The 57671-nt window shown below is 53.8% G+C and carries 56 protein-coding genes and 1 pseudogene (2 of these 57 cut by a window edge); 14 read left to right on the plus strand and 43 right to left on the minus strand.

Features of this window, described 5'->3' with window-relative positions; translation table 11 throughout:
- A protein-coding gene (locus tag ACAF76_RS18170) for a hypothetical protein (RefSeq protein ID WP_421617086.1) crosses the window boundary here: on the minus strand, positions 1-594 show its 5' portion. It extends 3 nt beyond the left edge of the window; only the first 594 of its 597 coding nucleotides appear in the window; the start codon lies at positions 592-594; the stop codon falls past the left edge of the window.
- Positions 595-1581: 987 nt separating this feature from the next.
- On the opposite strand from ACAF76_RS18170, the gene ACAF76_RS18175 reads away from it, so the two are divergent.
- Entirely contained in the window at positions 1582-2391 is an 810-nt protein-coding gene (locus ACAF76_RS18175) for a hypothetical protein (RefSeq protein ID WP_421617087.1), read from the plus strand.
- A gap of 26 nt (positions 2392-2417) precedes the next feature.
- Here the strand turns inward: ACAF76_RS18175 and ACAF76_RS18180 are convergent, their stop codons facing one another.
- The 6 genes and pseudogenes from ACAF76_RS18180 to ACAF76_RS18205 all read right to left on the minus strand — a co-directional run bounded on the left by ACAF76_RS18180 (position 2418) and on the right by ACAF76_RS18205 (position 9214).
- Positions 2418-2849 (minus strand): hypothetical protein, encoded by a 432-nt coding sequence (locus tag ACAF76_RS18180; protein ID WP_421617088.1) that lies wholly within the window; start codon positions 2847-2849, stop codon positions 2418-2420.
- Positions 2850-3087: 238 nt separating this feature from the next.
- Positions 3088-3885, minus strand: a complete 798-nt coding sequence (locus ACAF76_RS18185) for a class I SAM-dependent methyltransferase (RefSeq protein ID WP_421617089.1) — start codon at positions 3883-3885, stop codon at positions 3088-3090.
- 616 nt (positions 3886-4501) lie between these two features.
- Positions 4502-5716 (minus strand): IS256 family transposase, encoded by a 1215-nt coding sequence (locus ACAF76_RS18190; protein ID WP_421617090.1) that lies wholly within the window; start codon positions 5714-5716, stop codon positions 4502-4504.
- Positions 5717-5792: 76 nt separating this feature from the next.
- Positions 5793-6561: pseudogene (locus ACAF76_RS18195) on the minus strand (IS3 family transposase); the annotation flags it as partial.
- A gap of 232 nt (positions 6562-6793) precedes the next feature.
- Complete coding sequence (gene rlmD / locus ACAF76_RS18200; protein WP_421617091.1) at positions 6794-8230, minus strand: 23S rRNA (uracil(1939)-C(5))-methyltransferase RlmD; 1437 nt, start codon at positions 8228-8230, stop codon at positions 6794-6796.
- 93 nt (positions 8231-8323) lie between these two features.
- Positions 8324-9214, minus strand: coding sequence for a diacylglycerol kinase (locus ACAF76_RS18205; RefSeq protein WP_421617092.1), 891 nt, complete (start codon positions 9212-9214; stop codon positions 8324-8326).
- Between the two features lie 154 nt (positions 9215-9368).
- Between ACAF76_RS18205 and ACAF76_RS18210 the strand changes: the two genes are divergently transcribed.
- A complete protein-coding gene (locus ACAF76_RS18210) occupies positions 9369-10340 on the plus strand; it encodes an ROK family glucokinase (protein ID WP_421617093.1) in 972 nt (323 codons plus the stop codon).
- 91 nt (positions 10341-10431) lie between these two features.
- Here the strand turns inward: ACAF76_RS18210 and ACAF76_RS18215 are convergent, their stop codons facing one another.
- From ACAF76_RS18215 to ACAF76_RS18230, 4 genes are read right to left on the minus strand one after another with little or no spacing between them, the layout of a single operon-like run.
- Positions 10432-11358, minus strand: a complete 927-nt coding sequence (locus tag ACAF76_RS18215) for an EamA family transporter (RefSeq protein WP_421617094.1) — start codon at positions 11356-11358, stop codon at positions 10432-10434.
- A 38-nt stretch (positions 11359-11396) separates the two neighbouring features.
- Positions 11397-12572 (minus strand): ABC transporter permease, encoded by a 1176-nt coding sequence (locus tag ACAF76_RS18220; RefSeq protein WP_421617095.1) that lies wholly within the window; start codon positions 12570-12572, stop codon positions 11397-11399.
- A complete protein-coding gene (locus tag ACAF76_RS18225) occupies positions 12573-13301 on the minus strand; it encodes an ATP-binding cassette domain-containing protein (RefSeq protein WP_421617096.1) in 729 nt (242 codons plus the stop codon).
- A gap of 19 nt (positions 13302-13320) precedes the next feature.
- Positions 13321-13680, minus strand: a complete 360-nt coding sequence (locus ACAF76_RS18230; RefSeq protein WP_421617097.1) for a hypothetical protein — start codon at positions 13678-13680, stop codon at positions 13321-13323.
- Positions 13681-13884: 204 nt separating this feature from the next.
- Between ACAF76_RS18230 and ACAF76_RS18235 the strand changes: the two genes are divergently transcribed.
- Positions 13885-15639, plus strand: coding sequence for an RNA polymerase sigma factor (locus ACAF76_RS18235; RefSeq protein WP_421617098.1), 1755 nt, complete (start codon positions 13885-13887; stop codon positions 15637-15639).
- A 164-nt stretch (positions 15640-15803) separates the two neighbouring features.
- On the opposite strand, the gene gatB is transcribed toward ACAF76_RS18235, so the two are convergent.
- From gatB to gatC, 3 genes are read right to left on the minus strand one after another with little or no spacing between them, the layout of a single operon-like run.
- The gene (gene gatB, locus ACAF76_RS18240) at positions 15804-17240 is read right to left on the minus strand and encodes an Asp-tRNA(Asn)/Glu-tRNA(Gln) amidotransferase subunit GatB (protein ID WP_421617099.1); all 1437 of its coding nucleotides are present in this window, start codon (positions 17238-17240) and stop codon (positions 15804-15806) included.
- A 5-nt stretch (positions 17241-17245) separates the two neighbouring features.
- Complete coding sequence (gene gatA / locus ACAF76_RS18245; protein WP_421617100.1) at positions 17246-18718, minus strand: Asp-tRNA(Asn)/Glu-tRNA(Gln) amidotransferase subunit GatA; 1473 nt, start codon at positions 18716-18718, stop codon at positions 17246-17248.
- A gap of 34 nt (positions 18719-18752) precedes the next feature.
- The gene (gene gatC, locus ACAF76_RS18250; protein ID WP_421617101.1) at positions 18753-19043 is read right to left on the minus strand and encodes an Asp-tRNA(Asn)/Glu-tRNA(Gln) amidotransferase subunit GatC; all 291 of its coding nucleotides are present in this window, start codon (positions 19041-19043) and stop codon (positions 18753-18755) included.
- 254 nt (positions 19044-19297) lie between these two features.
- Here gatC and ACAF76_RS18255 point away from each other — a divergent pair, with 254 nt between their 5' ends.
- Positions 19298-19729: an SRPBCC family protein gene (locus tag ACAF76_RS18255; RefSeq protein WP_421617102.1), complete on the plus strand. Its 432-nt coding sequence runs from the start codon at positions 19298-19300 to the stop codon at positions 19727-19729.
- A gap of 96 nt (positions 19730-19825) precedes the next feature.
- Here ACAF76_RS18255 and asd read toward each other — a convergent pair whose 3' ends face one another.
- The 10 genes from asd to ACAF76_RS18305 form a co-directional block, all read right to left on the minus strand.
- Positions 19826-20674 carry an archaetidylserine decarboxylase gene (gene asd, locus ACAF76_RS18260; RefSeq protein ID WP_421617103.1) on the minus strand — a complete coding sequence of 283 codons (849 nt, stop codon included), beginning with the start codon at positions 20672-20674 and terminating at the stop codon, positions 19826-19828.
- Between the two features lie 165 nt (positions 20675-20839).
- Entirely contained in the window at positions 20840-22387 is a 1548-nt protein-coding gene (gene pruA, locus ACAF76_RS18265) for an L-glutamate gamma-semialdehyde dehydrogenase (RefSeq protein WP_421617104.1), read from the minus strand.
- 284 nt (positions 22388-22671) lie between these two features.
- On the minus strand, positions 22672-23745 hold the full coding sequence (locus ACAF76_RS18270; RefSeq protein WP_421617105.1) for a CamS family sex pheromone protein: 1074 nt from the start codon (positions 23743-23745) through the stop codon (positions 22672-22674).
- 49 nt (positions 23746-23794) lie between these two features.
- Positions 23795-24673 carry a WD40/YVTN/BNR-like repeat-containing protein gene (locus ACAF76_RS18275; protein ID WP_421617106.1) on the minus strand — a complete coding sequence of 293 codons (879 nt, stop codon included), beginning with the start codon at positions 24671-24673 and terminating at the stop codon, positions 23795-23797.
- 46 nt (positions 24674-24719) lie between these two features.
- On the minus strand, positions 24720-26732 hold the full coding sequence (gene ligA / locus ACAF76_RS18280) for an NAD-dependent DNA ligase LigA (RefSeq protein ID WP_421617107.1): 2013 nt from the start codon (positions 26730-26732) through the stop codon (positions 24720-24722).
- A gap of 36 nt (positions 26733-26768) precedes the next feature.
- Entirely contained in the window at positions 26769-29102 is a 2334-nt protein-coding gene (gene pcrA / locus ACAF76_RS18285; RefSeq protein WP_421617108.1) for a DNA helicase PcrA, read from the minus strand.
- Positions 29103-29219: 117 nt separating this feature from the next.
- A complete protein-coding gene (locus tag ACAF76_RS18290) occupies positions 29220-30032 on the minus strand; it encodes a VanW family protein (RefSeq protein ID WP_421617109.1) in 813 nt (270 codons plus the stop codon).
- A 167-nt stretch (positions 30033-30199) separates the two neighbouring features.
- Positions 30200-30886: a heptaprenylglyceryl phosphate synthase gene (locus ACAF76_RS18295; protein WP_421617110.1), complete on the minus strand. Its 687-nt coding sequence runs from the start codon at positions 30884-30886 to the stop codon at positions 30200-30202.
- Positions 30887-30901: 15 nt separating this feature from the next.
- Complete coding sequence (locus tag ACAF76_RS18300) at positions 30902-31192, minus strand: YerC/YecD family TrpR-related protein (protein ID WP_421617111.1); 291 nt, start codon at positions 31190-31192, stop codon at positions 30902-30904.
- Positions 31193-31300: 108 nt separating this feature from the next.
- Positions 31301-32356, minus strand: a complete 1056-nt coding sequence (locus tag ACAF76_RS18305) for a DUF3048 domain-containing protein (protein WP_421617112.1) — start codon at positions 32354-32356, stop codon at positions 31301-31303.
- A 176-nt stretch (positions 32357-32532) separates the two neighbouring features.
- Between ACAF76_RS18305 and ACAF76_RS18310 the strand changes: the two genes are divergently transcribed.
- The 3 genes from ACAF76_RS18310 to ACAF76_RS18320 all read left to right on the plus strand — a co-directional run bounded on the left by ACAF76_RS18310 (position 32533) and on the right by ACAF76_RS18320 (position 35207).
- Positions 32533-33240, plus strand: a complete 708-nt coding sequence (locus ACAF76_RS18310) for a response regulator transcription factor (protein WP_421617113.1) — start codon at positions 32533-32535, stop codon at positions 33238-33240.
- Complete coding sequence (locus tag ACAF76_RS18315; RefSeq protein ID WP_421617114.1) at positions 33237-34637, plus strand: sensor histidine kinase; 1401 nt, start codon at positions 33237-33239, stop codon at positions 34635-34637. Before ACAF76_RS18310 ends, ACAF76_RS18315 begins: the two co-directional genes overlap by 4 nt.
- 186 nt (positions 34638-34823) lie before the next feature.
- Complete coding sequence (locus ACAF76_RS18320) at positions 34824-35207, plus strand: RidA family protein (protein ID WP_421617115.1); 384 nt, start codon at positions 34824-34826, stop codon at positions 35205-35207.
- 3 nt (positions 35208-35210) lie between these two features.
- Here ACAF76_RS18320 and ACAF76_RS18325 read toward each other — a convergent pair whose 3' ends face one another.
- From ACAF76_RS18325 to ACAF76_RS18375, 11 genes are all read right to left on the minus strand, one after another.
- On the minus strand, positions 35211-35996 hold the full coding sequence (locus ACAF76_RS18325; protein ID WP_421617116.1) for a GNAT family N-acetyltransferase: 786 nt from the start codon (positions 35994-35996) through the stop codon (positions 35211-35213).
- Positions 35997-36071: 75 nt separating this feature from the next.
- Positions 36072-37046: an aldo/keto reductase gene (locus ACAF76_RS18330; protein WP_421617117.1), complete on the minus strand. Its 975-nt coding sequence runs from the start codon at positions 37044-37046 to the stop codon at positions 36072-36074.
- 263 nt (positions 37047-37309) lie between these two features.
- Positions 37310-38068 carry an HAAS domain-containing protein gene (locus tag ACAF76_RS18335; protein WP_421617118.1) on the minus strand — a complete coding sequence of 253 codons (759 nt, stop codon included), beginning with the start codon at positions 38066-38068 and terminating at the stop codon, positions 37310-37312.
- The gene (locus ACAF76_RS18340; RefSeq protein WP_421617930.1) at positions 38061-38405 is read right to left on the minus strand and encodes a PadR family transcriptional regulator; all 345 of its coding nucleotides are present in this window, start codon (positions 38403-38405) and stop codon (positions 38061-38063) included. The genes ACAF76_RS18335 and ACAF76_RS18340 overlap by 8 nt, the downstream gene beginning before the upstream one ends.
- Positions 38406-38608: 203 nt before the next feature.
- A complete protein-coding gene (locus ACAF76_RS18345; protein WP_421617119.1) occupies positions 38609-38932 on the minus strand; it encodes an AzlD domain-containing protein in 324 nt (107 codons plus the stop codon).
- Positions 38922-39605 (minus strand): AzlC family ABC transporter permease, encoded by a 684-nt coding sequence (locus ACAF76_RS18350; protein WP_421617120.1) that lies wholly within the window; start codon positions 39603-39605, stop codon positions 38922-38924. Before ACAF76_RS18350 ends, ACAF76_RS18345 begins: the two co-directional genes overlap by 11 nt.
- Before the next feature lie 206 nt (positions 39606-39811).
- Positions 39812-40519, minus strand: coding sequence for an ABC transporter ATP-binding protein (locus ACAF76_RS18355; RefSeq protein ID WP_421617121.1), 708 nt, complete (start codon positions 40517-40519; stop codon positions 39812-39814).
- Positions 40520-40535: 16 nt separating this feature from the next.
- The gene (locus ACAF76_RS18360; protein WP_421617122.1) at positions 40536-41312 is read right to left on the minus strand and encodes an ABC transporter ATP-binding protein; all 777 of its coding nucleotides are present in this window, start codon (positions 41310-41312) and stop codon (positions 40536-40538) included.
- A 21-nt stretch (positions 41313-41333) separates the two neighbouring features.
- Complete coding sequence (locus tag ACAF76_RS18365; RefSeq protein ID WP_421617123.1) at positions 41334-42617, minus strand: branched-chain amino acid ABC transporter permease; 1284 nt, start codon at positions 42615-42617, stop codon at positions 41334-41336.
- Between the two features lie 8 nt (positions 42618-42625).
- Entirely contained in the window at positions 42626-43573 is a 948-nt protein-coding gene (locus ACAF76_RS18370; protein ID WP_421617124.1) for a branched-chain amino acid ABC transporter permease, read from the minus strand.
- Positions 43574-43782: 209 nt separating this feature from the next.
- Positions 43783-45024: a branched-chain amino acid ABC transporter substrate-binding protein gene (locus ACAF76_RS18375; protein WP_421617125.1), complete on the minus strand. Its 1242-nt coding sequence runs from the start codon at positions 45022-45024 to the stop codon at positions 43783-43785.
- A 460-nt stretch (positions 45025-45484) separates the two neighbouring features.
- Here ACAF76_RS18375 and ACAF76_RS18380 point away from each other — a divergent pair, with 460 nt between their 5' ends.
- The 4 genes from ACAF76_RS18380 to ACAF76_RS18395 all read left to right on the plus strand — a co-directional run bounded on the left by ACAF76_RS18380 (position 45485) and on the right by ACAF76_RS18395 (position 47874).
- Positions 45485-45976: a YgaP family membrane protein gene (locus ACAF76_RS18380; protein ID WP_421617126.1), complete on the plus strand. Its 492-nt coding sequence runs from the start codon at positions 45485-45487 to the stop codon at positions 45974-45976.
- Positions 45977-45990: 14 nt separating this feature from the next.
- Positions 45991-46125, plus strand: a complete 135-nt coding sequence (locus tag ACAF76_RS18385) for an EYxxD motif small membrane protein (RefSeq protein WP_421617127.1) — start codon at positions 45991-45993, stop codon at positions 46123-46125.
- An 88-nt stretch (positions 46126-46213) separates the two neighbouring features.
- The gene (locus ACAF76_RS18390) at positions 46214-46651 is read left to right on the plus strand and encodes a MarR family winged helix-turn-helix transcriptional regulator (RefSeq protein WP_421617128.1); all 438 of its coding nucleotides are present in this window, start codon (positions 46214-46216) and stop codon (positions 46649-46651) included.
- A gap of 11 nt (positions 46652-46662) precedes the next feature.
- Positions 46663-47874: an MFS transporter gene (locus ACAF76_RS18395; RefSeq protein WP_421617129.1), complete on the plus strand. Its 1212-nt coding sequence runs from the start codon at positions 46663-46665 to the stop codon at positions 47872-47874.
- A gap of 81 nt (positions 47875-47955) precedes the next feature.
- Here the strand turns inward: ACAF76_RS18395 and ACAF76_RS18400 are convergent, their stop codons facing one another.
- The 5 genes from ACAF76_RS18400 to ACAF76_RS18420 form a co-directional block, all read right to left on the minus strand.
- Entirely contained in the window at positions 47956-49044 is a 1089-nt protein-coding gene (locus tag ACAF76_RS18400) for a hypothetical protein (protein WP_421617130.1), read from the minus strand.
- 243 nt (positions 49045-49287) lie between these two features.
- Positions 49288-50565 (minus strand): phosphoribosylamine--glycine ligase, encoded by a 1278-nt coding sequence (gene purD / locus ACAF76_RS18405; RefSeq protein WP_421617131.1) that lies wholly within the window; start codon positions 50563-50565, stop codon positions 49288-49290.
- 38 nt (positions 50566-50603) lie between these two features.
- Positions 50604-52148 (minus strand): bifunctional phosphoribosylaminoimidazolecarboxamide formyltransferase/IMP cyclohydrolase, encoded by a 1545-nt coding sequence (purH, locus tag ACAF76_RS18410; RefSeq protein ID WP_421617132.1) that lies wholly within the window; start codon positions 52146-52148, stop codon positions 50604-50606.
- Positions 52149-52369: 221 nt separating this feature from the next.
- Positions 52370-52741, minus strand: coding sequence for a hypothetical protein (locus ACAF76_RS18415; protein ID WP_421617133.1), 372 nt, complete (start codon positions 52739-52741; stop codon positions 52370-52372).
- Between the two features lie 67 nt (positions 52742-52808).
- On the minus strand, positions 52809-53753 hold the full coding sequence (locus ACAF76_RS18420; RefSeq protein WP_421617134.1) for a helix-turn-helix transcriptional regulator: 945 nt from the start codon (positions 53751-53753) through the stop codon (positions 52809-52811).
- A gap of 99 nt (positions 53754-53852) precedes the next feature.
- Between ACAF76_RS18420 and ACAF76_RS18425 the strand changes: the two genes are divergently transcribed.
- The 3 genes from ACAF76_RS18425 to ACAF76_RS18435 all read left to right on the plus strand — a co-directional run bounded on the left by ACAF76_RS18425 (position 53853) and on the right by ACAF76_RS18435 (position 55459).
- Entirely contained in the window at positions 53853-54338 is a 486-nt protein-coding gene (locus tag ACAF76_RS18425; RefSeq protein WP_421617135.1) for a DinB family protein, read from the plus strand.
- Positions 54339-54358: 20 nt separating this feature from the next.
- Positions 54359-54853 (plus strand): helix-hairpin-helix domain-containing protein, encoded by a 495-nt coding sequence (locus tag ACAF76_RS18430; RefSeq protein WP_421617136.1) that lies wholly within the window; start codon positions 54359-54361, stop codon positions 54851-54853.
- Between the two features lie 102 nt (positions 54854-54955).
- The gene (locus ACAF76_RS18435) at positions 54956-55459 is read left to right on the plus strand and encodes a DinB family protein (RefSeq protein WP_421617137.1); all 504 of its coding nucleotides are present in this window, start codon (positions 54956-54958) and stop codon (positions 55457-55459) included.
- Between the two features lie 43 nt (positions 55460-55502).
- Here the strand turns inward: ACAF76_RS18435 and purN are convergent, their stop codons facing one another.
- The 3 genes from purN to purF form a co-directional block, all read right to left on the minus strand.
- The gene (gene purN, locus ACAF76_RS18440) at positions 55503-56117 is read right to left on the minus strand and encodes a phosphoribosylglycinamide formyltransferase (RefSeq protein WP_421617138.1); all 615 of its coding nucleotides are present in this window, start codon (positions 56115-56117) and stop codon (positions 55503-55505) included.
- Positions 56111-57151 carry a phosphoribosylformylglycinamidine cyclo-ligase gene (gene purM, locus ACAF76_RS18445; protein WP_421617139.1) on the minus strand — a complete coding sequence of 347 codons (1041 nt, stop codon included), beginning with the start codon at positions 57149-57151 and terminating at the stop codon, positions 56111-56113. The genes purN and purM overlap by 7 nt, the downstream gene beginning before the upstream one ends.
- A gap of 73 nt (positions 57152-57224) precedes the next feature.
- On the minus strand, positions 57225-57671 hold the 3' portion of the coding sequence (gene purF / locus ACAF76_RS18450; protein WP_421617140.1) for an amidophosphoribosyltransferase. The gene runs 972 nt beyond the window's last position; only the last 447 of its 1419 coding nucleotides appear in the window; the start codon falls outside the window, past its right edge; its stop codon occupies positions 57225-57227.

Below are 57671 nucleotides of genomic sequence, written 5' to 3' on the forward strand. Positions count from 1 at the left end.
TTCCTCTATTGGCTGCAGTGCTCCGCTTTCGATTATTTTCTCTACTTCTTCATAACCGGGGAGGAAGGCGAAATTGTATCTTGCGGGTAGGGCAAATACGTACTTTTGGTTACGACCCAGTTCCTTCGGGCCAATGGGAGCCGCCCCAATATGAAACTTTTCTTGCTGAAGGGATTGCCACTGTTGATGGGTAAAGACCATGATCGGTATATCCTGTCGCGGATTTTCAGCTTTCCATTCAGGATGCCGGATCAGGATCATTGGCCCCTCTTCCACAACCTCTCCCTGATTTTGACTTTGCAGCGAATTCCCTTGCCATTTCTCCAGTACAATCTGATACCCTGTCCAGCTTGCTGGCAAGGAGAACGTAAATCCATACTCGCTATTTGTATACGTTACGCTGTTTTGCTCGCCATCCACCTTTACCTCGGCAGCTTCTTCTTTCACATCTACATTCGTCATTTGCTCAGACTGCGTTGTCTCTGTTTGCTGTGCATGTTCGCTGTTGACGGAAGCGGTTGTTTTATTGGCACACCCTGCAAAAACGACAGACACCAAAGTAAATACAATGACAAAACCAGTTGTTTTTTTCATGTTGTCACACACCTAACATTTTTACTTTATGCTACATACTACGAGACGTACGTTCCCTTAATATCGTTTCATCATTTCATTGAGATATGCATGTGACCCCAATAAAATGTAAAGAAAAGATATTAGCAGCGGTTTTCAAATGGAAATCACATTTGCTAAAGTCTTCTCTGCTTGTATGGCATTTGACCATCGCCAACGCAAAGTGTACATGTTCAGGACGGGACTGACCCCCGTCCGTAGAATTGCCTAGGCTTATTCGGTCGTTGAAAGTAAATCTACCTCAATAGTGTACAATTCTCCCCCATCTCGTAGCCGTACTTCAACGATATAGGCTTCATCACCGTTACTATTATGGACTGTAGTGATATACTGACGAAACCCATATCGATAAGAAGGAAAGTCTGCCTCCAAATGCTGAAGAGGAATATTATACTCGTTATGTATATACTCGAGAGCATGGTTTTGGGCTGCAATTCTACCTGAAACTGTTCCGAAGAATTCGGAACAACCAGCGACTAAGAGAATAAGTAAAATCATTAACACGATACAAATGGTCACACGTTTCAGCACAGGCAGTAGCCCCTTTTAATAAGTATAAGAAAAAAATTGGAATAGCGGGTCCGCATGAATTAGCTGGGAAATCAACATCTGGGTCGCACGAGCGAATGGTTGATTCGTTACCAGTGAAGAATGGAGGGCAGTTCCTGATGATAATACAGGGTATGTGTCATTTATGATGGGAGGAGTAGAGGATCCTTCAATGGAAATTGTTGCTTCACGATGGGATACCTCACGATTCTCCAAGAATAACGATATGATATAGAAGTGGCAGTCCTGCCAAATATCCGTTTTGTTGTCTGTTCGCGACAATGTTTGCTAAGACAATAATTATGATTAATTCTAAACAGCTCCCCCGCAAAATGAAAGACTTCGAAGGAATCCGATGAAGGTAATCTTGTAGGTCTGAAAGAATGGAGGGCACCGATTATGAAGGCATTTGACTATTATGGCAAGTATCATTTCATTCCGAAAACGATTGAAATGCTGTTGGAGTTCGAGACGAAGCTGAGTAAAAGCGGCTATTCTCTTGATCGTGAACTGGGACTGATTATGGTAAAGGAAGACATACGGTATATGTCCACTCCACCTGATGTCATTCCGTTTGCAAGAGCTGGAGTTGACGGGATACACTATGGTTTTTTGACCGATTTTGGGAGTGTCGAAGATCTGGAGCAAGCTTTTATTGTCTGTGTATCACCGATGGATTTTGGCGATGAAGTATGGTTGGTCGCAAAAAACATTCGCGACTTTCTAAGGGTCGTCTACTCCGAAAACAGCATCTTGTACAATCACTTTTCAGACGTAGATTCGTATGTTCGTTATATCGAAAACAAACCACGGGAAGAGCCTGATGAAAAGAAACGATATGTAATGGAAAAATGGAAAGAAACTTTTTCGCTCGAACCTATAGACGACATGCCGCAATATGTCAGGGATTTACATACCCACAGGAAACAAGCGATTGCAGTATCTACATTAAATCGTTTAGGTGTTGTGCAAATATCCCCTGTTCAGCAGCATGAACGGTTCGATTTTGAGAGTGCAGATGTAGGGGATATCGAAATGGTACGGAGCTTCTTTTCGCGGGTTTCGTTGGAATCAAAATTCGCTTTTATTCGAGATGCCCAGGCAAAACATTGCTTTGAGGATGCAGAACTAAGGGCATTTGTTCGTAAAGAATTGCATTCAATCGGGCTCGTGGATGAAGCAAGACGTCTGGAGCTTTCTTATACGTAAAATGGCGGACTCACAACAGGCTATCCTCAATCCAGCCTTATTTGTTCTTCACGAAAGACTCCATACGGTTTCTCAATCTTGTCAATAACGGTAATATACAAGACAGGCGGAATTTTGTTTTCTCCGTTAAACGTGCCTCCCGCCGATGATGAAGGTGAAAATGTAGTCACAACACGAACATGGTCGGTAAATTCCTGGACCGAGCTAATCATTCTATTTTGTTCGGCTAGCATCAAGTACGACTTCCCATCTTGATGGAAAACGTGCAAGCCGCCATCACCTTCTTCTGTGATTTTCTTTTCGAAATACTCTTTTGCTTGTTTCGGGGTTCCATCGTTTAGATGAACCATCTCTTGAGAAACAGATTGGATAAATTCAGATTTTCCAACTTCAGAAGAGCAACCAAAAAGCATCGAGAAAGCAATGATGAAAGAAACAACATACAGGAATCGTTTCAATTTTATCCTCTCCTTAGAAGAATTGCGAAAGCTTGCCTGGCAATGTTTTAAAAATTATAAAATAAAACCTAAAAAAAGACATTAGCGTCGGATTTCGAATGGAAATCACCTTTGCTAATATCTTTTCTGCTTGTATTCGACCGAGGTAAAATCTTTATTTACTCGTTAGCCATTACGAATATCGTCGATGAACTGGAACGGCATCACTGCCCCTTTTTCGGGAAAGCCTTACTGACCGTTACGTCAATGATTTTCCTACATGTGCAAGGTCTTTTGCCAGCGTTGACGGATCGAAGCTCGTTTTTAGCGGCTCGCCTATCGTTTGCAGCCCTTCGCGTATCTCTTCACTAAGCGGAGCAGTTTCTTTTGGTACAAAGTAATCGAAAACGACTATACTACCCTTTGGAGCAACTTCGGCGATGGAGCGCAAGGTAGTGAACACATCGTCTCGCGTCAAATACATCGTGACACCAAGCCAGCTAAAGAAGCTTTTGGTTTGCGAATCAAACGAAAATCCTTTGAGTGCCTCTGCCACATTTTCTTTGGAAAAATCGATCGGTACAAAATGGAGATTTGGCGGAACTTCCCAGCCCAACTCCGCCAATCGATTGCGTTTATATGCTTGTGTTGCAGGGTGGTCAACCTCGAATACCTGTAGTTCCCCTGCCAAATCTGAGCGACGAAATGCAAAGCTATCCAACCCTGCTCCGAGGATCACATACTGCTTTATCCCCTGTTCGACAGCTTGCTCAAGGTTGTCTTCCGTATACCGTGATCGGCTGACGACATTGGGCAATCCCATGGTTTGCAGCAAGAACCTCAAGGCAGTCATTTTGTCCGGATTCGAGACCGCATTCCCGGAATCATCAAATTGCAGAGCTTTTGCAAAGCCTTGTTCAATGAGCATACGTCTCTCCTCCGGTATTAACTGATAGGCCAGAGGGTCGTCAAAAATTTTAGGGGTATCGTTCATAGAGTGAAAGGCACGAACATAGGCGGTCAGAATGGAAGTTAAGCTGACTTGATTTTCTATCATCCTGAACCATCCTCCTCTTTTGAATGCTGTCTCTTTCGGTGGGCATTCGAATAAAGAAGTATAGAAGGATTTGAAGCATAATCAATTCATTAAATAATAATCATAACATAATAATTTTTATTTGTCAAGAGAACTTTAGTTCTTTTTTTCTGGGTTATATGCATGCTAATCAGCACTTCAAATTTACTGATATATATCGAGAAAGAGGAGGTTTCATTCTCAATGTAAGACTAAACTTATGTTAGTCTTTTTTTCGTAGCACTTTTTTTTGAACATAATAAACAATGATTAGTACGGCAAAGACAATTAGTACAGAATTTGTGAATGCTAATCTAATAATTGACCACCTAGTGGTACATTGCTCATAAAAAAGTTGACCACCTGAGCACCTCTTTCCTGTATCTTGACTATACAGCAAGATTGCCTTAGATGGCTATTTAGGGGGTCTGTCAAGATTTTTGTGTAAACTCAATCAACCGATATATGAAAAGGTTTCATCCCCCTAATTGGGACATCTTTTTCGAAACCAATAGAGTCAAGGGCGTAAGGCAAAGCGAACCCTTGACGCATTGGTGGAGAGAAAGCTAATCCCTTCGGGGATGAAGCCGTTCATTTGTTAGCGGATGTACGGCTGTACCCGCTCTTCAAAGAAAACGGATAGCTGTAAGAGAATCTGGCCCCAGTTCTGAACTCGTCCCGTCCACTTTCGCAGAACATCCATGGTTACGAGATATAACATCTTCAAAAGGGCATCATCTGTGGGAAACATGGCTTTTCCTTTTGTCACCTTTCGAAGCTGTCGATGATAACTCTCGATGACGTTGGTTGTATAAATCAGCTTTCGAATCTCTGGAGGATATTTAAAGAAAGTGGCAATCTCGTCCCAGTTATTCCGCCAGGAACGAACCATCAAGGGATATTTACTGCCCCAGGTTTGTTCAAACTGATCGAGTTCTTCCAACGCGGCTTGCTCCGTTGGAGCCTTATAGATAGGTTTTAGCTCGGACGTAATTTTTTTAAGATCCTTATAGGAAACATACTTGATGGAATTTCGGATTTGATGGATGACACATTTCTGAATCTCCGTCTTCGGATAACATGCTGTGATGGCTTCTGTAAAGCCACGAAGATTATCGACGCTTGTAATGAGAATATCCTGGACTCCACGATTTTTCAGTTCATTGAGGACAAGTAGCCAGAATTTTGCAGATTCATTCTCCCCAATCCAGATCCCAAGCACATCTTTATGACCGTCAAGGTCAATACCAATAACCATATAGGCGGCTTTATTGACGATAGCTCCGTCCTGTTTTACCTTAAAGTGAATGGCGTCAAGGAAAACAACAGCATAAACCGCTTGCAAGGGGCGATTTTGCCACTCTTTGATCATCGGTACATTCTTATTCGTTACATTCGATATGAGCGTTGGTGAGACTTCGATGCCATAGAGCTGCTGCAGATGGTCTTGGATATCGCGTGTGGACACGCCTTTGGCATAGAGGGCGAGAATTTGATCTTCGATCCCTGTAACATTGGATTGATGTTTCTTTACAATGTTCGGTTCAAAATCACCCTCTCGATCTCGAGGGACTTGGATGTCGACATCCCCGTACTCAGAACGGACGGTTTTCTTGCTATACCCATTGCGACTGTTGGTTGTCCGCTTGTTTTTCATGTCATGCTTGGCGTATCCAAGAGAGGACTCGATTTCAGCTTCCAGCATTTCTTGGATTGTGTCTGCGAATAGATCCTTTAACGCTGACTGTACGTCGTCCACTGACTTCATGTTTTTCTCTTTGATCCACTGCTTGATCTGTTCTTTTGACATCATAAAAATCTCCCAACCTTTCTACTCCTAATTGTAGTTTAGAGGTTGAGAGTTTACACAAAATATTTTACAGACTCTTGTACAAGTCCATGATGCTAGATAAATACAACATTTTGCTGCCGAAAGGCAGGTAAGTAATATCCGTGACAAGCTTTTGCAGCGGTTGTTCCGTATGAAAATTACGTTTCAACAGATGATCAGCAACTTGTAGTGGTTGTCCGGTTACCTTTCGTTTTTTCACTTTCACTCGACATTGCAAGCCTTCTTCTCTCATAATCCGTTGCACTCGTTTGTGATTCACTTGCATCTCTTTCCGTAAAAATGCTGTGATTTTTCGGTATCCATAGCGAAATTTATGTGCTAAGCACAACTCCCGAATACGTGTGACAATTGGATTCGAAATCTGCTGTGTATTTCTTTGATTTTTCCACCGATAGTAGGTGGAACGAGCAATGCCCAGCCATTGACAGGCTTGTTGCACGGAGACCTCTCCCTTTATGGAGTCCATCCACTGGACTGCTGCTTCTGGTAACACCTCCTTTCCCACTCCTTGTACTTTTTTAAGACATCCAATTGTTGCTTTAAGAAGCGATTTTCCTGTTTTAATCTTTCAATTTCAGATGAAGGTCAGATGAAGGCTCTGGTCCTTTCCCATACGTGTACTGTTTGCCTACCGGTTGTTCAAAACGGTGAGTTTCACCGTTTCTATACCAACGTACCCATGTTTTCACCTGCGTTTTGTTTTTAATACAGAGGTTCTCCATTACTTCTTTCACTGATAGACCAGCCAACCTCATTTCAACAGCCTTTAACTTAATTTCCGCAGGATAACTTACTCTCGTGGCCATAGAAAAAACACCTCCAAGTTGTCCCCATATCTTACGACATGGTCGCATTCTCTTGAAGGTGTTTTGAATTGTCTCACCTTAGGGGGTCAGTCCCGGTCTTTTCTCCCTCGTTTTTATTAGTAAATTGTATTGATCAAAAGTTATGTAAAACAGCGTTGGATTTAGAAGTTTTTACAATTTCCATTAAAAAGCAGAGGAATCTTGATTCCTCTGCTACGCCAATACATCTCTACTATTCGTCAGTCCTCACCAACAACGCCACCGACTCCACATGCCCCGTATGTGGAAACATATCCACCGGCTGCACTTCTTTCACCTCGTACTTTTCCGCCAGCACCTTCAGATCCCGCGCCAGCGTGGACGGGTTGCAGCTTACATACACCACGCGCTGCGGCTCCATCTCCAGGATTGTCGCCAGCAGCGCCTCGTCGCAGCCCTTGCGCGGCGGGTCGACGACGATTACATCGGCGCGTATCCCTTGCTCATACCAGGCAGGGATCACCACCTCGGCAGGTCCTGCCTCGAACGTAGCGTTTTCCACACCGTTGAGGGCAGCGTTGCGTTTGGCGTCCGCGATCGCTTCCGGCACGATTTCCACGCCGTAGACGTGGCGCGACTTCTGCGCCAAAAACAGCGAGATCGTTCCGATGCCGCAGTAGGCGTCAATCACCGTCTCGGTGCCGGTCGCTCCGGCGTATTCCAGCGTCTTGTTGTAGAGCACCTCTGTCTGCGCCGGGTTTACCTGGTAGAACGAACGGGCAGAGATCGCGAATTTGATCGGGCCGATGGTGTCGTAGATCACGTCGCTGCCCCATAGCGTGCGCGTGGTCTTGCCGAAAATGACGTTTGTCTTGTCCGGGTTTATATTTTGCACGATGCTCGCAACGCCAGGCACCTGCTCGCGAATCGCCGCGACCAGCCGCTCACGCTGCGGGATTTCCTCCTGCGCGGTGACCAGGACGATCATCACTTCTCCCGTCTTTACGCCGACCTTGGCGACGACGTGACGCAGCAGGCCCGCATGGCGCACCTCGTCATACGGCTGGATGTTCAGCTCGGAAGCCAGCCTTTTCACCGTCGCGACCGCCACGTCGTTGGCCTGATGCTGGATCAGGCATTCGTCCATGTCGATGATCGTGTGCGACTTCTCGGCATAAAAGCCGCCTACGAGCGCACCGTTCTCCTCGCCGATCGGCACCTGCGACTTGTTGCGGTAGCGCCAAGGCTCGCTCATGCCAAGCGTCGGGTGGACAGTGATGGCTCCCTCTCCCTCCAGCGAAAAGCCGCCGATGCGGCGCAGGTTGTCCATGACGATCTGCTGTTTGTGCCGAAGCTGCTCTTCGTAGGCGAGATGCTGCAGGGAGCAGCCGCCGCAGCGGTCGTAGAGCGGACAGGGCGGCAGGGCGCGATTGGCGCTTTGCTCCAACACCTCGACCATGGTAGCAAAGCCAAAGCTCTTCTTCACATGATCGACCTGTGCGCGTACCCGCTCGCCAGACAGCGCTCCCTTGACGAACAAGGTATAACCCTCGACCCGGCCGACTCCTGCCCCGTCGTGATTCATCCCGGTGATCTCCACCTCTACGGTTTGTCCCACACGGACAGGTACGTCCGGCTCCGCTTTTGTATTCTGGTGCGGTCCCCGCCGCTTCTTTGCTGTCTTGGCCACGATTCCATTCCCCTTTTTCCATTCCTGTTGATGTATGTACATCAGGGATGCTGCCGCGCGCATCCCTGCTTGCTTCCTTGCCTAGTCCTGGCTCTATGGCACGAACATCTCGATATGCCCGGGCAAAGCCTCTATCACACAGGGAAGCTGCCCGCCCAGTTCGCCATCCAGGTTAATCTGCACCAGCTCGTTGCCCGATGTCGTCGCCTTGAGATAGTCGGTCTGAAAGTAGACAACATGCGGATCTTTGATATGGTCTCCGCGCATCGCTTGCGTCGCAAGGCGGATAAAATCGCCGATATGCGCCTTTTTGACGACAATGACATCCAGCTTGCCATCCGACAGATTGGCATCCGGCGCGAGCCTTTCAAAGCCGCCGATGGAGGGGCTGTTGGCAATGAGAAAGATCATAATCTCCTCATCGAGCAGCACTTCCTTGCGATTTTCCAGTTTGACGCGGATCGGGTGCAGCGAAGGCAGCTTCTCCAATCCTTTGACATAGTAGGCGAGCTGGCCCATCATCGTCTTCAGCCTGCTCGGCACCTCATAGGTGAGGTTGGTCAGCGATCCGCCGCCTGCGATGTTGATAAAATAGCGGTCGTTGATTTTGCCCAGATCGATTTTTTTCTTTTTTCCTTGCTTGATAATCCCGCAGGAACGGGTCACCGACTTGGGGATCCCCAGTGCGCGGGCGAGATCGTTGGTCGTGCCGGTCGGGATAATCCCCAGCGACGGGCGCGCCTTGTGTTTGGCCATCCCGTTGACGACCTCGTAAATAGTGCCGTCTCCGCCAGCGGCGATAATGGCATCGTACCCGCGTGCCACCGCGCGAGAGGCTTCCTGCGTTGCATCGTTTGGCCCTTTTGTGGCATGGCATGACGTCTCATATCCGGCCGACTCCATCAATTCCAGGATATCCGGCAAACGGCGCCGCACGATCTCTCGGCCGGAGCTCGGATTGTAGATCAATCTGGCTTTTTTCAAGGCAGATCCCTTCTTCCTTTCCCACAGCTCACGGGTTTTTGACTCTCTACTCATCATATCCTGTATAGCCAAATTTGGGAATCGCTATGCTGCAAGTCGCGGATTGCGTATATACGTATAGAAAAGGAAAACAGCCAAAGGTGGGGGGATAGCCGTGGAACAGATTATTGCGGGCGTGGACATCGGCGGGACGACGCTCAAGATCGCCCTGATCACACCTGATGGAGAGCTGGTAGCACGATCGCAGCAGGCGACGCCGCTTGTTGCCGGAGAGGACGGCATCGTGGAACACATGGCGGAGACGATCCATTCCCTGCTGCAGCAAAACGGCTATACGCCGAAGCAGGCATGCGGGATTGGCGTCGGCGTCCCAGGTCCGGTTGATACAAAGACGGGCGTCGTCCGAAAAGCCGTAAACCTGCACTGGAAACGTCCGGTTCCTCTGCAAGCAAAGCTCGAGGCGCTGAGCGGACTGCCTGTCTTAGTCGACAACGATGCCAATACAGCCGCCCTCGGCGAAATGTGGCGCGGCGCCGGACGTGGCGCGAAAGACCTCGTCGTCCTGACGCTCGGCACGGGTATCGGGGGCGGGGTGATCGTAGACGGGAAAATCGTGCATGGCATCAACGGCGCGGGCGGTGAAATCGGGCACATCACGATGACACCCGATCAGGGAAGCGCCTGCAATTGCGGCAAAACAGGCTGCCTGGAGACGTATTCCTCCGCCACCGCCCTGGTTCGCGAAGGACAGCTTGCAGCCACGAGCGGAGCCAGCCCGGTGCTTTCCCACATTCTCAAGACCAACGGAAACATCCAGGCCAAAGACGTCTTCGATGCCGCCAAGACTGGCGACCCGGCCGCGTCTGCGATCGTCGAGGAGGCCGTCACCTACCTGGGGCTTGCTCTCTCCCACCTCGGCATGCTGCTCAACCCGTCCCATATCGTGATCGGCGGAGGCGTGGCACTGGCCGGCGACTTTCTCTTCTCTCGTCTGCGTAAAGCGTTTGACCGCTTTGTCTCCTTCCCCTTTATCCGCCGCTCCACACAGATAGTCCCGGCCACCCTGGGCAACGACGCCGGCGTCTACGGAGCTGCCTGGCTGATCCGCTCGCGGATGAGCCCCTAGGCATCTCCCCGCTGCGCGCGTGTATTCGACCCGAAAAAGGCGCTGGCTCGCTGCCTTGCACAGCGGTCTGGCGCCTTTTTCCCTGCACACGCTATGGCATTGTCGAATGAGCCGCTGGCTGCTGTTCTGCCGGCTTTTGCTTCACAGGCTCTTTGTCCTTGCCGGAGACGATCAATACGGCGCCTGCCAGCACCGCACAACCCCCCAGCAACTGCATCCAGCCCAGCGTTTCCCCGAAGACAGCCGCCGAACAGAGTATTGTCACGACCGGCTCGGCCGTACTGACGACCGATGCCTTCGTCGAGCCGATCAACTGCAAGCCGCGAAAAAACAAACCGATCGCCAGCACGGTGGAAAACACGACGATCCCCGCCAACGCCCACCAGCCCTGCGCGTCAAAAGTCAGGCTGAGTCCCCCTTGGGCCTGGGAGACGCCAAACAAGGAGAGTGCCGCGAATAAGGAGACATAAGCAGAGGTCGCATAGGCGGACAATCCTTTGCCGATACGGTTGCCGACGATGATGTACACCGAATAAAACAGCGCGGCACCAAAAGCCAGCAACACCCCGACCGGATCAACCCCGTCGAAGGAAAGCCCGAGCACCAGCCCCATTCCTGCCAGTGACAGCAGCATCGCGACCACGGTTTTGAACCCCAACGCTTCCTTGTCGACGAAGTAGCTGAGAATCGCCACAAAGACAGGGAAGGTGTACAACACCAGAGCCGCCAACGAAGTAGAAATGTACTGCACCGAGGAAAAAAAGCTGAGTGATTGCATCGTGTACAAGACCCCGCCGAGCACAAACAGACCCATGAGCTGCCGTTTCCCGACGCGCAGCGGCTGTTTTCGCCAGGCCATCAGCGCAAAGAAAATCAGCGCGGCAAACAAAAAACGCAAAAAGAGCAATGACGAGACAGTAGCCCCGGCCCCATAGGCGTAGACGGCGAAGATCGACATGACGCCAAAGCCTGCGGCAGAAAGTACGACGTAACTAACACCGACGATCAGCGGATTCACAGGAATTCACCAGCTTTCACGAAATAGCGGGGCGATCATCAAGGCTTGATGACTGCTCCTTCCCGACGAAACAGCCTGGCGGAAAACGCGATGACCAGGACGACAAAAAGAAGTGACGTACCGAGCCCGAGCAGGATGTGCAACGGGTCAATCGTGCCGTAAAGCGCCTCCTTGAGCAACGCGACACTGCTGAAGACCGGCAACAGGTAATAATGCTGTGGGATGTCCACCGGATGCAAGGGCATCAGCATGTACGAAGGGACCATAGCGAGAAAAATGACTCCGCTCATGTACGTTTGCCCTTCCTTGATCGAGCGAGACAGGGTGCTGAGCATCAGTTCCAGCCCGGCGAAAAAGGCGGCCAGCAGCAAGACAGTCAGCACGACCACCAGCAAGGCGAGCGGCGACTCCAGTGTAAACAGGCTCCCCGCTCCGGAAAATGGCCCGAAGCGCATAATCAGCGATAGCGACACCAGCGATGCCGCCGCACTGGCACAACTCATTACCATCACCGTAAGCAGCTTGGCTGTGAGCAGTTTGTTGGCCTCAATCGGAGCTGTCAGCAACGACTCCAGCGTTCCCCGCTCCCGCTCGCCGGCGATCAGGTCGTTGGCTACTGCGATGCCGCCCGATGCGAGCGAGACGACCAGCATCAGCGGCAGGATGCCAGCGAGCATGCCGCCTGACACCTGCTCTGCGGCAGAGACTTGCTCATAGACCGCTCGCACCGGCTCCGTCGCCTGTGCGGACAAGCCTGCCTGCTCCAGTCGCTGGGTGACGATTTGCTTGCTGTAGGCATCCACCGCATCCTCGATTACATCGCGCGCGTAGACCGATTTTTGGTTGCTGTTGTCGTACTCCACCCGCAAATCAGCAGTACCGCCCGCGGCAATCTGCTGCGAAAAATCATCCGGAATCGTCACGATTGCGCGCAGCTTGCCGTTTTGCAGATCGGCGTGCGGATCAGCCGGACTGACGAAGCTGATCCCGGGAATCGCTTGCAACTGCTCCAACAGCTCTCCGCTTCCGTACACGGCTACCGGGACATGGGAGCGCGCTTCTTCCTCCACGCTGCTAAACGAGCTGCCCATCAGGAAAAACACGAAGGGAACCATCACCAGCGGTATCAGGAAGGTCCCCATCCACGTCTTCTGGTCGCGAAACAAATCGCGCAGCTCTTTTTGGAAAATGGTCCAGACGATGCGTTTGCCCATTTACCGATCGCTCCCTTCCACGACCGCCATGAACAGCTCATCCAGATCGTGCATCCCGTACCGCTCGCGAAGTCCGTCCACGCTTCCGGCATAATGCAGCCTCCCCCGGTGAACCAGGGCGATCCGTTTGCACAGCTTGTCGATCTCGGTCATGTTGTGACTGGAAAACAGGATCGTCTTCCCCTCCTCCTGCAGCATCCGGATCATCCGGCGAAACAGGTTGGCTGCCGTCACGTCCAGTCCCGTCGTCGGTTCGTCCAGCAGGATGACAGCCGGATCGTGGACAAGAGTACGGGCGATCGCCACCTTTTGCCTCATTCCCCGGGAAAAGGGGCCGACAGGTCGATCGAGAAACGGCTCCATTTCAAAAACCCGGCTCAAATGCTCAATGCGCGCCGCGATTTGCGCTTTTTGCAAACCGTACAGACTGCCGAAATAGGCGATGTTTTCCCGCGCCGTGAGACGGCTGTACAAGCCGACGTCACCGCCGAACAGGATGCCGATGCGGCGACGTACCACCTCTGGCTCTTTGGTGACGGAAAAGCCCTCGATCTCGATCTCACCCTGCGTCGGCCGCAAAATCGTCGCCATCATCCGCATCAGCGTCGTCTTTCCGGCGCCGTTTTCCCCGAGCAGGCCGTACACCTCTCCAGCCTCCACCCGAAACGAGACATCGTGCAGCGCTGTGAACGAGCCGAAGCGCTTGCTCACATTCTGTACCTCAATCAACCGTCTGCCCCCCTCCTGCTCAAGCTGGTGATGTTATGGTGATACCGGGGTAACGCTCCATCAGCGCTGCCAGCGAAAAGCCCTCGAACAATGACAGGAATTCCTCGGTGCTGTTGATGTAGTGGCGGCTTCCTTGCGCCTGCGGGTATTTTTCCACATACAAAACGGCGACCAGGTGGCTGACCGGAACACCCTGCGCCTCCTGATCGTAGATTCCCTGCTCTGCCAAAACCTTGGCAAAGTAGCGCACGTAGGTGACGGTGATCGTCTTTTGCTTGCCGTCAGCCTCCCAGGTGGCAATCGAACGGTCAAATGTATCAGCAGGTGAGCCGCCTTTGCTCGGCGGCACGTTTTCTCCGGTTACAGAAATCAGTTTCATCGTGTTTTCCTCCTTCACACATCCTGTATTATACAATTATAGAGCAGGAGAAAATTTTTTACAATTTTGCAAAAACCAGCCCGGATCCCGCTACCAATATAACCGATTAGGATCTTGCGAAAAAAGTTGGTTCCAGACTGTCAGAAATCCGCCCGAACAAGAGTCTATGCTACAGGTCAACAAAATGTGAGGAGTTTTTTGCCGATGGAGAAGTGGATGCCAAACCAAATCATCAAGTCCGAGCCTCCGGCAGATGCGGACGAAGCGCTGGTCGAGCGGGCGAAAGAGGGGGATCGCGAAGCGTTTGGCGAGCTGATCCGCCGTCACCGGGCGAACGTCTATGGCTACGCTCGCTCCTATACACGGGAGTCTTTTCTCGCTGAGGACATCGTCCAGGATGCGCTGATTCGCGCCTTCCTTCACCTGGGGACATTGAGCGACAGCCGCCGGTTTTTGCCCTGGCTGCACCGGATTGTGCGCAATCAGGCGTACACCAGGCTGGCCAAGGGAGCGCAGAAACAAGAGCTCGTCTTTTCCGGGTTGGAGCGTCCTGCAGACGAGCAGATCACCACCGACTGGAACGATCTGGACAGCATTTTGTACCGATTGGGACGCACCTGGTCCAATCAGGTTGCACCCGAACACACCCCCGAAGAGATTCTCGTTCGCCAGGAACTGTCACAGATGATCGTCGAGTTGCTTCACTGCCTCAAGCCGCGGGAACGCAGCATCGTGGAGGCGCATTTTTTCGAGCATCTCTCGCCGCAGGAGATCGCCCGGCTGTTCCAGCTCTCTACCGGAAACGTCTACCAGATCCTGTCCCGCTCCCGCAAAAAACTGATCCAGGAAAAAACCCGCATCGCTGTTGACCAATACGTACGATCTCGAAAGGAAGCGGGTACGATGAAAAAAGCAGTGCTGAACAAGCCGCAGGCGCTCTGCCAGCAGACGTGGGTTTCGTGTGCGATGGCGCTGTACGGTCTGATGGAGTTTACGCAGCAAAAGCCGTCCTTCCCACTCGTCATGGGGCTGAGCGGTCACGCGTTTCGCCTGACAGTGGTACCGGGGGAGATTCACATTGCAGGCCCGACGATGTTCGACTTCTCGCGGGTGCTGCAGCAAGGACTGCGCCAGATGGGCTACGCCGCAAGCGCCGTCTGCGAAGGGAAGCTCGGTGAGACATACGGCCCCAATTCCAACCTGGTCGAGCCTTCGCTGAATACCTTCGCTGCACGGAAAAAACGGGAGCTGCCCCAGGCACTGCCGCAAGCATTGGAACTGATCCACCGCTCCATCGACCGGGGCTACCCCGTGCTGGCCTGGGAGCTGTTTATTCCCGAGTTTGGCTTGATCTACGGGTACGACGATGAGAAAAAGACGCTGTACGCGGCAGACAATTGCGGACATGACCAGCAAATTGCATACGAGGATTTGGGACGCGGCCTGATCGAGGAGCTGTTTGTTCTCGCTCTCGACCACCCCCTGGAGACGGATCGGCGCACCATGCTGCGCCAGGCAGTGGAGTCCGCCCTGCTGCATTATCACGAACAGGAGCACAGCAGCACCACGATCGCCGTAAACGGTCTGGCTGCCTACGCTAGCTGGCGGGAAGCGTATCAAAACGGCGAGATCGAACCAAACGGCAACGCCTATACCATCGCAGTCGCCCGCGATGCCCGCCGCTATGCTGCCCTTTTCTGGAGCGAGCTGGCCGACACCTGGACGGAGCCCGACTTTACGGCGATCCTCCCCGCTTTCCGCCACGCTGCTGCACAGTACACGACAATCGCCGAGACGTACGCCGAACTCTCCCGCCTCTTCCCCTTCCCCGCAGGCGGAGAGCCAAACGAGCCGGCAAACGGCAAACAGGCGATTGCGCTGCTGGAGCAGCTCGAAAGCGAAGAACGGGAAGCCGTCAAACTGCTGGAAGAAATGCTGGAAGTCTTATCTCGCGAGTAAGGCAGGCTCAATATTTTGTTTTTCCCGGCGCTACCCAGATAGCGCCTTTTTCTTTTGGAGCGCGTAGCCAAGCACCTCGCAACCATCCGCACGCACAAAAAAGAGGCTGTCACGGTCAATTTGCACCAACTGACCGCGACAGCCTCTATCGTATCAACTTGCCCTTACACTTCTTTCAATACTTCCTGAATCAGCTTGTTGACCATCGGCGGGTTCGCCTTGCCTTTGGTCTGCTTCATCACCTGTCCGACGAAGAACGCTACCGCCTTGTCGTTTCCGGCCTTGAAGTCAGCTACAGCCTGCGGATTGGCGTTTACGACCTCGACGACGATTTGGCGCAGCGCACCCTCGTCGCTGATTTGCACCAGCCCTTTTTCCTCGACGATCTGCTTCGGCTCCTTGCCCGTCTCGACCATCTCCTTGAAGACAGTCTTGGCGATCTTGGAGGAGATCGTGCCGTTTTCGATCAGCTTGATCATCTCACCCAGCCCGCTTGGCGTCAGCTTCACATCGGCAAAAGCCAGATCATTGGCGTTCAGGTAGGCGAGCAAATCGGTCATCAGCCAGTTGGCGACCGACTTCGGATCGGCACCCGTCTTCACCGTTTCATCGAAGAAATCAGCCGTCTCCTTGGACATCGTGATGACCGCGGCATCGTCTTTGGACAAGCCAAACTGGTTGACGTAGCGAGCCTGACGGGCATCCGGCAGCTCCGGAATGGAGGCGCGGACAGCCTCGATCCACTCCTCGGAAATCTGCATCCGAACCAGGTCAGGGTCCGGGAAGTAGCGGTAGTCATGGGCTTCTTCCTTGGAGCGCATGCTGATCGTCTTGCGGTTGGCCTCATCCCAGCGGCGGGTTTCCTGTACGATCTTGCCCCCGGCTTCGACGACCTCCACCTGACGCTGCACTTCGTATTCCAGTGCGACCTGTACGTTGCGGAACGAGTTCATGTTTTTCAGCTCGGTCTTCGTCCCGAATTCCTTTTGCCCGACAGGACGGATGGAGACGTTGGCGTCACAGCGCAGCGAGCCTTGCTCCATGCGCACATCGGATACCTCGGTGTACTGGATGATCGCTTTCAGCTTTTCCAGATACGCCTTGGCTTCCTCAGGCGTGCGAATATCCGGCTCGGAGACAATCTCCACCAGCGGCACGCCGACGCGGTTGAAGTCGATCAGGGACTCGCCGCCAAAATCGCTGTGCGTCAGCTTGCCCGCGTCTTCTTCCAGGTGCAGGCGGGTGATGCCGATTCGCTTGGTTTCGCCGTTCACTTCGATGTCGATCCAGCCGTTGTAGCCGATCGGCTGGTCGTACTGGGAAATCTGATACGCTTTTGGCGAATCTGGATAGAAATAGTTTTTCCGATCGAACTTTGTCTCGCGCGAAATCTCGCAGTTCAGCGCAAGCGCGGCTTTCATCGCGAATTCCACAGCCTGCTTGTTCGTTACCGGAAGGACACCGGGATGGCCCAAGCAGATCGGGCAAGTATGGGTATTCGGCGGCGCACCGAACTCCGTCGGGCAGCCGCAGAAAATTTTGCTATTGGTCGACAGTTCGGCGTGGACTTCCAGGCCGATTACGGTTTCGTACTTGCTCATGGTTCTTACCCCCTCACCCATTCCGGCTTGCGCTGGTGATAGCCGACCGATTGCTCATAGGCATGCGCCACACGCAAGATGGTGGACTCGTCAAAGGCGCGACCGACGATTTGCAGGCCGATCGGCAGGCCGCTCTTGGCAAATCCGCACGGCACGCTGATCGCCGGCAGACCTGCCAGGTTGACGGGAACGGTACAAATGTCCTCGAGGTACATTTTCACCGGATCGTCTACCTTCTCCCCGATCTTGAACGCCGTCGTCGGTGTCGTCGGGTGCAGGATCACGTCGTACTCGGCAAAAATGTTGTTGAAGTCCTGAATGATCAGGGTACGGACCTGCTGCGCCTTTTTGTAGTAGGCATCGTAGTAGCCGGAGGACAGGGCATATGTGCCCAGCATGATCCGCCGTTTGACTTCCGGTCCGAAGCCCTGGCTGCGGGACTCCATGTACAGATCGATCAGGTTGTCCGCATTGTCGGCACGCACGCCGTAGCGGACTCCGTCAAAGCGGGCCAGGTTGGAAGACGCTTCGGAGGAAGCGAGCAGGTAGTACGCAGGCACCGCGTATTCCGTATGCGGCATGGAAACCTCGCTCCAGGTCGCGCCCATGCTCTCCAGCTGCTTCAGCGCTGCCAGCACCGCTTCCCGTACTTCCGGGTCGATTCCTTCGCCGATCAACTCTTTTGGCACGCCGATGCGCAGCCCTTTTACATCGCCCGTCAGCGCAGAACGGAAATCAGGCACTTCGACATTGGCCGAAGTGGAGTCGTACGCGTCATGCCCGGCAATCGCTTGCAGCACGTACGCAGAGTCCTCGACGTTTTTCGTGATTGGACCGATCTGGTCGAGCGACGAGGCGAACGCCACCAGTCCAAAGCGGGATACGCGTCCGTACGTCGGCTTCAAGCCCACGACACCGCAAAAAGCGGCTGGCTGACGGATCGATCCGCCCGTATCCGAGCCAAGCGTGAAGTAGAAATGGCGGGCAGCCATTGCCGCAGCAGAACCGCCGCTGGAGCCGCCTGGTACATAATCGGTATTCCACGGGTTCTTGGTCGGGAAGTAGCCGGAATTTTCATTGGAGCCGCCCATGGCAAACTCGTCCATGTTCAGCTTGGCGACGATGACCGCTTCTGCGTCCTTCACTTTCTGCGATACCGTTCCGTCGTAGACCGGATCATAATTGGACAAAAACTTGCTGGCGCACGTGGTGCGAATACCTTTTGTCACGATGTTGTCTTTCAAACCTGCCGGCAGCCCAAACAGCAGTCCCGGCTCTTTCTCTCCCTTTGCCAACTGCTCGTCCAACTGGCGAGCATGGGCAAGCGCACCTTCCTCATCCACTTGCAGGACGGACTTGATCTCTCCGTCGTTCTCCGCGATGCTTGCCAGCGAGGCCTGCACCAGATCGGTGACGCTTACTTCCTTGGCGCGCAAGGCGCTATGTATCTCCGACAATCGCTTGTCAAACAGCGACACAATAAGTTCCTCCCTTCTCTTCTCGGCGAGCCTGTCACTCAAAAACAGCAGGTACTTTAAACTGTCCGTCTTCATGGTCAGGAGCGTTTTTCAACACTTCCTCACGCGGCAGGGACGGTCTGTTGACGTCTTCGCGCATGACGTTTTTCACGTCGGTAGCGTGGCTGGTCGGCTCAACCTTGGAGGTATCCAGCTCGTTCAGCTTGGCGGCGAATTCGAGGATCGCATTCAGGTCTTTGGTATAGCGCTCCGCCTCTTCTTCAGTCAATTTCAAACGCGCCAGATTGGCTACGTGTTCGACTTCCTTGCGAGAAATGGCACTCATTTCTTCCACCTCCGTATCAATCTCACATAACTTTGATCTTACTTGAAAAGTGCAGGTTCAGTCAATTTTCGGGGCAATTTCTTCCTTTGGTGATATGTGGGTCGAATTTTTCGTGTGATGCCGGTCGGGCTGTAGTGCAGGAAAAGGGGGAGAACGCCCAGAATAGCAATTAAAAAGAAATCTGGTTTGCTGCTTTACGTTATAGTAGGTACAGGCAAATTGTTCATAAATCTACTTTCAGAGGAGGCTTTTTCTTGGCAAATGCTAATCCGGTCACGATAACAGTGGAAACTCTCGTTCATTCTCCCGTTGAATCGGTGTGGGAGTATTGGACTGACCCGAAGCATATCACGCAATGGAATGCAGCTACGGAAGACTGGCACACGCCATATGCAGAAAATGACCTGCGTGTCGGCGGCAAGTTTGTCTCCAGAATGGAAGCAAAGGACGGCAGCGTTGGGTTTGAGTTCGGCGGGGTATATGACGAAGTGATTCCAAACGAGAGTATAGCCTATACGATGGACGACGGCAGAACAGTAAAGATCGCCTTTATCCGCCAAGGCAGCGATACGCGAATCATTGAGACGTTCGATGCGGAAGAGACTCACACGATCGAGATGCAGCAAGCCGGATGGCAGTCGATTTTAGACAACTTCAAAAAGTATGCGGAGTCGGTCGAAAAATAAAGAGGGATGTTTCGTCACAGCAGAACCAAAAAGGGCCTTTGCAAGCGTATATTGCTTGCAAAGGCCTTCTGGCTATCAGTCACCGTTTACACCTGCTTATTCACTTGCTTTCAGTTGTGCCAGCTTCTGGCCCATCAACAGGGACGAGCCGCAGCCGACGCCTGGTTCCCATTCGATTTCACCTGATTCAAACAACAGGATGACGGTGGAGCCGAATTCAAACCAGCCCAGCTCCTCCCCTTTTTCGCATACGGGGAATCCGGAGATCTCTCCTTCTGTATAGCGCCCGCGCTTTACATTGGTCGTAGCGGCGTTGTAGCAGACCTTGACGCTGCCGACAAACAGCGCTCCCACCTTGACCAGCGCAAGCTCTCCCTTGTCCTCGGTCTCGATGTAGGTGACGATTCGCTCGTTGCGGGCAAACAGGCGGTCCACATACTCGACCCCCAGTTGATTGACAGGATACAGCCTTCCCGGAAGGTAGCTGAAACGCTGCAATCTGCCCGTCACCGGCATATGGATGCGATGGTAATCCCGCGGGCTTAAATAGATGGTGATAAACTTGCCGCCGTAATAGCGCTTGGCCTTTTCTTCCGATCCGCCGAGCAGCTCAGCGACACTGAAGCCTTTCCCCTTGGCCTGGATCAGCGTCCCTTCGCGAATATCCCCCAATTGCGAGACCGTTCCGTCCACGGGGCTGACGATCACCTCTTCGCCGGGCGCAATCGGTCTGGCACCGGGCTTGAGCCGACGCGTGAAGAATTCCTTTAGCGTGCGGTATTCGTGAACAGGCTTTTCGACAATGCTGGCATCGATTTTATAGTGACGAATATAGCTTTGGATCGCCAGTCGGCTGAACCGAGAGGCTGTAATTTTGCCCATCGTGCGCGACAATGCGTTTTGCGGCAAGCGATGGATTAAACCAGGCAAGAGCTTTTTGCGCATAAGACAACTCCTTGTTCTTTTCCCGGGCAAAGACGTAATCAATACACTAACTTTACCACTTTCGCCAACTTCCAGTAAACCCTTCGTCTGGGACAAGAAAGAAATTGCGGCTGACGCCAAAATATTGATGAAAAAAGCTGCCCTGTTGAGGGCAGCTTGCAGCATTTACAATTTTTCCGAAACCAGCTTCGCTTGGGTAAAGAGCAGCAGATAGTCCGGACCGCCGGCTTTCGAGTCGGTACCCGACATGTTGAATCCGCCGAACGGATGAACTCCGACCAGAGCTCCTGTACATTTGCGGTTGAAGTACAGGTTGCCGACGTGGAACTCTTCGCGTGCGCGTTCCAGGTGGGCGCGGTTGCGGCTGATCACGGAGCCGGTCAGACCGTACTCGGTGTTGTTGGCGATTTCCAGTGCGTGGTCAAAGTCTTCCGCTTTGGTGAAAGCGACCACTGGACCAAAAATTTCTTCCTGCATGATCCGCGCGTTCGGATCGACATCGGCAAATACAGTCGGCATGATGAAGTAGCCGCCGTCTGGACCTTTCTCGCCACCTGCCACGAGTTTGCCTTCTTTTTTGCCGATCTCGATGTACTCGAGAATTTTGTTGTACGCTTTGTCATCGACAACCGGACCGGTGTAGTAGTCGTTTTTCTCCACGTCTCCTACTGTCAGTCCTTTGGTCAATTCGACGACGCGGTTCAACACAGTGTCGTAGACATCTTTATGCACGATCGCACGCGAGCAAGCGGAGCATTTTTGTCCGGAGAAGCCAAATGCCGATGTGACAATCGCCTGTGCGGCAAGTTCCAGATCGCAATCGTTGTCCACGACGATCGAGTCTTTTCCGCCCATCTCGGCGATGAGACGCTTCATCCATTTTTGTCCAGGACGGTGCTTCGCAGCCAGTTCGTTGATCCGCAGACCGACGTCGCGGGAACCTGTAAAGCTGATAAAACGCGTTTGCGTATGCTCGACCAGGAAGTCGCCGATCTCGCTGCCGGAGCCAGGGAGGTAGTTGACTACACCTGCCGGCACGCCTGCGTCCTCCAGAATCTCCATGAATTTGTAGGCGATAACCGGGGTCGTCGAAGCCGGCTTGAGCACGACAGTGTTGCCTGCGACCAGAGCCGCGGTAGTCATGCCGACCATGATCGCCAGCGGGAAGTTCCACGGCGGAATGACGACGCCGACGCCGAGTGGAACATAGTACAGCTCGTTGTCTTCATCCGGAATGCGAGTCAGCGGGTGGCGCTGGGACAGGGCATCCATTTGACGCGCGTAGTATTCCATGAAGTCGATCGCTTCCGCTGTGTCCGCATCGGCTTCCGCCCAGCTTTTCCCTGCTTCTTTCACCAGCCATGCAGAGAATTCGTGCTTGCGGCGGCGCAGGATTGCGGCTGCTTTGTACAAGTAGCGTGCGCGTGCCTCTCCGGGAACTTTTTTCCATGTCTCAAATGTGCGGGCAGCCACCTGCATCGCTTCTTCTGCCAACTGCTGGTCCGCCTGGGACACGATCCCGACCACTTGATCGACGCGGGAAGGGTTGATCGATTTTACTTTGCGGTCCGTCGCAATTCGCTTGCCGCCGATGATGATCTCATATTCACGACCCAGTTCGCTTACGACTTTGGCCATCGCTTGTTCAAACGCCTGCTTGTTTTCCGGCAGGCTGAAATTGGTAAAGGGCTCATTTTTGAACTCCACTTGCATCACGAACGCCTCCTTGTTTGATCTGCCATTTCCATTCTGTCTATAACACTATGCAACCACCGTGCCAAACCGTGTGTAACTGCTGCTGCTACGCTAGTGTTTGCAGTTTAAGGAAGAAACATCAACCAGAACGCTGGGCATTTTTTGAACGAATGTGTTCAGTTAGTTGCACACTCGTGAACAATTATGTTCATATACAGCTACACTCCCCCTGTGGATGCCCCTAACATGAAAAAAGCCTGCTCGCTTCCCTTTCGGAAAACGGACAGGCTTTCTGCGTATCGTTACTGGCGATAGAGGTGCATATACGGCTCGCCTGAAACCGGACGAACATAGACTGCCAGCGGTTTGTTCATCGTCTGCACGTACAAATTGATGTGGACGTTTTTGTCGAAAAGCTGGTCAATCTGGTTCGCCGTGTACTGGGTAAATTGCAGCACCTCGGTGCGTGAATCGTATTCCGCGATAGCCGTGATCGTCAGCTCCGTGAGATTGCCTCCCATGTACCGTCCCAAACCGGTCACACCGATAAACTCCCCGAAAAACAACTGCGTCTGATCGATAAGCTTGCCGAACTGAAGCGATTGCTGCGGATATTGTTTCTCGGCATTGGAACTCGGGAAGAGCAGATACTCTTCATCGATAGGCTGCCATTGGGAGATCGCTGCTTCGTTGGCATTGACCTTACCCGACATGATGAAATTGCCCGGCACCAGCGTGGAATTGGCATCCGGCACCTGGTACAAGAAAATCAGCATGGGGATTTCCGGATTGTCGACACGCACGGACTGGACGATCTGCGCCGCCAGCTGCTTCCCGCGATCCTGCAGTTCTTCTCTGGAAAATACCTTGTTTTGACCCGTGCCATCCTTATACACCGGGGAGAGCGAAAGGCCCAGCACCATTCCGGCCAGCTGCTGGCTCTCCTTTTCCATGTAGTTGTGCTCCAGGACGTGGACCAGCATTCCCGTTTTCCGCTGCCCGTCTGCTGTCGCGCCCTCTTTTTCCTGGGCGATCCAGTCCTGCACCTGCTTTTTCTGGATCTGCTGCCCTTCCCGAAACAAGTATTTGTCCGTCGGAAACGTGTCCCGCGAAAAGTCCATCATACCCAACTCCAGATGGGCGAAGTCGATACGAAAACGGGTTTCTTTCAGCATCCCCCTGGTCTGGTTTGGCATGTACGGCAAAGCGCTGCTGTAGTAATCCTCCGAGACCTCGATCACCGGCGACAGGGATGGCGTCGCCGGCTCCACGACGTCATTCTCGCCGCCCCCTGGCAAAAACGAGCAGCCTGTTGCCGCTACTGTGAGAATCCCTGCAACAGCCAGTCTGCATCGCTTCCAAAACTTCACGTTCATAATAACTCCTTCTATCCCGAATTGGTCGGTGGGTCTTGTTTTGACCCAATCAATTCCATTTTCTCCATTTCTGGTCGACCAGCGTGTAAATCATAGCCGACTCTCCTATCCCGATCCAACGCGTCTCGCCCACTCCAGGGGCGACGACAATCAGCTTTTCCGGCGCCTTGGCGGTAAGCAACTGCCACGTACCGTCCACCTTTTCGTAAACACCCTGTTCCGTCGCTACCGCCAGCACGCCCGTGCGTCTGTCGACAGACAGTGAATATGTTTGTTCCGCCTCTGGCACGACCTCTGTCTTCCACTCGCCGTCTTCATAGTAAAACAAGCTAAATTGAGCAGCCACGTAAAGTCGGTTTTCCAAGGGATTGTAGTCCATGGCGTACACTTCTTGATCCATTTGCACCCACTTGCTCCAGCTCTCGCCGTCATCAGTAGAATGGTAAAGCCCTTCGCCGGAAACAAAAGCAACCAGGTGAAGCGAGCCTTCATCCTCAAACCAGGCCATGCAGCGAATCAGTGCCGGATCGGGCAAGCCTTCGCCAATCGCAGTCCAGCTCCTGCCACCGTCGCTCGAACGCATTACCCCCGTCTGTCCGGCCACGAAAATTTCCTGTGGGTTGCCTGGATCAGTGAACCACTCTACCACGTCCTGGTATTCCAGATCAGAAGCGACAAGCCCCCAGCTTTCGCCGTCCGCAGACTGGTACAAGCCGGCGTGGGTTCCGACCCAGACGATCTGCTGTTCCGTCATGCCCAGGTTGTTCACCATGCCCCCTCGCTCCAGGACCTCCTGATAGCTCAGGTCCCCCACAAAAGGCACTCGTCCTTCCGAACCTGACGGATTGGTATTCTGTCCGCTCATGCTGCAGCCAGTCAAACCTGCCGCGACGAGCAAGGCGACTCCGCAACGCAGGAAGACATTCATGTTTTAACACGTCCCTTTCTTCCCCGTCTATGTGGCTACCTGTGCTCTAGTTGTTGTCCAGGATTTCCCTGAATCCGGCTTCATCGATGACTGCCACACCCAACTTTTCTGCTTTTTCCAATTTGGAGCCTGCCTTCTCTCCGGCAATCACCAAATCGGTCTTTTTGCTGACGCTTCCCGTCACCTTGCCGCCAAGGCGGGCAATCGCCTCTTCGGCTTCCTGACGGGTCATTTGCGCGAGCGTACCGGTCAGGACGATCGTCTTGCCGGCAAACGGCAGATCCGCCCCGCTCTCCACGCGAATTCCCTTGTAGGTCATGTTGACGCCTGCATCCCGCAGTCTTTCGATGACCGCCTGAGCTTGCGGCTGACGGAAGTAGTTGACCAGGCTCGCTGCCATCTTCGGTCCGATCTCGTCAATTTGCGTCAGTTCTTCTTCATTGGCTTGCATGATCGCATCCATATCGCCAAAATGCTCAGCCAAAACGCGCGCCGCCTTCGCCCCGACCAGGCGGATTCCCAGCCCGAACAGCAGCCGCTCCAAGGAATTTTCCTTGCTCGCTTCGATCGCGGCCAGCAGGTTGTCAACCGATTTTTCTCCCATTCGCTCCATGCCCAGCAGCTCGTCGCGCTGCAAGTGCAGGTAGTACAGGTCAGCCACACTGCGGACGATGTCCTGGTTGAACAGTTGGGCTACGACTTTTTCCCCGAGCCCTTCGATGTTCATCGCGGTACGGGAGACGAAGTGGATGATCCCCTCGCGGATTTGCGCCGGGCACATCGGATTGATGCAGCGCAGCGCCACTTCTTCCTCCACCCGGACCAGCTCGCTGCCACATTCCGGGCAGTGGGTCGGCATGGAAAACGGCGTCTCTGCCCCGGTCCGCCGCTCTGGCAGGACGGCCACGATCTCAGGGATAATGTCACCGGCTTTTTTCACGACGACGTGGTCGCCGAGCAGCAATCCTTTCTCCCGAATGATGTCTTCATTGTGCAGCGATGCCCGCTTCACGGTCGTTCCCGCCAGGCTGACAGGCTTGAGAATCGCCGTGGGCGTAACCGTTCCCGTGCGTCCTACCGAGACTTCGATGCCTTCGAGAATCGTGATCGCTTCTTCGGCAGGGAATTTGTAGGCGATCGCCCAGCGCGGGCTCTTTGCCGTAAAGCCCAGCTCCTGCTGCTGCGCGTAGCTGTCCACCTTGATTACCATGCCGTCGATCTCATACGGCAAGCTCGGCCGTTTTTCAATCCAGCCGTCGATAAAGGCAATCACGTCCTCGATGTCGGAGAACACACGGCGCTCCTTGTTGACGTGGAAGCCGAGCGATTCCAGCAAGGCCAGACCTTCGCTGTGCGATTCCACCCGCATGCCTTGCAGGTCGCCGATCGAGTAGATGAACGTGTCCAGCTGGCGCGAAGCAGCAATTTTCGGATCGAGCTGGCGCAGCGATCCGGCTGCCGAGTTGCGCGGATTGGCAAACAGCGGTTCACCGCGTTCCTCCCGCTCCTTGTTCAGCTTTTCAAAGGCGGGCTTGGGCATATAGGCTTCGCCTCTTGCCTCCAGCGTCAGCGGCTCGCTCAAGCGCAGCGGAATCGAGCGGATCGTACGAAGGTTTTGCGTGATGTCCTCGCCTGTCGTTCCGTCGCCGCGCGTCGCTCCCTTGACGAACAAGCCGTTTTCGTAGTGGAGCGAGACTGCCAGCCCGTCGATTTTCAGTTCGCACACATAGCGCACGGTCTGTGACCCTACCGCCTGTCGCACGCGCCGGTCAAAGTCGCGCAGGTCGTCCTCGTTGAACGCGTTGCCCAGGCTGAGCATCGGCGTTTTGTGTACCACCTTTTCAAAGAAAGGCAACGGCTCTCCGCCGACACGCTGGGTAGGGGAATCCGGCTGGGCCAGATCGGGAAAAAGACCCTCCAGCTCCAACAGCTCGCGCATCAACTGATCGTATTCCGCATCTGTAATCTCCGGCCGATCCTCTACGTAATACAGATAGTTATGACGTTCAATCTGCTTTGTCAATTCTGCGATTCGCGTTTCCGCCGTCAATCGATCCATGTTATCCGTCCATCCTTTGCAAACGTATACGTTCTGTTACCCGCGCTCAATCGGGGCAAACTTGGCCAGCAGCTTTTTGATGCCGACCGGGCTTGGAAAGGCGATGTCCAGCTCCATATTGTCACCCTCGCCTTTTACTTTGACGACCGTGCCAATGCCCCATTTCCCATGTTTTACTTTTTCCCCTACTTTCCAGTCAATACCCGCTCCCCCGCCATGACCCTGCAAGCGGGTCCCGGCTTGCTGCGCCGGACGGGAAAACGGTGAAGCTGCCGCCCCGCCAGTCCGGGAAGCTGTCGCGCCCGTGCCGTTGCGGGAAAAACCGCCGGATGCAGCAGGCGCACCAAACGACCGATATCCGCCGTCGCGCTGTCCAAAAGCGCCGCCCCCCTGTCCAAAGCTGCGCTCCTCCTGCACGTTTCCTACCAGCAGCTCCGCAGGAATCTCCTGCAAAAAGCGCGATGGCGCATTGACGTTGGTCCGGCCAAACAGCGTGCGCATCCGCGCCGAAGTGAGGTAGAGCCGCTCCTCTGCCCGGGTAATGCCCACGTACGCGAGACGACGCTCCTCCTCCATCTCCGTTTCGTCGAACAGGGAGCGGCTGTGCGGAAACACGCCTTCTTCCATGCCGACGAGAAAGACGACCGGAAACTCCAGACCTTTGGCACTGTGCAAGGTCATCAGCACGACCTGTCCTTCCGCAGAATCTTCCTCCGGCTTCTCTTCTTCGCCGAGCGAATCAATGTCCGCGATCAACGCCAGATCTGTGAGGAAGGCAAGCAGGCTCTTGTCTTCGTTTTTGCGTTCAAATTCCTGCGTCACCGACAGAAACTCCTCGATGTTCTCCAGACGCGCCTGAGCCTCCAGCGTCTTTTCCGTCTTGAGCGATTCACGGTAGCCTGTGCGGGTCAGCACCTCTTCGACCAGTTCGGTCACACTCAGGTAGTCGGTCATCTGCATCAGATTGGAGATCAGGTCGTTGAAGGCGAGAATCGCGTTGGTCGTGCGCGCAGGCAAGCCCATGTAGCCGACTTCCTGAATGGCTGCGAAAAGCGATTGGCCGTGCGCGGTAGCGTACGCTTGCAGCTTGTCTACGGTCGTATCGCCGATATTTCGCTTCGGCACGTTGATGATGCGCATCAGGCTGATGTCGTCATCCGGGTTGGAGATCAGCCGCAGATAGGCGAGAATGTCCTTGATCTCCTTGCGATCATAGAACTTCGTCCCGCCGACGATCGTGTAGGGAATGTTGGACTTGATCAGCACTTCCTCGACGACGCGGGACTGCGCATTGGTCCGGTACAGGACGGCAAATTTGTCGTAGCGCTTGTAATGCGCCATCTGCTGGCGGATCGTATCGGCGACAAAGTACGCTTCCTCGTGTTCGGAGTCAGCCTGGAAGCAGGTGATTTTCTCTCCCTGCTGCTTGTCTGTCCACAGCTTTTTCTCCTTGCGCAGCTTGTTGTTGGCGATCACCTGGTTGGCTGCCTGCAAGATCGTTTTGGTGGAGCGGTAGTTTTGCTCCAGCTTGATCATTTTGGCTTCCGGGTAGTCTTTTTCAAAGTTGAGGATGATGGAGATGTCCGCACCGCGCCACTTGTAAATGCTCTGGTCGGCATCCCCCACGCAGCACAGGTTGCGGGATTTGTCCGCCAAAAGCGAGATCAGCTTGTACTGTGCCCGGTTCGTATCCTGATACTCGTCGACGTGAATGTAGCGGAATTTTTTCTGGTAAAATTCCAGCACTTCCGGCACTTCCTGAAACAGGCGAATCGTCGTCATAATCAGGTCGTCGAAATCAAGCGACTGGTTGCTTTTCAGTTTTTTCTGGTACGCCTCGTACACCTTGGCCACGACCTGGTCAAACGGATCACCGGCGAGTCTGGCGTAGGCAGCCGGATCAGTGAGCTCGTTCTTCGCTCCGCTGATGTTGGACAAAATCGCCCGCGGCTCGTATTTTTTCGGGTCGATATTCAGATCCTTCAGGCACTGCTTGACGACCGAAAGCTGATCCCCGGCGTCCAGGATGGAAAAGTTCCGGCTGATGCCCAAGCGATCGATGTCCCGGCGCAAAATGCGTACACACAGCGAGTGGAAGGTAGAAATCCACGTATCCTGCGCCGCAACGCCTCCAATCATGTTCGCGACGCGGTTTTGCATCTCGCGGGCCGCCTTGTTTGTAAAGGTGATCGCCAAGATGCTCCAGGGAGCGACCTGCTTGGCGCTGATCAAATAGGCAATGCGCTGCGTCAGCACTTTGGTCTTGCCACTGCCCGCCCCGGCCAGAATCAATACGGGTCCTTCCGTCGTCAGCACTGCCTCCCGCTGCTGCGGGTTCAGGCCCGCGGTAATTTGCTCTACAAACGACATATGTATGAATCCACCTTTCCGCGTTCAAACGAAGCATATGTTCCTATTTTCGCACAGAATGAAGTGGAGTTCCAGTTGCAAACGAAAGCAGGAAGAATCACCCTGCATGAGCGGCGATCAGACGGTCGCGGATTGCGGAGGCAGAAGCGGCTCGTACATCAGCATCGCCTGGTTGTCCGTCACCCACTCCTCCTGCAGCCACTCGCCTTCCAGACTGTACACCTGCCGATACAGCCGGTTTCTGCGTTCATATCCGCCCCAGATGGCAGGCTGGAGTACATGATCCTTTTCCGTGATCGCATAGCGGCGGGTAGCGGGCATAGCGGAGCGCCATTCCCCCACCAGATGCGTATCAGTCAGGTACAGATGGAGCTGGTATTCCTGCTTTGTCTCATTTTTGATCTGCAAGTCCAGGTAGTTGAAAAAGCAGGTTGCGCCGCTGCCAAAAGGCTGTGTCCGATTCGCGTCGGGAAAGACGTCATAGCTGTGACGATGCCGTTCGGTGACGGTAAGCGGTGTATGCAGCGTCATCCAGTACACGAGGTTGGAAAGCTGGCAAAGCCCTCCTCCCACTCCCGAGGTCACACACCCGTGGGACAGCACCATCCCGGGCAGATAGCCTTTGCGCCGGGTCGGTTTGCCGATCTGCTTCCAGTAGGAGAGTGTCTCGCCCGGGAGAATGACGACGCCATCCAACTGCCTGACAGCCAGCCGCAGATTGTGCACCTTGTTGTGCTGCATCCACATCTCCACGTTTTGCAGGCGGCGAAGCAGCGGAGTCTGATGGCGAAAGTGGACATGCTCGAGAAGCTGTTTTCTTTTTGTGCGGGCATAGCGTTTGCCGGGCCATGACCACTCTATGTACCGTTTCAGGCGGTAGTAGCAGATCCCCAAAGCCAAGCGCAACCTTCCTCTATGGACCGGTTTCACCTGTGACCATCCCTCCGTGCCTTTTTGCTGATTTCCTATTATAAACGTACGAAAAGGCTGTTTCGTTGCATGCATTTTTCGAGTGCGGCATTTTGAATGTCTCCCGATGAAAACGGACGAGAAAAACAGGAAAGGCGAGATACCCGCCAAAGGGCACTCGCCTTTTTCTATCCTTTCACCGCCGCCACTGTCGCCAGGGCAGCCTTCACATCTTCGTATACCAGATTGCCAACGACCACCGTATCGGCAATCGCGGCCATTTCCGCAGCCTGTTCAGGCGTGCGAATACCCCCGCCGTAAAAGAAGTGGGCCTCCGCTGCTCCCGCCTTGCAAGCGCGCGCCACCTCGGGATCGCCGTACGTGCCGCTGTATTCCAGATAGACGACCGGCAGACGGCAAATATGCGTCGCCACCTGCGCGTACGCTTTTGCCGTAGCGGCATCGGGGATCGGGCGGGCTTTGGTCAAGCGGGCAACCCCTGCTTCGGGATTGGCCACGAGGTACCCTTCCGCGATGATCTCGTCCCAATGGATGTAGGAGCCGTATGCCAACAGACCGGACACATGCGGGGCAAATGTCCAGTCAGGATCGCCGGCATTGAGCACAAGCGGGACAAAATACGCGTCGAAGCCGGGGACGACTGCCTCCAGCGAGGAAATCTCCAGCACGGCATCGACGGCGTAGCGGCGAATTCGCGACATCAGCGCCAGCGTGTTGTCAAAGGTGACGCCGTACGTGCCGCCTACGATGATCGCGTCCGTACCCGAATCACAGATCGCTTCGAGCGCCTCGTCGTCGATTTCTTTATCCGGGTCGAGTTTAAACGTATGGCGCCAGCCACGATAATCAATCAAAACAATGCTGCCTCCCTATTTTCCGATCCGCTCCAGCGCCATTTGGTAGCCGTCGTTGCCGTAGTTCAGGCAGCGCTTGACCCGCGAAATGGTGGCCGTACTCGCTCCCGTCTCGGCCTCGATCTGGTTGTAGGTAAATCCTTTCCGCAGCATGCGTGCCACTTCCAGACGCTGTGCGAGCGATTGCATTTCGTTCACTGTGCAAAGATCGTCAAAAAATTGATAGCATTCGTCAATCGTTTCCAAAGACAAGATGGCTTCAAAAAGCTGTTCGATTCCCTTGCCCTTTAATTTTTCCAATTGCACTCCGGTTCACCTCGTTTTTAACATGCTTTCTCAGTTTCTCACTGTGAAATTTTCATGCGTTAAAGCCCTACTCACATCTTAGAAGAAACAGGAGTGCTCCGCAAGTATTTATTCATATTTCACATGTTGATCCAGCCCCTGGGAATTGGGCACGATCTCTACCCATGTCTGTCCGGGCAAAAGCGGCAGCTCCTCGGTCAATTGCTCGTCCTTGTACGCCCGAATCACGCCATTGCTGCGCTTCCACTTGATCTTTTGCACCTTGCCCTGCTGAAAGAGATAGCCGTCTCCCGGACCTGCGACATCCACCTCGCGCCTTCCTTCGCTGTCCACGACGCGGTGACGCGAAGCGATGACGAGCAGATTGGTTGCGGAAAGCTGCTTGTTGTCGGCCAGGTCAAAATGCGGGTCGCCATTGGTAAAGCGCAAATATTTCTTTTCCTCGGAATCGTATTGAAACATCGCTTTGTTCAAGGAATGAAACGTAATCTCGATCTTGGTCGCCGGGTCCCCATCCGAAATCACGGCGTCCTCCGGCAAAAAGCGGAGCTGGATCGGCTCGCTCGTCTCGCGCATGTTTTTGTCTGCGATCGCCTGCTCGAGCAGTTCGTATTTGGTGTAGAGATTATGAGGCGCCTTGCGGAACTGTTCGCGCCAGAAATACTTTCCGTTTGGAATCTCGTCCAGGTGGCTGTATCTGGAGCGGGACAAGGTCGCCAGCGCATCCGGGCTTCCCCCGGAGTGAATGAGCACGGCCTCAAAACCGGAGCCAAGCTCGATAAAATAAGAACGTATGCTGCGCACCGGTCCGATGACTTCCGGCTTCTGGCTTTGGAAAACCGTCAGAAAGCGGGTCATTTCCCCTTCCGCCAGCACTTCGTAGACGATGTCCGCCTGGTTGATCCCGGACTGCGGGCGGGCTTGCGGCGCGTTGTTGATCATCACCATCACCGGGCGCTGATCAGGCGATGTGTGGCTGCCAAGGCCGGTAAGCGGAGCAGTGTAGGGAAATGTCGGTGTTTTGCCGCCTGGCGTTTCCACGGTAGGAGCGGGAGGCGGGTCGGGTGTCGGGTCGGGCTCGTTTTCCACTGGCTTGCCGGTGCAGGCTGTGAGGAGTGCCAAGGTCACGAGCAAGACCAGGAATGATGGGAGATATCGTTGCATGAAATCGCTCCTTCCAGTTGTTCTCTACTTCTTTTTCACCACTATGGGACGTAATCCTGCTTCCACACGTTTTCCACGATTCTCTTACGACCCTCCCACACATCCTTATTTTCGCTGTGCTACAATGGAAGAATGGCAGGTGTAAAGCATTTTTGACCAAAGCGAGGGATCTAACCATGGACACTCCCTACCTCGTCTATCTCGTGGACGATGAAGCCAACCTCTTGCAGTTGCTGCAATCGTATCTGGAGAGCGCAGGTCTGCAAGTACGGTCTTTTGCGAACGGAAGCGAAGTCGTCGCCGTGCTGGACGAACCCGCGCAGCCCCACTTGTGGATTCTCGACATCATGCTGCCGGATATCGACGGATACGAGCTGCTGCGCCTGATCCGTCAGAAATCGGATGTGCCGATCATCTTTATCTCGGCCCGCGACCAGGACGTGGACAAAATACTCGGCCTGGAGCTGGGCAGTGACGACTACCTGGCCAAACCGTTTTTGCCGAGGGAACTGGTCATCCGCGCGAAAAAGCTGCTGCAGCGCACCTATGAAAAAACCGGACCGATTCCCGTCACAAGCCCGACCCAGAGCTATCAGGACTGGGTCAGCATCGGCCCGTACATGATCTCGGAAAAAGGCCGTCTGGTGAAAGAAGGGGACCAGCTCATCGATCTGACTACAAAGGAATTTGACCTCATTCTCTACCTCCTGCACAACCAGGGCATGGCCCTTCACCGCGAGCAAATCCTCACCTCGATCTGGGGCGAGGACTACATCGGTTCCGATCGGGCGGTCGACGATCTGGTCAAGCGCATCCGCAAAAAAATGAGCAAATTTCCGCTGGAGACCGTGTACGGCTTCGGCTATCGGCTGACGCGCGTATGAACAGATTCCGCCTGAAACATTTGCCGCTCTCCCGGCAGATTCTCATCCTGTTTATGATTTTGACCAGCATACTGGGCTTGGGTCTTGGCATCGGCTATCCGTTCGCCGTCAAGCAGTACCTCGTCTCCAACACCTACGCGCTGCTGGAGGACGAGCTGATTTCCCTGTCCGAACATATTACGTTCAACGAAAACCGCGAGTTACTCCCGGTGCCTGCAGCAGCGCCGTACTTTTTGCAACTGCTGCTCTCCCGCTACGAGTACTCCTTCAATATGATCGTTTTTTCGGAAAACGGCAGCTACCTGGGCGGCCGAAGCAACGAACGCATCTCGCCCCAGGACAGCATCGCGCTGTACCGGCAGGCTGCCTCCCATCCGAGCGAATCCATTTTGCACGGCTCTCTGGACCGCAGTCACGGGAACTTTCTGTTCGTCAGCAAAAAGATGGATTACCACGGCTTTCCCTACTATCTCGTGCTGTTTAGCAGAGAGCAGGAGCTCAACCAGATCAACTGGATTTTGACCCGCCAGTTTCTGATCATTTTCAGCCTGCTGCTGGTGGTGAGCTGGCTGATCGCCGTCTGGTTCAGCGGCTACCTGAGCAAACCGCTGCGCGTGCTGGAAGAGCTGTGCAAAAAAATCGCCCGCCGCCAGTTCGACATCTCGCTGACAATGGACCGCAACGATGAGATCGGGCAGCTCGCCAAATCGTTTGATTCGATGAAAAATCAACTGAAGGATTACGATGAGTCGCAGCGGCATTTTATCCAGAACATCTCCCACGAGCTGAAGACGCCGATCATGGCGATTCAGGGCTATACCCAGGGCTTGATCGAGGGCGTGTTCCAGGGACCGCAAGCGGAAAAAGGGCTGGAAGTAATCATGGAGGAGAGCAAGCGCCTGGAAAAAGTGGTGGGGCAACTGCTGTATATTACCAAGATCGAATCGGTTGCGCAGATGATGCAGGTGGGCCGCGTCGATGTGAGCGAGATGTTCCGGTTGCTCAAGCAGCGCCTCTCCGTGCTCAGTCCAGACGTCGAATGGGAGCTCTTTCTGCCTGAGACACTGGTCGTGGAAGCGGATGGCGAACAGTTGAGCACGGCTTTTGTCAACATCCTGGAAAACCAGCTTCGCTACGCCAAGAGCCGGCTGACGATCACGGGCAAACAGGAGAGAGAGCATGTCGTCGTGACCATTTGCAACGACGGCCCTCCCATCGAAGAGTCGCTGCTGCCGCAGTTGTTCCAGCGTTTTCGCAAGGGCAAGTCAGGCAAGCACGGCCTCGGACTCGCCATCTCCCGCGCCGTTTTCGAAGCGCATGGCGGCACGATTGTCGCCAGCAACCTGCCGGACGGGCCTTGCTTTACGATGACCATTCCACGCAAGGCAAAACGGTAATCTCGCCAGATGTCTACGAAACAAGCCCCCTTTCCTTTCGCTTGCTACGTGAAAGGGAGGGGGCTTTTGATTATCGCTGTCGGACGTACACCCAATCCATGACTTTCCTGCAATTGTAAAACGGAACACCCTCCGCTATACTCAATATTATTTTCTGAAAAGTCAAGAAAACAGGAAGGAAATCGAATGACCAGAAAACAGGTATTCACCGGATCGCCATGGGAGCCGGTTGTCGGCTATTGCCGTGCCATTCGGGTCGGGAACCGGATCGAAGTGGCAGGAACGACCGCGATGAAGGACGGTGAAGTAGTCGGTGTAGGCGATCCCTACGAGCAGACCAAATGTATTTTGCAAACGATTGAAAAGGCGCTTGGGGAACTCGGGGCCGATTTGACGCACGTCGTCAGAACCCGCATGTTTGTCACGGACATCTCGCAGTGGGAAGAAATCGGGAGAGCCCATGGCGAATTTTTCCGGGATATTCAGCCTGTGGCAAGCATGGTCGAGGTCAAGGCGCTGATCGACCCGAGGCTGTTGGTCGAAATCGAAGCGGAAGCGATCGTTGAGTAGAAGCTACAAGCCAAAGGTGACAAACGAGTAGCGCTCCACTTCAGCAAAACCGAGCTTGCGATAGACGTGGATCGCTGCGGAGTTGTCCGCAAATACGCATAAGTAGACAGCAGGTGCTCGTTCCAAGGCAAGCCGGCAAATATCCGACGTAATTTGGCTGCCCAGCCCTTTTTTCTGATGTGCGACCGCTGTGCCGATGTTGCCGATTTCCACAAATTCCTCCGTAAAGACGTGGAACCCTGCCAGAGCGACCGGCTCTGTGTCCGCATACAGCGCCAGATGCGGCATCGTGACCAGCTCCTCCGGTTGAAAGCTGACCATCCCGATCTGCACAGCCAATTTTGCTGCGGCGGCTGCCTCCTGCTCCGTCACCAACCGAGAGCCCCCCGGTGGCAACAGACGCTGTGTGTCGGTCAGCTTCATCAAAAGCATCGTCTGCTTTGACTCGATCGCGGGAATGTTGAGCCTTCGCACCAGCTTCTCCGCCACGGTAACAACGCCCTGTGCCGTCCCCGCAGGCGGAAAGGGCAGCTCCTGGCGAAACCGCTCCACCATATCCGCGAAGTCGTATTCATCCTCCTCCGCGAACAGATGACACGTAAAGGCATGAAACGGCATTCCTTTCAGATAGGAGCCGATGACCCGAGGCCTATGCTCGTCCGCCATTTCCACGAGCGTCAGGCATCGGTGCGGCCGTACAAAAAGATTTCCGTACAGGACGTAGGCTTCTTCCAGTGGAAGATAAGTTTTCAACGATTCATATCCGGCATCGAGATTTCCTATGTGCATTACGTCACCTCACAAGTAAATAGTGAGGACCACCCGCGTTACAGCGGCGTGGTCCCTTTTTCTTCCCCTGCATGGTTACGGCAAGCGATAAAATCCGAACGGCTCGCCCAGGCGGAAACGATCGCTGATTTCGTCCAGTTTGGCCATCGTGGCCTCATCCAGCTTCACAGCGGCGCTCTCCAGGTTGGCGGTTACCTGCTCTACCCGCGAGGCACCGACGATCACGGTAGAGACGGCCGGTTTGTTCATCAACCAGGCGATGGAGAGCACGCCCGGCGCAATCCCCAGCTCGGCGGCAAGGGCAGATACCTGTTGTCCCAGCTCAATTTTGTCCGCCTGTAGCTTGTCGGCAAAGCGCGGCTCTTTTGCCAGACGCGATCCTTCCGGCGCCTGGCTCTCGGACGTATACTTGCCCGTCAGGATGCCGCCTGCCAACGGAAAGTACGGGATGATTCCCAGTCCTTGATCCAGGCAGAGCGGGATCATTTCCCTCTCCGGGGTGCGGTCTGCCAGGGAATAGCTGACTTGCAGCGACACGAAGCGGTTGAGCCCTTTCAACTCACTGATACCGAGCGCTTTCATCAGCTCCCAGGCGAAGTAGTTGGAAGCGCCGATGTAGCGAACCTTGCCGGCGCGGACCATGTCATCGAGCGCGCGCAGCGTCTCTTCCAGCGGCGTGTACTGGTCGAAGGTGTGGATTTGGTAGAGATCGACGTAATCAGTGCCCAGTCGCTTCAGGCTGCCTTCCAATTCTTTTTGCAAATGATAGCGGGACGCTCCTCTTTCATTGGGGCCCTCACCGCGCGGCAGCCCGGCCTTCGTCGCCAGCACAACCTCATGACGGCGTCCTTCCAACGCCTTGCCGATGATGCGCTCCGACTCCGTATTCGTATAAATATTGGCCGTGTCGATAAAGTTGATGCCGCCTTCCAGCGCCGCATCGATAATGCGCAGCGTAGTCGCCTCATCGGCTCGTCCGCCAAACGAGTTCGTACCGATCCCCAGAGCGGACACATGCAGTCCGCTGTTGCCCAAACGACGATATTCCATTTCTTCTCAGTCCTTTCCTGTTTCTCGGTTTTGTCTACATATAAATTGTAGCATTTTCCATCGGAATTTCCGATTGTGAAACTGCTTCTACCTTTTGATAGACGTGGTTCTGGCTGTAGTGATGGGGAGGAAAAAGGAAAAAGCGCTCCTGCGGGTCGAAATCTTTGCTGGGGGTCATCCCTGGCCGCCTTCCACTCCAAAGGCGGAACCGCGGCCAAAAGCAGCAACTTCGTAGAAGCGCATCAAGGTTAGCCATAGCTTTACTACTTCTTTTTTGCTCGTTTTTGCGATAACCAGAGGTAAAGGCCAATTCCCCCGAAGGTAATCCACGGACTTATCATCAGCTGTACTTCGTGTGTCAATGGCGTCAGGCCCAGAAGAAAATCGGGCAGTGTCAACAATGCTACAACAATGGGAAGAATCCATGTTTTTGCCCAAAAGGATGCGCCGATGATAAAGAATGCCGTAATTCCTCCGATGATCAGACTTGCCGTACTGCCAAAATGAATCACGGGCGTATCGATGGTTCGATTGGCGTAGATCAACCCTACAAACAAAGCGATGGGCAGGATCGCGATCGCTGTTATAAGCAATCCTTGTTTTTTTATCGATGGATTCGTTGCTGATATATATTTAAACCCCGTTACAATAGCAGCAATAAATACAGCGCCGATAAAAAGATGTCCGACGATTTCCAGGACAGAATAGGAGAGATTACCCTTCATTAAATCCGAGAAAATCGTAAACGAAAATGACCCGAAAACGATGAGAATAATAGATTTGATCCATGATCGATAGTCGGTGGTCATTTCATTGGAGACCATCTCCATATATTCCTTCGGTGATTTTCCAATGATTTTTTCAATTGGCTTTCCGTTTTTTTCTGCTTCGGATAAATGAACTTCCAATTCCTCCACGATTTCTTCGATTTCATCCGAATGTTTTCCGCTGGAGAATAAGTACAGGCGTAAATGTTCCAGGAATTCTCTGCTTTTATCCGACAGCTTCAAATCACTATTCATCCGTCTCATCTCCTTTTGGGTGTTCTGAATCCGATTCATGGCGCAAAACCCTGTTTACATTGATTTGCAAGTAATTCCATCTCTCGATAAACCTTTCTAACTCTGCCTCGCCCTTCGGTGTAAGTGAATAGTACTTCCTTCTTGGCCCTGCCGTTGATTTTTTTAGTGTTGTCGTAACCAATTCTTCTTTTTGCATTCGCATCAGCAATGGATAGATCGTCCCCTCGCTGAAGGAATGAAATCCGTAGCTTTCCAGTTTTTCTGCCAACTCGTAACCGTATACTTCTTTGTCCTTGATAATCGCCAGTAAACAACCATCGAGAATTCCTTTCAGCATCTGTGTTGTCGACAAATTTTCTTTCACCCCCAATACCTTGCAATACAAGAGTAACGATGACAAGCATTCCCTTGCATTACATGATACTTCATCAAGTATAGCGTCATTAGTCTTGCAATGCAAGGTATATTTCTTGCTCATTTTGCAGGTCATCTTGGCCATCCTGCAGCATTTGGCCGTTGATGACATCCTGCGGCACCACTTTATACGATTCCGACGGCCTGCCGATACAAGGCAATGACGACAACCCCAGCCACCAATGCCCACACGATTTGCTTTCTCCACCAACCAACCGCAAGCGACACTATACCTGCGATGAGGTATTCCGGATTCCAGACTCCCTCCCGCATGTGGAACAGAATCGGCGGTATCGTCAACGAACTGAACACCCCGACCGGCACCATCGCCAGTCCCCGCCGCAGCCAGGCAGGAATCTCCCAGCGCGAACTGATGACCAGCATCGGAAATCGCGTCAAATACGTAATCACCGCCATCAGCACGATGATCCACAATACATTATCGTTCATCGCTCACCGCCCCGATCACGACCGCCGTCAATGTCCCTGCGATCACCGCAGCGGTAGACCCGGCCACTGCGTATCCGATGCATGCCGTCACGGCTGCGCAGGCTGCCACCTTGATGTGAAAAGAAGAGAGCAAATTGACGGCGAGAAACCCGAGAAACGTCGCAATAAAAGCAAAGTCCAGCCCATACGCCTCCGTCTGCGTGAAAGTCGCGCCAAACCACGCTCCGATCAGCGTGCTGACATTCCAGACCGCGTAATCAGCCGTACTCGCTCCGGCATAGTAGGCGAGACTCGGTCTGCCGCCCCGCTCCAGGTACGTCGCCTTCAGCGCGTACGTCTCATCGTTCAAAGTCCCTCCCATCAACGCCAGCTTCCACACCGGCGTCCCGCGAAAGTGCGGACCGAGCGACAAGCCGTACAATAGCTGGCGGGCATTCAACAGTGCCGTCGAAACGAGAATCGGCCACCCGACGATCCCCTGTGAAATCAGCCCAACAGCGGCAAATTGCGAGGAACCGGCATTGACCAACAGCGATAACAGCATCGCTTCGGCAATTCCCAAACCAGCCTGCCGCGCCAGCAGCCCGAACACGATCCCGTCCACGATCCCCGCCGCAGCCACCGGCATAATATCCTTCATTCCTTTTCCATACATGGCAGTCGTCGAATGCAAAATTGGCTCACTCTCCTGATTTTTCTGGGGATGAACCACAGTCCACCCACTCGCTCTCATGTCCCCTATCATAACAAAAGTGTCCCGTCTAGCCGACCACCTTTTTGCTTGCCTACAAAAAGCAGGACCGACAGAGTCTTTCTCCATCGGTCCCGAGTTTCGATTTGGCTGGTTGGCAGTTCACTGCCTCGACACACCCTGTGGCGTTACGCCAGATATGCCTCGCGCACCTGCGGGTTGGCAAGCAAGGTGTGCGCGTCGTCTTTCATCGTAATCTCTCCGGTCTGGATGACGTAGCCCCGGTTCGCGACAGAGAGCGCCTGGTTGGCGTTTTGTTCCACCAGCAAGATCGTCATGCCCTCGCGATTCAGCTCGGTCACGATTTCAAAAATCTGCTCGACGAGAATCGGAGCCAGCCCCATCGACGGTTCATCCAGCATCAAAATTTTCGGTTTCATCATCAGCCCGCGTGCGATCGCCAGCATTTGCTGCTCGCCGCCGGACATCGTGCCGCCCTTTTGGTTGATCCGCTCCTTCAGCCGCGGGAAGTAGCGAAACGCCCGCTCGATGCCTTCTTCGATCAAGGCTTTGTCGTTCGTAAAAAACGCTCCCATCTCCAGGTTTTCCCGCACTGTCAGCTTGGGAAATATCCGGCGTCCTTCCGGGACATGGGCGATCCCCATCAAGGCGATGTCATGGGTCTGCATCTGGGTAATGTCTTTGCCATCAAAAATGATTTTCCCTTGGCGTGCCCTCGTCTGCCCGCAGATCGTTTTCAGTGTGGTCGATTTGCCCGCTCCATTGGAGCCGATCAAGGTGACGATTTCTCCGGGGTCTACCGTGATCGACAAGCCCTTCAACGCGTGGATGCCGCCGTAATAGGTGTGAACATCGTGCAATTCCAGCAATGACATCTTGTGCTCCCCCCTCCTACGACACTTCCGTAGCGCCTTTTCCGAGGTAAGCCTCGATGACGCTCGGATTATTGCGGATTTGCTCCGGTGTTCCCTCAGCGATCTTGCGTCCGTAGTCGAGCACGTGGATGTATTCGCTCAGTCCCATGACCAGCTTCATGTCGTGCTCGATCAGGATAATCGTAAGGTCCAGCTCTTTTTTCAGACGGCGGATAAATTCGGTCATTTCCACTGTCTCGCGCGGATTCATCCCGGCTGCCGGTTCGTCGAGCAGGATGATTTGCGGATTGGCGGCAAGCGCCCGGGCGATCTCCAATTTCCGCTGCAATCCGTACGGCAAGCTCCCCGCTTCCTCGTTGGCGACATGGGCAATACCGACGTACTCCATCAGTTGGTACGCCTCAATCCGTGCCAGTTCTTCCTCTTCACGCACCTTTTTCGTCTTGAACAAGATGCCGACCAGACCGGCGGAAAGCCGGCTGTGGATGCCGACCATGACATTTTCCAGAGCCGTCATCTGCTTGAACAGGCGAATGTTTTGAAAGGTTCGCGTAATGCCGCGGCTGGCAATCTGGTCGGGACGCAGCCCCTTGATGCTTTTGCCGTTGAGCAGAACATCGCCTTCATCCGGGTCGTAAAAGCCGGTAATCATGTTGAAAAAAGTGGTTTTGCCTGCCCCGTTAGGCCCGATAACAGCCGTAATGCTTCCTTTATCGATCCGGATGGTCACATCCTGATTGGCCACCAGACCGCCAAAACGCTTGGTTAAACCTACTGCTTCCAGTAGCGCCATAGTTTGTTTCCTCCCTGTCCGTTACGTTTGTTTGCCAGCAGACGACTGGGATAGCTTGGACAAAATCCCCAGTTTCCCTCTGCCAACCGAACTGTTCTTGATCGCGTCCAGATCGTTTTTCTTCCGCTTCGCCGGAATCAATCCGTTCGGCCTGTACAACGCCACAAAGATCAGCATGATCCCGAAAATAAGACGCTGGAACTTGGAAGGGTCCAACTGGTTGGGGAGGTTGATGATCCCGGACTGCTGCAGCGAGTGCAGGAAGTTGGAGAACTCCTTGAGAAGCTGCACCTGCAAAATCGTAACGAAGGCTGCCCCCAGTACCACCCCCGGGATGCTGCCGCTGCCGCCGAGAATGACCATGACCAAAATTCCGATCGACTCCATCAAAGTAAAGGAAGTCGGGTCGATAAAGGTTTGTTTGGCTGCAAAAATAACCCCGACCACTCCGGCAAACGACGCGCCTGTCGCAAATGCAGCCAGTTTGGTGTGCAAGAGCGAAATTCCCATCGACTGTGCGGCCAGCTCATCCTCCCGAATCGCGATCCAGGCTCTGCCGAGACGGGAGTTTTCAAAGCGGATGTTGGCCAGCACGATAAACGCAATCACAATCAGTACGATGCAATAGAAGTAAAACGGCGTTCCCAGCCTGATGTCGAACAGCTCGGGAGCGGGAATCGGCGTAATCCCCTGCGGACCGTTGGTAATGTTGATGGGCTTATCCAGGTTGTTGAAGACGATGCGGATGATTTCTCCGAAGCCGAGCGTGACGATGGCCAGGTAGTCGCCCTTCACCCGCAAGACCGGCAAGCCCAATAGTATCCCGAATATGGCCGCGACGATCAAGCCAACGATGAGAAACGGCCAGAACCAGTTCCCGGATAACGGAAACAGATCGCTGGCGATAAAATTGGTCACCTGCGGGGTGGAAAAGATCGCGTATGCGTATGCTCCCGCGGCGAAAAAGGCGACATAGCCCAAATCGAGCAGCCCGGCAAAGCCGACTACGATGTTCAAGCCGAGCGCCATCGCGACGTAAATCCCGACCTGGGACGCGACCTCCATGTAGTAGCGGTTGTCACCAGCCACCAACGGGATAATGACGACGAGCACGAGCGCCCCCAGTGCGAGCTTGAAAGCATTGCTCGTATTTGTGTAATAAATCAGAACAATCGAACTAAGAATCCCGAGAAACGCCAGAACGGATTTGTCCAAAAAATGCAAAAGCAATGCAAACGCCGCTATCCAGACCAAAGTGACAACGAGCGGAATTCCCTTGAATGATCTCCATGTCAAGTTTGCCATAATTTCACCTACACTTTCTCTTTTACAGCTTCACCAAACAAACCTTCTGGCTTGAAGAGAAGCACGAGAATGAGAATACTGAACGCAAACACGTCTTTGTATTCAGCCCCGAAGGCACCATTTGTCAGCGGGCCCATATACGCGCCGGAGAGAGACTCCAGAAGGCCGAGCAGAACGCCACCGAACATGGCACCCTGGATATTTCCGATTCCGCCCAGTACCGCGGCAGTAAAGGCTTTCATTCCGATGATAAAGCCGATATACGGGTCAATCGTCCCGTAGTTTTGGGCAAACAGTACCCCGGTAGCTCCTCCCAGGCTGGAGCCGATCAAAAAAGTAAGCATGATGACTTTGTTCACATTTATGGTCATCAGCGCAGCCGTGCTTTGATCCTGTGCGACGGCCCGCATGGCGATTCCCCACTTTGTTTTGCCGACAAACAACGTCAAGGCGATCATCATCACAATCGCAAGGACGATGACGACCAAGCCTTTTACCGGAATCGTCGCAATCCCAAGTGAAATTGATCCCGAAAATAAAGCTGGCGTGTTCAAGTAAAACTCATTGCGTGCAATTGCTTCGGTAAAACGCACCAGATCCTGAAGCAAAAACGAAACCCCGATCGCTGAAATCAGCGGTACCAGTCGGGGAGCTCCCCGCAACGGGCGATACGCGAGCCGTTCGATGCCGACGCCCAGCGCCCCCGTCAGAATCATGGTGATGACAAGCGTCATAAACAGTGCGACGTACGGGTTCATCCCGTCGAGCGCACCTATGGCGTCGGTGATCAGGAGCACCTCTGTGCCCACAAATGCACCTACCATGAAGATTTCTCCGTGTGCAAAGTTGATGAACTCCAAAATCCCGTAAACCATTGTGTAACCCAAGGCCACAACCGCATACATAAATCCGAGTGTCAATCCATCAACTAAGACCTGAGGCAAAATAGCAAGCATCCTTTTTCATCCCTCATTTCGTAGTTAGGTACTGGTACTAATTCTTCATGCAAAAAGATTCATCCTTCATATTTTTACAAACAATGTTTATATTCTACATCATCTGTCTTTTTTCGCAAAGAAAAGGAGGGCGAACACTTTCGTGTGCCCCCCGCGTGGTTTGAGGCCGAATCACAAAGCGATCTCTGGATAGCCTGAGTACGGTTGTTTTATTCCGCCTTGCCGACAAAATTGGATTTTTCTTTGTCGTACCGGTAGACGAAGACATCTGCGTGGATGTTGTCGCCTTTCTCATCAAAGGTAACCTTGGTGAATTGGCCCTGGAAGTCTTTGGTGTTGTGGACAGCCTCCAGCACCTGTTCACGGGTTGGCTTCGCACCGCCATTTGCCTGGATCGCCTGCTTGAGACCGTTGAGGATGACGTTCATCGAGTCGTATCCGTAGACGGAGTATGTCTCCAGCGGCTTGTTGGTAGTCGCCTTGTACTGATCCGCCCATTTCTTCCCTTCCTCCGTCTGGGTCACATCGCCGGCTACAGAGGTAAATACGACGCCGTCGACGGCATCGCCGGCAATTTTGATCATTTCCGACGAATCCAGCCCGTCGCCTCCCATGAAGTAGCCCTCATAGCCTTTTTCACGCGCTTGCTTGACGAGAATGCCGCCCTCCGGATACAGCCCGCCGTAGAAGATGATGTCCGGCTTCTGAACAGTTACCTGGTTCAGCACCGCGCTGTAATCCTTCTCCCCTTGGGTGATCCCCTCGAAGCCAAGCACTTGCACGCCGTCTTTTTCAAACTGTAATTTCACCTGATCCGCCAGCCCTTGCCCGTATGCGGTCTTGTCGTGAATGATAAATGCGCTTTTCACGCCCAGTGTATTTTTTGCGTACAGCGCCGCCTGCGGTCCTTGGGCATCGTCACGCGCGCAGATGCGGTGTACCGTTTTCTTTCCTTCTTCCGTCAGGTTCACCGCAGTATTGGCCGGCGATACCATGACCAGATTGCCTTCCTCGTACTTCACCGATGCCGCGATCGCCACACCGGAGTTCAAGTGCCCGACGACGCCCAGCACCTGCTGGTCGGATACGAGCATCTCCGCGTTGGACACGCCGATTTTCGGGTCAGCCTGGTCGTCCTGCGGGAAGAGCTGCACGTCAAAGCCCAGTTCTTTAAACTCTTCCTTGCGTTCGTTCAGCGCGTACTCCGCACCGGTCTTGATCGCATCCCCGAGCGACGACTGGCTTCCGGACAGCGGCGTCTGGGTCGCAATCTTGATGACTTCCAATGTACCTCCGCCGCTTCCCGACGAGCCGGAACCGGAGCTGCTGCCGCCACCCGATCCGCTCCCCGTGCTTGATCCCCCCGTACTGCTACCGCCTGCACAGCCTGACAAGACGATACTCGTTGCCAATGCCGCAATTAAAAAACGAAAAGTAAAAAGTTTTTTCATGCGGAATTGAATCCCCCTTTTTATTTTTGGAATTTTCTGATCTTCCAAGCAAAGGTTATCTCTCTACCAGGTTGCAGACGTAAAATCGTATGTACGAGAACGTATCAAACTTTGATTTTGCTTGGTTATTTTATATTGTAAAAGAAATGAGAAAATTTACAAGAGAAAAAATATATTTTAAAAAAACATATCAGTTCGATATATGTATGATTTTAAATTCTGTTTTTTGAAATCGAAATGATATATCTTTGCTTTCGTAAAATAAAGTATTTGCGCACGCTTCGCATCCGAAGGCGCTTCCATATCCCCCGTTACAATCGGCAAAAACACCGTGTCAGCAGGCTGTCCCGCTACTTGCCGGACCCACTTTGCAGGGTAGTAACAATTTCCACGTTTTTTTCTTCCCTCCCGAAGAAGACTAGCCTGTAGATACAGGCATGTACAACAGGAGGCATACGGAATGGGAATGCGTAAAAACGTGGGAACGACTGACGCGATGATCAGAATGACGGTCGGGATTTTGGGATTGGCATACGGAGTCGGGCAAATGAGCAGAAGACCGCATAAAACTCCATGGCTGTTGCTGGGACTATCGGCGATGAAAGTAGCAGAGGGCGCAACCCGCTTTTGTCCGATGTATGCGGCGCTGGGACTGGATTCGCATTCCGAAAAAGACCGGATGCGGATGATGGAAAAGCTCAAGGACGCCGGGATGCAGGCAGTCAAAATGGCGCAAATGCCGATGGCAAGCAAGCAGAAAAACGCGGCGCAGCAGCATCAGAGCAGCTCTGCCGAATCGCGTCCGCAAAAGGCCGACAGCCAGGCAAAGCTGACTGACGAAGACAAGCTGATCGAACAATCAGTGCGTGAGTTCGTCTCCATGGAGGAAGGCGAAACACACGGACACACTGCCTATCGCAACAGCGAATACCGCTATCCGACCTACTCGTAAAGGGGCGATATACCTTGCTTTACGGACCGGGACTATACGAATGGCTGTCGCACAATGCGTTCGTGATCGCCATGATCATCGCCGTCATCGCCGTGATGATCTACTTTGCCTACACTGCAAACAAAAAACGAGGAAGGTACCGCCAGTAGCTGATGGCGGTATTTTTTCTTTACACAATCAGTTGTTGTACATATAATTGCTAAGACAAGTATTTTCCCGGAAAGGATGATTCTCCTGTTGCAGCGACGTGAGGACTCATTGGGCTTTACCATCGGAAATACGTACCGCAGGATGGTTCAACACGTCTCCGTCCACCTGCGGCCTTTTGCAATCACACCCGAGCAGTTTTCCGTACTTTTCCAACTGTACAAGGCCGGCGGAATGAAGCAAAAAGATCTGGCTGCCCGTACGTCCAAGGACCAGCCGACTATGACCCGCATCCTTGACGTACTGCTGCGCAAAGGCCTGGTTGAAAAGAAAACATGCGATTCCGATCGGCGCGCTTTCATCATTTCGATTACGGATGCTGGCAAAGCCTTGATGGATCAAGCCATACCCGCGGAAGAAAAAGCGATCTCCGAAGTTTTTGCGGGCTTTGATCCGGCCCAGCTTGAGCAGCTCAGGCAAATGATGCAGCAATGCTGTGAGAACATTGAACGACATACAAACGAGTAGGAGTGTAACCATTGCAAGCTGACATACAACAACGAGAACGACTCTGGACAAAAAACTTTCTGTTTCTTACTCTATCCAATTTGCTGCTGTTTATCGTCGTGCAAATTCAGGCCGCCACCATGCCCGCCTATGTTAAAGAGGCGTACGTATCCAGCGACATGATGGCGTCGCTTGTCGTGACGATGTTTAACCTGTGTGCCATCGTCTCGCGGATATACGCCGGGGAAGCGATCAAGACCACGAGCAGCAGGACGCTGATTGTCGCCGGGCTGATCATCTCCGGACTGGCTGTAGTCGGCTACCACTTCAGCGCTTCCATCGCGCTTCTGATCATCCTGCGCGGGTTGTTCGGGATTGGCTTTGGACTGGGCAGTACGGCTTTTGCCACCAGCGTATCCAACGCCGTGCCGCAGAAGCGCCTGGGAGAGGGCATGGGCTATTTCGGGCTATCGGTCAGCCTGGCTTTGGCCCTGGGTCCGATTATCGGGATCAACCTGCTGCAGCAGTTTGGATTTGGCACGATGGTACTGACCACGCTCTGCCTGTTGGCAGCGGTCTTTCCTTTGCTGTTAGGCATACGTCGCCAGTCGAATCCGGCCCCTTCTGTACAGACGACGGTGAAGGCTACCGGATTTGCCCGTTTTTACGACAAAAAGATCGTGCTGCCTACTACGCTCAACTTTTTGCTGTCGATCACGTACGGCGGACTGATCAGCTTCCTCGTCCTGTTTGGCCAGGAAGCGAACTTCCCCAACGTAAGCTGGTTTTTTCTCTGCTTCGCCGCTACCGTAGTGCTGGTTCGTCCCTTGTCAGGCAAGCTGTTTGACAGAAAAGGGCATCAAGCCGTCGTTCCGCTCGGTGTGCTGATGACAGGGATCGGTCTGTTTGTGCTCTCTTTCGCTGACCAGGCCTTTCTGCTGTACATCTCCGCCGTCTTTTACGGGTTCGGTTTCGGGTTTTTGCAGCCTTCCCTGCAAGCGTGGACAGTACAGGCTGTCGCTTTGGAACAGCGGGGCATGGCCAACGCCGCCTTTTTGAATTCCATCGATCTGGGCATCGGGGTCGGCTCGCTGCTGCTCGGCATCGTCGCCACCTATTCCAGCTACGCGGTCATGTACCGCTGGTCGGCACTGTTTATGGTCGTATTTCTGCTCGTCTACGCGATCGCCGACTTGCGCAGAAGAAGGCTTGCCAAAGCGCTCAGCGAGCAGCAGGTGGCGTAGTTTGCCGCATTTTTTGATACGGTTCTCCGTGTGTTTGTCTAAGTAGTATCGGCGACTACGTCAGGAGCTCAGACCACGCTATCAATACGTTGGGCCTGTCAGGCGATCGGAAAAGACGTCCGGTTCCAGCGTCTCCTCGACGACTGGATGAAGCTGGTAAACGAGATCCTGTGCACCTGGCTGATTCACATGAAACGCGATGCCGGTTAACCTGGAATCCGGTATACGGCGGGAGAAATCCATAACCTTGACGTACTCTTCGTACAGTACCTCGACCATCTCTTCTAACGTCGTGTCAACGATTGCAAGCTCGACTGTATACTCGTCCAACGTCTCGCTCCATTGCGACGTGATGCTCCACATATGCGCTTGCTGGTGAATCGGATAGAGCTCGTTAAAGGCTCTGCCGAAATCTCTGGAGACTATTTCCGTTATTTCCGCCAGCACCTGTTGCCGCAGCTCGGCTTCATCAAACAGAATACCGCTTGCATCGGAGTGGCGAGCCACCTTTTCCGCCCCATCGATTGTGAATACATAGTCTAGTCGCGAAGAGGCATCCCGAATCGGAAACCTTGGATCCTGGAATGAGACGAACAGTCTCGTCATTCCATGCTGTGCCGCCTCTTCAAAGAAAGATCTGGAATTTCTGATGGTCTCATCGAGATCTGCGAGTGTAATATCGATATAATACTCCGGATGTTCCGTCATCATCGCCCTAAACAGCGACAATTCCTCCTGTTGTACTTTATCCCAGTACAGCGAAATCGGAATATCCAGCTGTATCCCAAAATGCTTCTCAACGAGAGCGGGATAATAATAGTAGTACCGGGTGTCCGCATAATCTTCAGATAATACATTTCTGTAGGGCAATCCGCCCTCGGCCCTGGACCCGCTTTTTCTTTGCACGGCAAATGTCGAGTCTGGATCGTAGTCAGGGGCCATCACAAGAATATCGTATCCGCTGGAGTTGGAACCGAGGGAGTCGACAACTTCAAAAGTAATGCCGTAACGCTCCGTCAGCTCTTCCCTGATTTTTCGTTCATAGGACGACCCGCTTTGTGCACAACCGGATACGATTATAACGGCCATGACGAATCCCAGCACGATCGATACCGTTCGTGGAGAAACGGAAAAAAACTTGTTTTGTGTGAAACGATGTATTTTTCTCACCCCATTTTGCCCCGTCATTCACTCACTATCATAGCACAGTATGGGAAATGTTGGGCGAGGGAATCAAGCACCCCCCGATCACGTGACGAACAGACAGAAAGGGCTTATCGGGCTGAAAGCGGACTCTTCGCTGTGAACTCCGTCCGCGAAATGACGGTCTTCATTTCGCCATACCACAACAAAAAGGTTCCCGCAGGCAGTATGACACTGTTCGCAGGAACCTTTTTTACTTGTTATCTATTCTTATTTCCCGTTTTGCGCATTCATCGCTTTCGCTCCGATGTCCGTGCGATAGTGCGCCCCGTCAAAGGCAATCGTACGCACGGCGGCATACGCTGCCTCGCGCGCATGATGCAGATTTTTGCCCGTGCCGGTTACTCCCAGCACGCGTCCGCCATTGGTCACGACACCGCTGTCTGTCTCCTTGGTACCGGCGTGGAACACGGTGACAGGAGCGGCTACTTTGTCCAGTCCGGCAATCGGCTGTCCCTTCGGATAGTCGCCCGGATAGCCAGGAGCCGCCATGATGACACAGACAGCGCTCTCCTGTTTCCAGGTGACGTCGATCGCATCCAGCTCGCCGTTGACCGTAGCCAGGAAGATGTCGAGCAAATCGGTCTCAAGAAGCGGCAAAATGACCTGTGTTTCCGGATCGCCAAAGCGCGCGTTAAACTCCACGACCTTTGGCCCTTCCGTCGTAATCATCAGACCGGTGTACAAAATCCCTTTGAACGGAATGCCGTCCTGCGCCATGCCCGATGCCATCGGCTGTACGATTGTGCGCACGATGTCTGCCACCAGCTCATCCGACATATGCGGCACAGGAGCGTACGTGCCCATCCCGCCCGTGTTGGGACCGCGGTCGTCGTCATAGACGCGCTTGTGGTCCTGGGAGGTAATCATCGGCTTGACCGTCTCGCCATCGACAAAGGAGAGCAGGGACAGTTCCTCGCCGCGCATGCACTCCTCGATCACGACACGCGCGCCGGCCTGTCCGAACACGTTTTCCTGCATGATTTGCCGCAGCGCTTCTTCCGCTTCCTCCAGCGTCTCGGCTACGACGACGCCTTTTCCGGCAGCCAATCCATCCGCCTTGACGACGATCGGCGCACCTTTTTCACGCACGCAGGCAATCGCCGATTCGTAGTCGAGGAATGTCTCATAGGCAGCAGTCGGAATCCCGTACCGCTTCATCAGTTTCTTTGCAAACGACTTGCTGCCCTCGATCTTGGCAGCCATCGAGCTGGGACCGTATACAGGCAGGTTCCGCTCGTTGAAAAAGTCGACAATTCCGCGAAGCAGCGGGTCCTCAGGCCCTATTACCGTCAGCTCGATGCCTTCGTCTTTTACGAATTGGGCGAGTGCGGCAAAATCAAAGGGATCGATCGGTACATTTTGCGCGATTTGCGCTGTTCCTCCGTTGCCAGGTGCGCAATACACCTTGCTGACACGCGGGCTTTGCATCAATTTCCAGGCGATGGCGTGTTCACGCCCGCCGCCGCCGACAATCAAAATCTTCATCTTGGTTTTCCTCCTGTGTAGAGGTTTCGCTCGCTTGATCAGTGTTTGAAATGGCGAGTGCCCGTAAAGATCATGGCGATGCCAAAACGATTGCAGGCATCGATCGACTCCTGGTCACGAACCGAACCGCCTGGCTGGATGATCGCCGTGACCCCTGCCTGTGCCGCCGCTTCCACCGTATCCGGCATCGGGAAAAAGGCATCGGAAGCCAGCACGGAACCTTTGGCCTGCTCTCCGGCCTGTTCGATGGCGATCTTGGCTGCGCCGACGCGGTTCATCTGGCCCGCTCCGACCCCGATCGTCATGTTTTCTTTTGCCAGCACGATGGCGTTTGACTTCACATGCTTGACGACTTTCCAGGCGAATTTCATCTGCTCCAGCTCTTCGGCTGTAGGCTGACGATCCGTGACCACCTTGATCTCTGCTTCTTCCAGTTGCTTCGTGTCGTAATCTTGCACCAGGGCACCGCCTGCGACCGGAGCTGTGCGAAACAGGTTGTCTCTTTTTTGCGCGGATTCTTGTTCGATCGGCACGCGCAGCAGACGTAAGTTCTTCTTCTCCATCAACACTGCCAATGCCTCTTCGGTAAAGTCAGGAGCGAGGATGATTTCCAGAAAAATTTCTTTCATCGCCAGTGCGGTATCGCGGTCAATCGTACGGTTGGCGGCGACGATTCCGCCAAAGATCGAGACCGGATCGGCTTCGTACGCCTTCTGGTAGGCGGCGCGAATGTCTGCGCCAATCCCTACGCCGCACGGATTGGAGTGCTTGATCGCGACGACTGCCGGCTGGTCAAATTCCCGTACGATCGCCAGTGCCGCATCGGCATCATTAATATTATTGTATGACAGTTCTTTTCCATGCAGTTGTTCGGCGTAGGCCACACTCGCCGCACTCGCCAGCGGCTCGCGGTAAAATGCAGCGCGCTGATGCGGGTTTTCCCCGTAACGCAGGTCCTGCGCCTTTTCGTAGGTGACGGTGTAGCTCTCCGGCAGCAGTTCGCCCACCTGCTCACTCAAATAGCGGGAGATCAGGGCGTCATACGCGGCAGTATGCCGGAATACTTTGGCAGCCAGGCGGCGACGCGTCTCGAGCGTCGTATCCTGGTTCGCCTCGATCTCGGCCGCGACCTGCTCATAGTCGGCTGCATCCACGACGACCGTGACGAAGGCGTGGTTTTTGGCCGCCGAGCGGAGCATCGTCGGACCGCCAATATCAATATTTTCAATAGCCTCTGCAAAGGTTACGTCCGGTTTGGCAATCGTCTGTTTGAACGGATACAGGTTTACGACCACCAGATCAATCGGGTCGATGCCCAATTCCTGCATTTGCTTTTGATGTGCTTCATTGTCGCGCACGGCCAGAAGACCGCTGTGGATCGTGGGATGCAGCGTTTTGACACGCCCATCCAAAATTTCCGGAAAACCGGTTACTTCCGAAATGCCTATGACCGGAATCCCCGCTTCCTTCAAGAGAGAAGCAGTGCCCCCCGTAGAAATGATCTCTACTCCTGCGGCAGCAAGACGACGCGCGAACGGCAGCAATCCAGTCTTGTCGGAAACGCTGATTAACGCTCTTTTCACAGATACGTACCTCCTGACTATTTGAACGAACAAAAGAAAACACGAACATTCCTATAACATTAAAACATAATTGTACGTTCCTATCAAGGCTTTCCCTGTGGAAAAACGACCTTTTCACAGGATTGTTAAGGAAAGTCCGCGAGTCGGTACGCAAGTGCGAAACAGCAAAAAGCAGCCGCCCGGGTACGTGGCATGTACTGGCGGCTGCGCCCTGTTTTCCGTTAGCTCTTTTTCTTTTTGCGAACCGCCATGTGCCTGATTCGCTTGGCCATCGACAAGTGTTTGCTTTTGCCTGACGCCCGGGATGGTTTTCGGACCTGCCCGCTCTTCGCCTTGACATCTTTGGGCGCCATCTTCTCCAATTCCTGAAACGTGAGCGGCTTCCCGCTGTTCATTCGGTCTTTCACCCGCTCCCTCGTTTCGTCGGAAAGATCCAACCCCATCTTGGACACTTCATCCATCACGGCATCAAAATTTTGCGTGCCGTCCTTGGGCATTTTTTCCGCCAGCTTCATTATGTCGGCAAGGGTCCATTCTCGTCCGGTGCGCTCACTCAGCTTTCCGAGCAATCCAGTAATCAAATCCTCGCTCATGGCCACCCTCCTGGATGTAGACTTCTCTCTACAGTATGTCGGCGGCCTTGAAATGGTTTTGCCCGCGTTACCCGTATTTGCCCAATATGTCGCGGAGAAGCTGCTTCATCTGGTCGATCAGCTCCGGCGGTTCCACGACCGTCGCCTCGTTGCCCAGACCAATGAAAAACTTCGCAAAGTACGGGATCTCGCTCTCCGGCATGTCTGTGTCCAGCCAGCCGCTGCCATCCTCGCGCCGATACAGTGTCGGCATCGGACACAGCTCTGCCTCGCACCGCTGCATGCCTGCCTTGGTCAACTCCACGTAATACCGGACGTAGACGCGCGGTTTAGTGCTGTACGACTCCCAGTTGTCCAGATGGATATGCTGGTGGTCACGCGGTTCGACGGAATCGTCTGGTGCTGCTGCAACAATCCGGTCACAGCGAAACAGGCGAAAGTCATCTGTGCGAAAACAGTAGGCCGGACAGTACCAGAAGCCGTTTTTGGCGTAGATGCCTACCGGCTGGACCAGGCGACTGGAAACGCCGCCACGCGAATCGTACTCGATGCGAACGACCCGCTGTCGGATGGCGGCGTCGAGCAGCAAGGGGAGGTACGGCAGCTCCTGCTGTCTGGTCGGGGCGACAAAGTCGACACGGTTTTTCATCTGGTCGATCCGATCGCGGACATCCCCGGGCATGTAGTTGTAAAATTTTCGCAGCGCATTGCTGGATTCCGTCTCAAACGGCAAGGATGGATAATGACGCAAGGAATGGCTGGCGAAAAACAAGGAGACCGCTTCCTCTTCGGTAAAGGCAATCGGGGGAAGAATTCTCTCCCGCAGCACCTGATACCCGCCATGCGGCCCGACCTCCGAATACAAGGGGACGCCCAGCTCGCTCAACTCCTGCAAATCTCGCAAAATCGTCCTGCTCGACACGCCAAACTGCTGTGCCAACTGCTTGACGGTAAACTTGCGCATGCGGTTGACCGCCATCATCAACTCGATCAGCCGTTTGGATTTGGACATAATGGACTCCTTTTTTTGTGATTATGACAATTGTTGTCACTATTATACGATACAGTACAGGTACGAAACATCCCACTATACGAAATGGAGTGTTGACGGATGGAAGCAGTAAAGGAAATGAAGCAGATGCTGTACGAGGAACTGGAGCTGATCACGAGGACGACAGCCAATCTGCTGGAGAAGATCGCCCCGGAAGACTGGGACTTTCGCCCGCAGGAAAACATGCGGTCGCTAAAGGAGCTCGCCTGTCACCTGGTCGCGGTCCCTTCTGTGGACTTGCTCATTCTCCAGGAAAAAAGCCAGGAGGAGGTACGCGAGCTGGAAGCGCAGATCGAAGCTGGCGAAGACAAGCATGCCTGGATCCGATCGATGCAAAGCGGCGTAGAGGAACTCAAGCAGTACATGGACAAGCTCTCGGACGAGGACTTTTTGCAGCGGCAGACAAAGCCGTTTTACCTGGATCACGGAACTATCCAGGCCAAGTGGCTGATCGAAATCGTCACCCACGCCCAGCATCACCGGGCGCAGTTGTTTACGTACATGAAGACAAAAGGATACGATGTCCACATGTTCGACTTGTACTAACCAAAAAAGGGGGAGACCGCATGTCCAACCGCTCGCCCAAGCTACCGCTTACGCCGCAGGAAAGAGCGCGTCTGCGGACGTTCAAGATAACAACCAAAGAAATCTGCAAAACGGATGTCGACAGGCTTGCCTCTCTGCTCGACGTGCCAAAGGAGCGCGCAACCTTCTTGCGTGCCCTGGCGCAGTTTCAGTCGATCCCGTCAATCGGCCCGAGAATGGCAGAGGCGATGATCATGCTCGGCTATGTCTCGCTGGAGGAGGTACGTGACGAGGACGGCGCCGAACTCGTCGACCGCTATGAGCAGTGCCTCGGGTATTGGGTCGATCCTTGCGTGGAAGATAGTTTCCGCTGTATCGTCTACCACGCCAATCACCCGCAAAGCGAAAAAAGCTGGTTCGATTTCACCGCAGAGCGAAAACGCTACCGGGCTCAACACGGGTACCCCGCGACACGGCCCGTTTTCGCCTGGCATGAGAAAGAGAAGCCTGTGCAGATCGGGCAACAGCGCAGCTGACGATATGCAGCAGACTGTCCGGATTCTCCGCAGCAACCGGCGCTTCGCTGTGCAGGCAGGTCGTGCTCCGTATCGACCAATCTGATTCGGGAGGTTTTATCTATGTATGTTACAGTCTCGGACTTTATCAACGAATGGAACAGGGAAGCAATGCTGACCCAGCAGGTGTTAGACGGCTTGACAGATGAGTCGTTGTCCCAGCAGGTGTATTCCGAGGGGCGCACGTTGGGGAGAATTGCGTGGCATTTGACGACGAGCATCCCCGAGTATCTCGCCCATTTCGGGTTGAAGATTGACAGCATCGAAAATGCTGATCACGTCCCTGCCTCCGCCACGGACATTGCGGACACGTTTCGCAAAGCGAGTATGGCGGCAAGCAAGGCGATCGAGGAGCAGTGGAGCGATGATTCCCTAAGGCACGTACAGGAAGCGTTTGGCAGACAGGAATCGAACGCGACGATCCTGATGGGGCTGATCAAGCATATCGTGCATCATCGCGGCCAGATGACGATCCTGATGCGTCAAGCAGGGATAAAGCCTTTTGGCGTTTATGGACCGCCCAAGGAAGACTGGATTCATCTCGGAGTGGAGCATCCTCCGCTGTAATGCAAAAAGGGAAACCTCCCTGCAGAGGTTTCCCCTTCTTTGTCTATTCTGCCGCCACTCTGACCAGCCGTCCGTCGAGTTTCACTCTGCCAGCGGCGAGCCAGCCGATCACTTCGACGAGGAGCTGATGCTCCACCTGATGGATGCGGGCAGCGAGCGTTTCTGTTGTATCTGTCTCTTCAACTGCCACAGGCATTTGCGCGATGATCGGACCGGTATCCAGTCCGGCATCTACCACGTGCACTGTAACCCCCGTTATCTTTACCCCGTGCGCAATTGCCTGCCCGATCGCATCCTTCCCGGGAAATGCCGGGAGCAGCGACGGATGCAGGTTGATGATGCTGCCTTCATAAGCAGCCAGCAGCGTTTCCCCGATCAGGCGCATATACCCTGCCAGTACGACAAGCGTTACATCCCGCTTTCGCAGTTCGGCTACAATATCGGCCTCAAAAGCTGCTTTGTCTGCATATGCCTTGGGCGAAAAGACAAACGCCTCCACGCCAAGCCGCTCGGCGCGCTCCACGACTTTTGCCCCTGGTTTGTCGCACACCAACAGCGAGACTTCCACGCCCTCCAGTCTACCCGACCGGACCGCCTGCACAATCGCCTCGAAATTGGAGCCGCTGCCCGAGGCAAAAATGGCTATCTTTTTCACCATTCCACCCCGTTGTAGACGACTTTGCGCTCGCCATCACGGATGCTGCCGATCCGATACGGCTGTTCGCCCAGTTCCCGGAGCAAGGCGAGGACGTCATCCGCTTCCTCGGGCTTGATGACGAGGATCATGCCGATGCCCATGTTAAAGGTCTTGTACATGTCCGGATAGGAGATCGCGCCTGCCTCTTGCACCAGTTCAAAGATCGGCAGGACCGGCCAGGAGCCGACGTCCACCACGGCCTGCAATCCTTCCGGCAGGACGCGCGGAATATTTTCCGTAAAGCCGCCGCCCGTGATGTGCGCCAGCGCTTTTACCTCGTGCTTTTCCAATACGGACAGGACTTGCTTGACGTAGATGCGCGTAGGCGTCAGCAGTTCTTCCCCGAGCTTCTTGCCCAGGGCGTCTACATGATCGTGCAGGGACATCCCTTTGTCAGCCAGCAGCACCTTGCGCACCAGCGAAAAGCCGTTGCTGTGTACGCCGCTGGAGGCCAGCCCGATCATCACATCGCCGGCTGCGACCGACGCACCGGTAATCATTTTCTGCTCGTCTACGACCCCTACGGTAAAGCCGGCAATATCGTACTCGCCCTCGGCGTACATGCCCGGCATTTCCGCTGTCTCTCCGCCGATCAGCGAGCAGCCTGCCTGGGAGCAGCCGTCCGCGATGCCCTTGACAATCGCTTCGATCTTTTCCGGAATCACCTTGTCGACAGCCAGATAGTCGAGGAAAAAGAGCGGTTCCGCCCCTTGCACGACCACGTCGTTGACACACATCGCGACCGCATCGATGCCGATCGTGTCGTGTTTGTCCATGGCAAATGCCAGCTTCAGCTTGGTGCCTACACCGTCTGTTCCCGAGACGAGAACCGGTTTTTCATACTTGCTCGTATCCAGGCGAAACAGGGCGCCGAAACCGCCCAAGTCCGTCAGCACCTCAGGGCGAAATGTCCGCTTGACGTGCTTTTTCATCCGCTCTACAGCCTGGTTTCCCGCATCGATGTCGACCCCGGCCTGTTTATATGCTTCACTCATCGTTTCTCCTCCTTGCTAGAGGCTGTTTCTGCCATTTCGCGTGCAGCCTTCGCCGCCGGACAGACGCTACAGCCTAGCATTTCAGCGCTGGCAACGCCTGTTCAAAGTTGATCTCGGTCGGGTATTGCCCATTGAAACAAGCAAGGCAGTGACCGTTGTTGGGAGCTGTATCCTGCCGTCCGATAGCGGCGATCATGCCCTCTACCGACAGGAAGGAAAGCGAGTCCGCCTCGATGATCTGGCGGATTTCCTCGACCGATTTGGTGGCGGCGATCAACTCTTCACGCGTCGATGTGTCGATTCCGTAAAAGCACGGATTCATCACCGGCGGAGAGCTGATTCGCACATGTACTTCAGTCGCGCCCGCCTCGCGCAGCATGCGGACGATGCGGTTGCTGGTCGTACCGCGCACGATCGAGTCGTCGATCATTACCACGCGCTTGCCTTCGACTACCTTGCGCACGGCAGACAGCTTCAGATAGACAGCCCGCTCGCGCAGTTCCTGGCTCGGCTGGATGAA

Source organism: Brevibacillus sp. TJ4 (assembly GCF_044627595.2).
Taxonomy (GTDB): Bacteria; Bacillota; Bacilli; order Brevibacillales; family Brevibacillaceae; genus Brevibacillus.

Coding starts and splice junctions, on each gene's coding strand:
- ACAF76_RS18415 (WP_421617133.1), bottom strand. CDS start 52,741: ATGAGCGAGGATTTGATTACTGGATTGCTCGGAAAGCTGAGTGAGCGC.
- pruA (WP_421617104.1), bottom strand. CDS start 22,387: ATGCAAGTGGAGTTCAAAAATGAGCCCTTTACCAATTTCAGCCTGCCG.
- ACAF76_RS18420 (WP_421617134.1), bottom strand. CDS start 53,753: ATGTCCAAATCCAAACGGCTGATCGAGTTGATGATGGCGGTCAACCGC.
- ACAF76_RS18275 (WP_421617106.1), bottom strand. CDS start 24,673: ATGAATGTCTTCCTGCGTTGCGGAGTCGCCTTGCTCGTCGCGGCAGGT.
- ACAF76_RS18320 (WP_421617115.1), top strand. CDS start 34,824: ATGACCAGAAAACAGGTATTCACCGGATCGCCATGGGAGCCGGTTGTC.
- ACAF76_RS18360 (WP_421617122.1), bottom strand. CDS start 41,312: ATGGCGCTACTGGAAGCAGTAGGTTTAACCAAGCGTTTTGGCGGTCTG.
- ACAF76_RS18365 (WP_421617123.1), bottom strand. CDS start 42,617: ATGGCAAACTTGACATGGAGATCATTCAAGGGAATTCCGCTCGTTGTC.
- ACAF76_RS18435 (WP_421617137.1), top strand. CDS start 54,956: ATGTATGTTACAGTCTCGGACTTTATCAACGAATGGAACAGGGAAGCA.
- ACAF76_RS18230 (WP_421617097.1), bottom strand. CDS start 13,680: ATGAAACTGATTTCTGTAACCGGAGAAAACGTGCCGCCGAGCAAAGGC.
- gatC (WP_421617101.1), bottom strand. CDS start 19,043: ATGAGTGCCATTTCTCGCAAGGAAGTCGAACACGTAGCCAATCTGGCG.
- ACAF76_RS18270 (WP_421617105.1), bottom strand. CDS start 23,745: ATGAACGTGAAGTTTTGGAAGCGATGCAGACTGGCTGTTGCAGGGATT.
- ligA (WP_421617107.1), bottom strand. CDS start 26,732: ATGGATCGATTGACGGCGGAAACGCGAATCGCAGAATTGACAAAGCAG.
- ACAF76_RS18235 (WP_421617098.1), top strand. CDS start 13,885: ATGGAGAAGTGGATGCCAAACCAAATCATCAAGTCCGAGCCTCCGGCA.
- ACAF76_RS18190 (WP_421617090.1), bottom strand. CDS start 5,716: ATGATGTCAAAAGAACAGATCAAGCAGTGGATCAAAGAGAAAAACATG.
- pcrA (WP_421617108.1), bottom strand. CDS start 29,102: ATGTCGTTTGTAGAGCAAATTACCGCGGGCCTGAACCCGCAGCAGCGG.
- purN (WP_421617138.1), bottom strand. CDS start 56,117: ATGGTGAAAAAGATAGCCATTTTTGCCTCGGGCAGCGGCTCCAATTTC.
- ACAF76_RS18185 (WP_421617089.1), bottom strand. CDS start 3,885: ATGATAGAAAATCAAGTCAGCTTAACTTCCATTCTGACCGCCTATGTT.
- ACAF76_RS18220 (WP_421617095.1), bottom strand. CDS start 12,572: ATGGGCAAACGCATCGTCTGGACCATTTTCCAAAAAGAGCTGCGCGAT.
- ACAF76_RS18310 (WP_421617113.1), top strand. CDS start 32,533: ATGGACACTCCCTACCTCGTCTATCTCGTGGACGATGAAGCCAACCTC.
- ACAF76_RS18430 (WP_421617136.1), top strand. CDS start 54,359: ATGTCCAACCGCTCGCCCAAGCTACCGCTTACGCCGCAGGAAAGAGCG.
- ACAF76_RS18330 (WP_421617117.1), bottom strand. CDS start 37,046: ATGGAATATCGTCGTTTGGGCAACAGCGGACTGCATGTGTCCGCTCTG.
- ACAF76_RS18325 (WP_421617116.1), bottom strand. CDS start 35,996: ATGCACATAGGAAATCTCGATGCCGGATATGAATCGTTGAAAACTTAT.
- ACAF76_RS18375 (WP_421617125.1), bottom strand. CDS start 45,024: ATGAAAAAACTTTTTACTTTTCGTTTTTTAATTGCGGCATTGGCAACG.
- ACAF76_RS18345 (WP_421617119.1), bottom strand. CDS start 38,932: ATGAACGATAATGTATTGTGGATCATCGTGCTGATGGCGGTGATTACG.
- ACAF76_RS18355 (WP_421617121.1), bottom strand. CDS start 40,519: ATGTCATTGCTGGAATTGCACGATGTTCACACCTATTACGGCGGCATC.
- ACAF76_RS18380 (WP_421617126.1), top strand. CDS start 45,485: ATGGGAATGCGTAAAAACGTGGGAACGACTGACGCGATGATCAGAATG.
- purM (WP_421617139.1), bottom strand. CDS start 57,151: ATGAGTGAAGCATATAAACAGGCCGGGGTCGACATCGATGCGGGAAAC.
- ACAF76_RS18175 (WP_421617087.1), top strand. CDS start 1,582: ATGAAGGCATTTGACTATTATGGCAAGTATCATTTCATTCCGAAAACG.
- ACAF76_RS18425 (WP_421617135.1), top strand. CDS start 53,853: ATGGAAGCAGTAAAGGAAATGAAGCAGATGCTGTACGAGGAACTGGAG.
- asd (WP_421617103.1), bottom strand. CDS start 20,674: ATGCGCAAAAAGCTCTTGCCTGGTTTAATCCATCGCTTGCCGCAAAAC.
- ACAF76_RS18340 (WP_421617930.1), bottom strand. CDS start 38,405: ATGCTGAAAGGAATTCTCGATGGTTGTTTACTGGCGATTATCAAGGAC.
- ACAF76_RS18370 (WP_421617124.1), bottom strand. CDS start 43,573: ATGCTTGCTATTTTGCCTCAGGTCTTAGTTGATGGATTGACACTCGGA.
- gatB (WP_421617099.1), bottom strand. CDS start 17,240: ATGAGCAAGTACGAAACCGTAATCGGCCTGGAAGTCCACGCCGAACTG.
- purD (WP_421617131.1), bottom strand. CDS start 50,565: ATGAAGATTTTGATTGTCGGCGGCGGCGGGCGTGAACACGCCATCGCC.
- ACAF76_RS18315 (WP_421617114.1), top strand. CDS start 33,237: ATGAACAGATTCCGCCTGAAACATTTGCCGCTCTCCCGGCAGATTCTC.
- ACAF76_RS18335 (WP_421617118.1), bottom strand. CDS start 38,068: ATGAATAGTGATTTGAAGCTGTCGGATAAAAGCAGAGAATTCCTGGAA.
- ACAF76_RS18305 (WP_421617112.1), bottom strand. CDS start 32,356: ATGCAACGATATCTCCCATCATTCCTGGTCTTGCTCGTGACCTTGGCA.